General features: G+C 42.1%; 40 protein-coding genes. 16 read left to right on the top strand and 24 right to left on the bottom strand.

Going from position 1 to position 49660, the window contains the following annotated elements; translation table 11 throughout:
* Positions 1-499: 499 nt before the first annotated feature.
* Both malE and FCV43_RS09690 read right to left on the bottom strand, forming a co-directional pair.
* Positions 500-1678, bottom strand: a complete 1179-nt coding sequence (malE, locus tag FCV43_RS09685) for a maltose/maltodextrin ABC transporter substrate-binding protein MalE (protein WP_017052235.1) — start codon at positions 1676-1678, stop codon at positions 500-502.
* A gap of 312 nt (positions 1679-1990) precedes the next feature.
* Positions 1991-3763 (bottom strand): alpha-amylase family protein, encoded by a 1773-nt coding sequence (locus FCV43_RS09690; RefSeq protein WP_136995036.1) that lies wholly within the window; start codon positions 3761-3763, stop codon positions 1991-1993.
* A 373-nt stretch (positions 3764-4136) separates the two neighbouring features.
* Here FCV43_RS09690 and FCV43_RS09695 point away from each other — a divergent pair, with 373 nt between their 5' ends.
* Positions 4137-5282, top strand: coding sequence for a tetratricopeptide repeat protein (locus FCV43_RS09695; RefSeq protein ID WP_136995037.1), 1146 nt, complete (start codon positions 4137-4139; stop codon positions 5280-5282).
* Between the two features lie 66 nt (positions 5283-5348).
* Here the strand turns inward: FCV43_RS09695 and sstT are convergent, their stop codons facing one another.
* The 8 genes from sstT to malT form a co-directional block, all read right to left on the bottom strand.
* On the bottom strand, positions 5349-6569 hold the full coding sequence (sstT, locus tag FCV43_RS09700; protein WP_017052239.1) for a serine/threonine transporter SstT: 1221 nt from the start codon (positions 6567-6569) through the stop codon (positions 5349-5351).
* 306 nt (positions 6570-6875) lie between these two features.
* Entirely contained in the window at positions 6876-7937 is a 1062-nt protein-coding gene (rsgA, locus tag FCV43_RS09705; protein WP_170961636.1) for a ribosome small subunit-dependent GTPase A, read from the bottom strand.
* Positions 7938-8299: 362 nt separating this feature from the next.
* Positions 8300-8743 (bottom strand): copper chaperone PCu(A)C, encoded by a 444-nt coding sequence (locus tag FCV43_RS09710; protein ID WP_113798562.1) that lies wholly within the window; start codon positions 8741-8743, stop codon positions 8300-8302.
* Positions 8744-8749: 6 nt separating this feature from the next.
* On the bottom strand, positions 8750-9370 hold the full coding sequence (locus FCV43_RS09715; RefSeq protein ID WP_136995038.1) for an SCO family protein: 621 nt from the start codon (positions 9368-9370) through the stop codon (positions 8750-8752).
* Positions 9367-9828: a hypothetical protein gene (locus tag FCV43_RS09720; protein ID WP_017052243.1), complete on the bottom strand. Its 462-nt coding sequence runs from the start codon at positions 9826-9828 to the stop codon at positions 9367-9369. Before FCV43_RS09720 ends, FCV43_RS09715 begins: the two co-directional genes overlap by 4 nt.
* Positions 9829-9969: 141 nt before the next feature.
* Entirely contained in the window at positions 9970-10893 is a 924-nt protein-coding gene (locus FCV43_RS09725) for a DUF368 domain-containing protein (protein ID WP_136995039.1), read from the bottom strand.
* A 456-nt stretch (positions 10894-11349) separates the two neighbouring features.
* Positions 11350-11505, bottom strand: a complete 156-nt coding sequence (locus FCV43_RS09730; RefSeq protein ID WP_017052246.1) for a DUF3012 domain-containing protein — start codon at positions 11503-11505, stop codon at positions 11350-11352.
* A 74-nt stretch (positions 11506-11579) separates the two neighbouring features.
* Entirely contained in the window at positions 11580-14288 is a 2709-nt protein-coding gene (gene malT, locus FCV43_RS09735; RefSeq protein ID WP_136995040.1) for an HTH-type transcriptional regulator MalT, read from the bottom strand.
* Positions 14289-14833: 545 nt separating this feature from the next.
* Here malT and FCV43_RS09740 point away from each other — a divergent pair.
* From FCV43_RS09740 to FCV43_RS09770, 7 genes are all read left to right on the top strand, one after another.
* Entirely contained in the window at positions 14834-17287 is a 2454-nt protein-coding gene (locus FCV43_RS09740; RefSeq protein ID WP_017052248.1) for a glycogen/starch/alpha-glucan phosphorylase, read from the top strand.
* 136 nt (positions 17288-17423) lie between these two features.
* Positions 17424-19601 (top strand): 4-alpha-glucanotransferase, encoded by a 2178-nt coding sequence (gene malQ, locus FCV43_RS09745; protein WP_136995041.1) that lies wholly within the window; start codon positions 17424-17426, stop codon positions 19599-19601.
* 193 nt (positions 19602-19794) lie between these two features.
* Positions 19795-21975 carry a 1,4-alpha-glucan branching protein GlgB gene (glgB, locus tag FCV43_RS09750; protein WP_136995042.1) on the top strand — a complete coding sequence of 727 codons (2181 nt, stop codon included), beginning with the start codon at positions 19795-19797 and terminating at the stop codon, positions 21973-21975.
* Between the two features lie 129 nt (positions 21976-22104).
* A complete protein-coding gene (locus FCV43_RS09755) occupies positions 22105-22491 on the top strand; it encodes an MAPEG family protein (protein WP_136995043.1) in 387 nt (128 codons plus the stop codon).
* Positions 22492-22511: 20 nt separating this feature from the next.
* Positions 22512-23072, top strand: a complete 561-nt coding sequence (locus FCV43_RS09760; RefSeq protein ID WP_136995044.1) for a DNA mismatch repair protein — start codon at positions 22512-22514, stop codon at positions 23070-23072.
* A gap of 57 nt (positions 23073-23129) precedes the next feature.
* Positions 23130-23726 carry a TetR/AcrR family transcriptional regulator gene (locus FCV43_RS09765; protein ID WP_113798772.1) on the top strand — a complete coding sequence of 199 codons (597 nt, stop codon included), beginning with the start codon at positions 23130-23132 and terminating at the stop codon, positions 23724-23726.
* A 134-nt stretch (positions 23727-23860) separates the two neighbouring features.
* Complete coding sequence (locus FCV43_RS09770; protein ID WP_136995045.1) at positions 23861-24712, top strand: alpha/beta fold hydrolase; 852 nt, start codon at positions 23861-23863, stop codon at positions 24710-24712.
* A gap of 87 nt (positions 24713-24799) precedes the next feature.
* Here FCV43_RS09770 and FCV43_RS09775 read toward each other — a convergent pair whose 3' ends face one another.
* Positions 24800-27349 (bottom strand): glycosyl hydrolase family 18 protein, encoded by a 2550-nt coding sequence (locus tag FCV43_RS09775; RefSeq protein ID WP_136995046.1) that lies wholly within the window; start codon positions 27347-27349, stop codon positions 24800-24802.
* A 376-nt stretch (positions 27350-27725) separates the two neighbouring features.
* Positions 27726-28199, bottom strand: a complete 474-nt coding sequence (locus tag FCV43_RS09780; RefSeq protein WP_113798542.1) for a DUF2850 domain-containing protein — start codon at positions 28197-28199, stop codon at positions 27726-27728.
* A gap of 251 nt (positions 28200-28450) precedes the next feature.
* Here FCV43_RS09780 and FCV43_RS09785 point away from each other — a divergent pair, with 251 nt between their 5' ends.
* Complete coding sequence (locus FCV43_RS09785) at positions 28451-28732, top strand: pyrimidine/purine nucleoside phosphorylase (RefSeq protein WP_113798540.1); 282 nt, start codon at positions 28451-28453, stop codon at positions 28730-28732.
* A gap of 132 nt (positions 28733-28864) precedes the next feature.
* Here the strand turns inward: FCV43_RS09785 and FCV43_RS09790 are convergent, their stop codons facing one another.
* A complete protein-coding gene (locus tag FCV43_RS09790) occupies positions 28865-29713 on the bottom strand; it encodes a pirin family protein (protein ID WP_136995047.1) in 849 nt (282 codons plus the stop codon).
* Between the two features lie 162 nt (positions 29714-29875).
* Here FCV43_RS09790 and FCV43_RS09795 point away from each other — a divergent pair, with 162 nt between their 5' ends.
* A complete protein-coding gene (locus tag FCV43_RS09795) occupies positions 29876-30151 on the top strand; it encodes a hypothetical protein (RefSeq protein WP_113798535.1) in 276 nt (91 codons plus the stop codon).
* Here FCV43_RS09795 and FCV43_RS09800 read toward each other — a convergent pair.
* Complete coding sequence (locus FCV43_RS09800) at positions 30148-31344, bottom strand: GGDEF domain-containing protein (RefSeq protein WP_136995048.1); 1197 nt, start codon at positions 31342-31344, stop codon at positions 30148-30150. The two genes, FCV43_RS09795 and FCV43_RS09800, sit on opposite strands and share 4 nt — an antisense overlap.
* A gap of 262 nt (positions 31345-31606) precedes the next feature.
* Here FCV43_RS09800 and FCV43_RS09805 point away from each other — a divergent pair, with 262 nt between their 5' ends.
* The 3 genes from FCV43_RS09805 to FCV43_RS20380 all read left to right on the top strand — a co-directional run bounded on the left by FCV43_RS09805 (position 31607) and on the right by FCV43_RS20380 (position 36189).
* A complete protein-coding gene (locus FCV43_RS09805) occupies positions 31607-34540 on the top strand; it encodes an alkaline phosphatase family protein (protein WP_136995049.1) in 2934 nt (977 codons plus the stop codon).
* 217 nt (positions 34541-34757) lie between these two features.
* The gene (locus FCV43_RS09810) at positions 34758-35909 is read left to right on the top strand and encodes a GGDEF domain-containing protein (RefSeq protein ID WP_113798529.1); all 1152 of its coding nucleotides are present in this window, start codon (positions 34758-34760) and stop codon (positions 35907-35909) included.
* A 127-nt stretch (positions 35910-36036) separates the two neighbouring features.
* Positions 36037-36189: a hypothetical protein gene (locus tag FCV43_RS20380; protein ID WP_017053817.1), complete on the top strand. Its 153-nt coding sequence runs from the start codon at positions 36037-36039 to the stop codon at positions 36187-36189.
* 132 nt (positions 36190-36321) lie between these two features.
* On the opposite strand, the gene FCV43_RS09815 is transcribed toward FCV43_RS20380, so the two are convergent.
* Positions 36322-36651 carry a DUF1840 domain-containing protein gene (locus FCV43_RS09815; RefSeq protein WP_136995050.1) on the bottom strand — a complete coding sequence of 110 codons (330 nt, stop codon included), beginning with the start codon at positions 36649-36651 and terminating at the stop codon, positions 36322-36324.
* 278 nt (positions 36652-36929) lie between these two features.
* On the opposite strand from FCV43_RS09815, the gene FCV43_RS09820 reads away from it, so the two are divergent.
* Positions 36930-38042: an NADH:flavin oxidoreductase gene (locus FCV43_RS09820; RefSeq protein WP_136995051.1), complete on the top strand. Its 1113-nt coding sequence runs from the start codon at positions 36930-36932 to the stop codon at positions 38040-38042.
* A gap of 113 nt (positions 38043-38155) precedes the next feature.
* Here the strand turns inward: FCV43_RS09820 and FCV43_RS09825 are convergent, their stop codons facing one another.
* From FCV43_RS09825 to FCV43_RS09840, 4 genes are all read right to left on the bottom strand, one after another.
* On the bottom strand, positions 38156-38401 hold the full coding sequence (locus tag FCV43_RS09825) for a hypothetical protein (protein WP_017053814.1): 246 nt from the start codon (positions 38399-38401) through the stop codon (positions 38156-38158).
* A 137-nt stretch (positions 38402-38538) separates the two neighbouring features.
* On the bottom strand, positions 38539-39021 hold the full coding sequence (locus tag FCV43_RS09830) for a GNAT family N-acetyltransferase (protein WP_017053813.1): 483 nt from the start codon (positions 39019-39021) through the stop codon (positions 38539-38541).
* A 51-nt stretch (positions 39022-39072) separates the two neighbouring features.
* A complete protein-coding gene (locus FCV43_RS09835) occupies positions 39073-39843 on the bottom strand; it encodes a ribonuclease H family protein (protein WP_136995052.1) in 771 nt (256 codons plus the stop codon).
* 101 nt (positions 39844-39944) lie between these two features.
* Positions 39945-40481, bottom strand: coding sequence for an adenylate kinase (locus FCV43_RS09840; RefSeq protein ID WP_136995053.1), 537 nt, complete (start codon positions 40479-40481; stop codon positions 39945-39947).
* 173 nt (positions 40482-40654) lie between these two features.
* On the opposite strand from FCV43_RS09840, the gene FCV43_RS09845 reads away from it, so the two are divergent.
* Positions 40655-40897: an RNA recognition motif domain-containing protein gene (locus FCV43_RS09845; protein WP_136995054.1), complete on the top strand. Its 243-nt coding sequence runs from the start codon at positions 40655-40657 to the stop codon at positions 40895-40897.
* Positions 40898-40995: 98 nt separating this feature from the next.
* Here the strand turns inward: FCV43_RS09845 and FCV43_RS09850 are convergent, their stop codons facing one another.
* Positions 40996-41976, bottom strand: coding sequence for an aldo/keto reductase (locus FCV43_RS09850; protein WP_136995055.1), 981 nt, complete (start codon positions 41974-41976; stop codon positions 40996-40998).
* Positions 41977-42144: 168 nt separating this feature from the next.
* Between FCV43_RS09850 and FCV43_RS09855 the strand changes: the two genes are divergently transcribed.
* Positions 42145-43020: a LysR family transcriptional regulator gene (locus tag FCV43_RS09855; RefSeq protein WP_136995056.1), complete on the top strand. Its 876-nt coding sequence runs from the start codon at positions 42145-42147 to the stop codon at positions 43018-43020.
* Here the strand turns inward: FCV43_RS09855 and FCV43_RS09860 are convergent.
* From FCV43_RS09860 to FCV43_RS09875, 4 genes are all read right to left on the bottom strand, one after another.
* Positions 43017-44783 carry a sensor domain-containing diguanylate cyclase gene (locus tag FCV43_RS09860; RefSeq protein WP_136995057.1) on the bottom strand — a complete coding sequence of 589 codons (1767 nt, stop codon included), beginning with the start codon at positions 44781-44783 and terminating at the stop codon, positions 43017-43019. The genes FCV43_RS09855 and FCV43_RS09860 overlap by 4 nt on opposite strands.
* A gap of 321 nt (positions 44784-45104) precedes the next feature.
* The gene (locus tag FCV43_RS09865) at positions 45105-47033 is read right to left on the bottom strand and encodes a hypothetical protein (RefSeq protein WP_136995058.1); all 1929 of its coding nucleotides are present in this window, start codon (positions 47031-47033) and stop codon (positions 45105-45107) included.
* A 311-nt stretch (positions 47034-47344) separates the two neighbouring features.
* Positions 47345-47950: a helix-turn-helix transcriptional regulator gene (locus FCV43_RS09870; RefSeq protein WP_431188290.1), complete on the bottom strand. Its 606-nt coding sequence runs from the start codon at positions 47948-47950 to the stop codon at positions 47345-47347.
* A gap of 121 nt (positions 47951-48071) precedes the next feature.
* Entirely contained in the window at positions 48072-49349 is a 1278-nt protein-coding gene (locus tag FCV43_RS09875) for a serine dehydratase subunit alpha family protein (RefSeq protein WP_136995060.1), read from the bottom strand.
* Positions 49350-49660: the final 311 nt, after the last annotated feature.

The following is a 49660-nucleotide window of genomic DNA, read 5'->3' on the forward strand; positions in this document are numbered from 1 at the left end:
TTTTTTGGGGTTATTATCCATTTGGTAATATGCGAGTCACATTTTGTAGTGCATTTTTTAATGCAAATGTAGATCAATAGCTCAATTATTTTTCTGTTTTTTATAAGGGCGTAGAAATAAGGTGGAGAAGAGGGGGATGAGTACTAAGCCTCCATTTAGTGATGAAAGGCTTGTTTTTCGACTGGTTATTTTACGAAGCAAATTAACATTATTGTGTGACTGGTTGAATGGGTGAAACAGTTATGCTCTATCTATTTTGTTGATTATAAATGATTATTTTAGATTTATCTATTGTTGGTAGGGTTGTGCTTTGGATGGGGATAGGTTGGCGGGTAAAGTTGTGAGTTTATTGTTGCATTTTGAATTGGGCGGATGAGATATTAGACTGGCGGCGGTTATAAGTGATTTAAATATACAGGATATGATGTCTTTGAAAGGCGATAAAAAAGGTACAGCCAATTGGGTGTACCTTTTATTATTATTTTCTAAACAACTTAAATTATTTGGTGATTTGTTTCGCTGCCATATCCAAGGCTTCTTTTACGGTTTGCTTTCCTTGCATTGCATTATCAATTGCAGCACCTTCTGCGAACCAGTATGCCGTCATTTGAGGGATGTTTGGCATTATTTCGCCATTCTCCGCATTGATCATTGTTGACTTGATTCTTTCATCACTTTCTAAGATTTTTTGGAACGATTTAAGGGTTACAGCCCCTAGAGGTTTATCATCGTTCATGATTTTAAGTGATTCATCTTTGTACAAGTAATTTTCCAAGAACTCAACGGCTAGGTCTGTATTAGGGCTCGCAGCGTTGATACCAGCACTTAGTATGCCTACGAATGGATTGCCTTTACCACCGTTTAGGGTTGGTAGAACCGCGACACCATAATTTACGCCAAGTTTATCTAGGTTACCCCATGCCCAAGGGCCATTAATGGTCATTGCCGCTTCACCTTTCGTGAACGCACCTTCAGCAACGGAGTAGTCCATATTTGGGTTAATTACCCCTTTATTTACCATATCCACTAGGAATTGAAGGCCGTGGACACCTGCCGCGTTGTTTACGCCAGTGCTTTTTGCATTGTAGCCTGTTGCCGTTTTTTCAAATGCAAATGCGCCACCAGAAGAGATCATTGGCCAGGTGAAGTATGCGTTCTTAACATCCCACATTAGGCCAGTTTTGCCTTGGGCTGCCATCTCTTTATGAATGGACTCAAGTTCTTCCCATGTTTTTGGTGGGTTTGGAAGTAAATCTTTGTTGTAAATAAGAGAAGGAGTTTCAATCGCAACTGGGTAGCCGACGAGTTTGCCGTCAAATGTTACGGCATCCCAACTGAAGTCTGCCAACTTGTTCTTGAACTCTTTGCTTGGGTTGATTTCATAAAGTAGGCCAGATTCAGCGTAGCCACCAAAGCGGTCATGAGCCCAAAAAATAATATCAGGACCGCCACCCGTTGCGGCAGCTTGTTGGAATTTCGCTTCTAATGAATCTGGGTGCTGAACTCGCACTTTAACGCCGGTGTCTTCTTCAAACTGTTTGCCAATAAGGGATAAGCCATCATAGCTTTTATCGCCATTGATCCAGATAGTAATTTCGCCTTCTTCCATCGCCATAACTGGTGATGCGATAAGAGTGGCAAGAGCACAGACAGATAAAGTTTTAATTGCACGTTTCATAATGTATTCCGTTATATCGAACGTTCCGTTAGGCGAAAAGATATCCAATTCACAGCTAGGTTCGCTCAGGTTTGAAGTGAGACAACTATTTGAATTTTTCTCTATTTTACGAGGTTGGATAGTGGTTGAGAAATAGGCTAAAGGTGATCTGATATAGCTAAAAACTATTTCATAGTAATTATGAGTGACGCTAATCAACATTTACAAAGAATTGCGCTTGAAAAGTATTTAAAGAAGTGTGAGGAGGAACGGAATATTTTCTTGAGTAATATCGACCTAAAAATAGGGCACTTCGAAAAGTGCCCTAAAGATCTATTTTATTAAGCTAAACGCATATGATGCGAGAGGTTGTAAAGGAATGGAAAGCGACCCCACTCCCTCTTTGACGGTCAATAATAGTGACTGTTTCCCTTCGATTTGCTCAATGAACTGATACTCACCATCGCTTAATTGCCATTTTTCTATTACATCGCCGTTTATGGTTAACGTTGGCTCTAAGCTTAATTGGCTATCAAAATTAGCCACAACAATAACAACTTGGTGATGATCATGACGGGCGAACAGATACGTTCGTTGTCCAAGTTGCTGCTGGTTTCGGAGATATAAATCATCAAATTTCCCAGTCATGCAGGAAGCATTGAGAGAAAAGTTGAGTAAGCTCTTATAGAAGTTGCGCAGTGATTTTTCATTCTCAGTGAGCAAATGGCCATCAAATTTACCGTCATTCATCCATCGCTGATGATGTGGAACGCCGATATAATCAAAGATAGAGGTTCTAGACGGTTGTCCGAATCCGGCCTCTTCTGCGCCAGGTTCTCCCACCTCTTGACCAAAATAGATCATGGTTGGCGAACTACTCATGAGAGTGCTGATCAGCATTGCTGGGCGAGCTAAGTTTGCGTCCCCAGCAAATTGTGGTGAAGCAATACGTTGTTCATCATGGTTATCTAAAAAGTGCAGCATGTGATGTTCAATATCTGCCATGGCCGATTGGATATCAGAGATGTTTTTTGTGTCTCCACGCCCTTGGATGATATCTTTAAGTGAATCGTATAAATCCACTTTATCGTATAGATAGTCCATTTTTCCTTGATGAATATAAGTGCGATAAAGATCGGGTTGATAGACTTCAGCCATCAAAAAAGCGTCGGGATTTTTCATTTTGATTGCCGAGTTCATATAACTCCAAAACTCCACGGGCACCATCTCTGCCATGTCATAACGGAACCCATCTACCCCTTTGTCGAGCCAGAATAACGCGATATCACGGAACTTTTTCCAAGAGTCAGGCACCTCTTTTTGTTGCCAAAAGGCGAAATGCTCTTGATAACCAAGCTCTTCATAGTGTTCTGGAAGTTCGTCAAAATCTTTGCTTCCATCAGGTCTAACACCATAATTTATCTTCACGGTCTCATACCAATCATCAAAATTAGGTTTGGCAAGCCTTGAGCCATTTCCAGTCCATTTGGCTGGAGACTCATTGAACGGTGCTTGTAATGAAGGGTGCATTTCTCCCCCGAGAGGTAAAAATTGCATTGGGATATCAGGCAGTTGAAATGCTTGTTTTGGGATGTAGTAAAAGTTGTTATGGCGGTGATATTCGACGCTTGTGTCATCGTCATAGCCGAAGTCTTGAACATCTTCTGGGTTGTTTAACCCTTTGTACTGACGAGCAATGTGATTCGGTACAATATCAATGATCACTTTTAAATCATGTTGATGGCTACGTTCGATGAGTTGCTCGAATTCTTGATTTCGTCGAGCAGGATCGTCAGCCAAGTCAGGGTTTACGGAGTAGTAATCTTTGACAGCATATGGAGATCCTGCTCGTCCTTTGACAACGCTAGGGTGATCATTGCTGATGCCATAATTTTGATAGTCTTGAATCACAGCATGGTGGGGTACCCCGGTGTACCAGATATGGGTTATTCCGAGCGATTTAATTTCAGATAGTGCCGTGTGGGTAAAGTCACTGAATTTTCCAATTCCATTTTGTGCCGCCGTTCCCCATGGCTGATTAGTCGTTGATGTATTGCCAAATAAACGAGTGAAGACTTGATAAATCGAGAATTTGTGGTTTTGCATATTTGATATTACCTTGTGTTTCATCGCTTTAACCCAATTTCATGAATTAATCACACCGTGCCTACTGATAGGTTGGAGGTATGCATTATCTTTGGGTAAGTTATTGAAAGTAAGCCACTGTTTGTTGTTAGTGATTTTAGGCTAGCGAAATTTATTCTCGGATAAATCATCCTTTACTCATCTTTAGGGGCGTAGGGTTCGCTTTGAGGTCTCAGTTTTCAATTTTTATTGCTTAATTGAGTGCTGTTTGTACAAATAGATGAGTGAATAATGCTCAAGTTTTATATAATCGAGCCGCTATAAAACTAATAATTACGTTCTGTTTAAGAGATTTTAAGCAGTAGTGCTGAATAACCATAAAAGAATGATATTTATGAGTACGATGGGAATTGCGATTGGAGCGACATTGCTTTCTTTAGTGCTAGTGTTCGTTTGGTTGGTTTCTCTCTCTTTAAGAAAGCAGAGAATCGAACAAGAACGCAAAGCGAGAGAAGTGGCTTATCGTAAAGCGATTGAAAAGGCAAAGCAGCAAGAGCAACAAGAGCGAGTATTCAAAGCTGAAACTGGGCATGTACCAACGATTTTGTTTTTGGCTAAAGAAGCAGAACGAGGAAATTTGAAAGAAGCACTGTACTGGTACAATAAAGCGGCTAAATTGGACAATGTAAGTGGCATGTACGGTGTGGTTAGAATCAGTGATCGCGTAAAAGATGACCTTATCTTGAAAGAGCAGGCTAATTTTTGGAGATTGAGTATCGCTGCGGCTGATGGTGATAAGCACGCAAAATATGAAGCAGGCAAAGCCCTAATTGGCGGGCGAGGCACCGATAAAAATATACCTAAAGGTGTCTCTGTTATTGAAGAAGTGGCTGATGAAGGCAATGTTGAGGCAATGCTTTTTATGGGCGATTGGAGTATGTCTAAAGAGAACATGAATAAATCACCAGTGGCTTCTTCTGAGTGGTATCAGTTTGCGGCAAATAAAGGGAATAGTAACGGTCGTATCAAGTTAGGCTTGAACTATCTGCATGGTATCGGTGTTGAAAAAAGCCACACAAAAGGGTGTTACTGGCTAGAGCTAGCCGCTGAAAAAGGAAGTTATGAAGCGATGTATCATGCCGGTGAGGCATGGCGTGAACACGGCGCGAATGGCAATGCGATTGCGTATATATGGCTATTTCTTTCGGCTCACTTCGGTTATGAACCAGCACGGGCAGCAAGGGATGTGGTTGGTGGGATCATTGATGTGGAAACGGTCGTGGGGCTTCAAACTCTTTCAAAGCCGTTAATGAAAAAGTTAACGGAAGGATCTGCCCCTAAGCATTCGATTATTCGAGCATTGAATAAGTTGTATAAGCGAGAAGAGTTCTTCCCTGAAAAATTAAGTTCTGAAGATGTGCAGCCTGTTGATAATGTAGTTGTCGAAAGTGATGATGTTAATAAGTCTGCTTTCGATGTCAGTTTTGATTTTCTACCCAATAGCGATTATTCGGCTGAAGATAAATCGCAAACTCATTAGAAGTATTCAAACTAGAAACAAAAAAAAGAGAGCAAATTGCTCTCTTTTTTATATTTATCGGCTAACTTATTGTGCCGCTTTCTTTTGCTCTGATTTACATACCGCAGCGGTGAATACGACATCTGTTGAGCTATTTAGCGCTGTCTCAGCAGAGTCTTGAATCACACCAATGATAAAACCAACCGCGACGACTTGCATTGCTACGTCGTTTGAAATACCAAATAAACCACAAGCTAATGGAATCAGCAGTAGTGAACCACCTGCAACGCCTGAAGCACCACAAGCAGAGACTGCGGCAACTACACTCAGTAGTATCGCCGTCAGTAGGTCAATTTCAATACCCATTGTATGAACAGCAGCAAGAGTTAGCACTGTGATTGTTATTGCCGCGCCTGCCATGTTGATTGTTGCACCTAGAGGAATGGATACAGAGTAAGTATCTTCATCTAGCTTAAGCTTTTCACATAACGCCATGTTGACAGGAATGTTAGCCGCGCTTGAACGAGTGAAAAACGCAGTGACACCACTTTCACGAATGCATTGGAAAATCAGAGGGTATGGATTTTCTTTGGTTTTTACATACACAATGATCGGGTTAACCACGAGTGCAATGATCGCCATTGAACCAAGCAATACGAACAGTAGTTGAAGGTAACCACCAAGTGCTTCAAAACCGGTCGTAGCAAGCGTTGAAGAAACCAAACCGAAGATACCAAATGGCGCTAGGCGAATAATGAAACGGACGATTTGTGATACGCCGTGGCTTAAATCTTCAAAGACGGCTTTGGTTGTATCTGATGCATGGTGAAGTGCTAAACCAAGTCCAACAGCCCACGCCAAAATACCAATATAGTTAGCGCTCATTAACGCATTTACTGGGTTATCGACAAGTTTGAACAGTAGAGTATTTAAAACTTCCGCGATGCCTTGTGGTGGTGTTGTGCCTTCCGCACCCGCAACCAGTGTCAAAGTGGTTGGGAACATGAAGCTCATTAGAACAGCGGTTAATGCAGCAGCAAAGGTGCCAAAAAGGTATAAAACAACAATTGGACGCATATGCGTGTGTTGATTTTTCTTTTGGTTAGCGATCGAAGCAGCAACAAGAATGAAGACTAAAATGGGTGCAACCGCTTTTAATGCTCCGACAAAAAGGCTACCCAGTAAGCCGACACTTTGAGCGCTACTAGGAGAAGCACTAGCAAGTACTGCACCGAGAACGATACCGGCGAGTATTTGAAGTACCAGATTGCCCCGGGCAAAGCGGGCGATAAGGTTGTTGTTTTGCATATATATCCCTGCAATTAAGTTAATTTATAAGTTTTATAGTATTTCAGTTATTTGCTAACTGAATATCTGACATATTAACTACACAAAATTTTGTGTCTAGGATTTTATTGAATATGGGATAAAAGCTTATCTTATGTTGATTTTTTGGGTGTTAAATGTTGATAAAATGATTTGTTTGAGTGTTTTATTGCGCTGAAGGGGCGTTTGTCGATTTAGACGTCATTCATGGGGTTTAGCCGAATAGTGATTGGCTCAATGTCGGCTAGCGGGTTAAGGCTAGCCGATATAGTGACAGAGAGTGCTGCTCTAGAAGCCTTTCTTCCTACTTCGGCTTTCTGATTGCACATTTCTGTACATTTTTCCTAACTGTTTATAATGGGCTCGTTGCTGAGCGAGTGTGGCACCATTGCGAGCTTGTTCTCTGAGCAACTTTAAATAGTTGCTTAAACGACGCTGCTCTAGTTCCCCTGATTCCAAAGCCTTCTGTACCGCACAACCAGGTTCGGTCTGATGTTGGCAATCAGAGAAGCGACACTGCTTTGTTAACGCTTCTATATCGGAAAACGTTTCACTGACCCCATCAGCACAGTTGGCTAATTGAAGCTCCCTCATTCCCGGAGTATCCAGCAGTAACCCACCGTTTGGCATACAGTGGAGTGAGCGGGATGTGGTGGTATGTCGCCCTTTGCTGTCGTCCTCTCTAATGCCACCCGTTTCTTGATCATCACTTTGCATCAAGGTATTCACTAAGGTCGATTTGCCAACCCCAGAAGAGCCCATAAACGCGACGGTTTGTCCTAACTTGCACCATGCATTCAAGGTTTGAACGCTGGCGTGATCAAGGCTATTCACGCTTTCAATCATAAGCATAGGGTCTAGATTTTGAACTTGTTGGCATTTTGCTTCCACATCATCGCATAGGTCTGCTTTCGTCAATACGATCACAGATTCGACCTGAGCTTCATTCGTCATTGCCAAATAACGTTCAATTCGACTTAAGTTAAAATCATTATTGAGTGAAACAACAATGAAGACCGTATCGATGTTGGCTGAGATATATTGCTCAGCCACTTTGCTGCCAGCGGCTTTTCGGCTAAACAGTGACTGTCGGTCTAGTAACCTAAGAAATTGTTGGTTGGCGTCCAGAATGATCCAGTCTCCAACCGTCATTAGTGGCTGGTTTTGATGGATTGGAAGAGATAATTCCCCTTGCTCTGTTGCTAATGTATAACTGCTTCTGTGATGCGCGGTAATGCGCGCGATGACATTTGATTCGTAGTCTTCGAGCGTAAGTTGTTGCTGAAAAACAGGCTGCCATCCAAGTTGTTGTAAGGACATTGGATGAGATAAATTTAGATTAGAATTCATTATTACGTATACCCCAGACGTGAAAATACGAACATTTACGTCTTAGAAAAATGTTAGGGTCGAATTCGAAATATGTCGGACCCCGGTTAAGTGACCGGGCAAAGAAAAGAAGAGGTGAAGTGTTTTATGTCTATAAACTGTTGATTGATTTGAACAGCTTAAAAATTGAGCACACGTTATAGCGTTTAGTTAAAAACCATGGGTCGAGTGCGTTGTTACCAATTACTTCTGCTTTTCTGCCTGGCTAGTCGTTTTCAATACAATCATGATTATTCCTCCAAAAATTTAAGATTAATTATTGCACGCAAAGCATAGCAAAAAGGGCGGGATAAACCAGCCCTTTGTTGAAATTTTTCACTGTATTAATGGTGCTTCATTCCACTCATTACTTTTTTAACTGGAGCTTGCATGGTCTGTTTTTCACCATTGGCAAAAGTAAGTTCGACATCAATACTGCTGCCTTCCGTTAATGGTGAAGCTAAGTCAAATAACATGATATGCAAGCTACCTGGTTTCAGTTCAACCGTTTGGTTTGCTGGTATTGTGATCTGCTTAACCTGGCGCATTTTCATCATATCGCCATCTTTTATCACATCATGCAGTTCTACTTTTCCTGCTGCGGGTGTTGTGGCAGAAACAAGCACACGATCGATATCTGTGTGGTTCATCAGAGAGACAAATACCGCGCTATTCACAGCCGTTGGTGGTGTTGCTCGTGCATAAGGGTGATGAGTCATGATGTCCATATTAGCTTGAGCAAGAGGGCTAAGTAATAGTCCTGTCAAAAGTAGGGTTTTGAGCTTCATTGATATTTATCCTTCTGGAGAGGTTTGGGTCAGAGTGTTTATCGCTTCCACGATTGGCGCTGGAGAAAGCGTATGTGGCACTTTTTTGATTAGCGTTCCATCGGGTTTTAAGAAATAGAAGTAAGAGCTGTGATCCAGCGTATATTCAAGTTGAGAACCTTCTAGTTCTGTTTTCCGGAAGATCACGCCATAGTGATGAGCAAGAGTTGTCGTGATCTCTAGAGGGGCCGATAGCCCTTCAATCATTGGGTGGAAATATTGTGCATATTTAAAGGAGTCATCAGCGGCATCTCGTTCAGGATCGAGAGAGATAAAGATAGGGCGCAGTTGGGATTGCTGCTGTGGATCTATTTCATTGAGAGCGCCAGATAACATCGCTAATGATGTAGGGCAAACATCAGGGCAGCGCGTGAAGCCAAAATAGACAATACGAATGCGCGGATCTTGAGGGTCAAAAATAGCGACTTCTTGATTATCTTTCCCAAATAATACGGTATTGGCTGCTTGTTGTTCTGCTGCGGCTTGTTGCTGTTCTAAACGAATAGACGCTTGCCCATCTAAATAGGCTTTGACACCATAGCCAAGAGCAAACGCAACAACGAGTATTAGTGACCAATTTCGGCTCATCTTTTCATCCTTAATGCAGGGTAAACGGTAGTTTTTCCATCGGTAAGCTCGCCTACCCATGTCATCTCATCAATGGTGCAGATAGGAAGAATAATCTCCCCTTGGTAAATTCCGTCAGCTATTTTGGCGAGGCTAAATCGAGCAGTCCCCATATTCATCTCAACCCCTTGCAGGTTTAGGACTAGCTGAGAAGCATCAGTATTTGGCCATTCGACTCTAAACACCGTAGGAAGTAAAGGTTGCGCAGCGTCTCGGCTGAGCGTCATACCTACTTGGTTTTGCGAGCAAGTTTGAGTCGTGACCATACAATAGTCATCAATCATTTTTGTTTTTGGCTGAGAGACAAGTTTAGAGAGATCAGAGGCAAAAAAACCGATGCCCACCGCGAGTGCGATGCCGATGATTTTTGTCGCTGGATGTTGTAAAAAGGAAGCGTTGACCGATGAATCAGAAGCCATGTTAGAGCATCACGTGTAATTCTATAAAAGTAGATGCTATCACAGCTAATTGTAGGTGACTGTAATTATGGAGAAATTTGTGGTGACGGTCAGAAAGAAAAAGCGGAGCCTATAGCTCCGCTTGTTTTTAATCATTGGGGATTATGAATGTTGGTTGCGCTCTGCAAACTTTTCTAGTCCAAGAACTAACCCTATCGCGAAGCACATCATCACAATGGAGAGTACTAATTGGGAAGGCTGAGCTGTCACTGATTCGAAATCAAAAGGGGAGAGGTTGTGCTGAATTAAAGGCACCTCTTCACCTTTCGAATTGATACGCCAACTAATGGTTTCTTTCCAAGGCCAAATTTTTGGTAGGGTTCCAATCATCAATCCTGTTAAGAATATTAATGTGAAATCTCTAAACGATTTTAATAGCCAAGACAATACGTGAGAAAACGTAAGTAATCCTAGTACGCAACCAGTTAAGAACAACGCAAGTACGTCGATTTGGAAGCCTTTTACAGCCGCGAGTACAGGTGTATACATTCCAATTAATAGCAGAATAAAACTGCCTGAGATACCCGGCAGAATCATCGCGCATATCGCAATCGCACCTGCTAACAGAACGTTGAGGCTTGTTGGCTCAAGTTGAAGCGGGCTGATAACCGTTATGCTGTAGGCGAAAATGACACCGAGTAGTAGAAACATAAATCTCGTGACATCTCTTTTCTCGATCTGTTTAAGGATATGGAAGACAGAAACCAGAATGAGACCGAAGAAAAAGGACCATAAGGGTACTGGGTGAGTGACAAGTAGCCATGAAATTAATTTTGCTAATGTGGCGATACTCGTGAGAACGCCTCCAAAAAGAGAGATTAGGAATAATCCATTTACATGAGCAAATGCAGATTTGAAGCCTTCTCGTCGCCATAGTCCAAACACGCTTGGGTTTATTCGGCGAATGCTTTCAAGCAAGGTGTCATATATTCCGGTGATGAATGCGATCGTACCGCCAGAAACGCCAGGAACAACATCGGCCGCCCCCATCGCCATACCTTTAAAAAAAGTGGTTAAGTAGTTCATTACTTTAACTAGTTAAATAAGAGTGCTGAGCAGTATACAAATATTCGTGTAGAAAAAATATGAATAAGGTGAGGATGTTGGCTTTGTGCTCACCATTGAGTCATAGCAACTGAATGCATTGCTTTTTGAAACGGTTCGCAAAATAGGAATGCAGTTTGCAAAAAAAGAATAAGAAAAATTGATTTATTGGGAGATACTACCAAAAATAGGTATTTAATAATTGGCACATATACTGCATAATCTATATCGACCCTTCTTAAGCCGAGGGTCACCTAGCCAACTGACGTTGTTAGTGAATAAATTTTGTTCACAGTATATATAAGCCAATTGCCACTTTTTGCGATTGGCTATTTTTTTGCCTGCAGCTTTACTTAAAGAGCTATTTTTAACAGAACTATTTTTTAACAGAGCTTTTTGCTTAAAGATCTATTGGATAAGCGGGTGACGTGCGCTTGTTTAAAAAATACAGTGTGTTGCAAAATCTCCAGCTTCATTCGCTGTCCAATCGCCTTTAGGTTTATCTTGCATATCTTGACACCACTCTTTACTGCCGACTTCGGTACATGCCATTAATTGTCCTGCCATGAACAATACGATCAATGCTTTTTTCATTTTTATCTCCTTATTAGAAAGGCTGATGTTTTCGCACCAGCCTTATGTTTACATCTACTTTAGTTTATTTCGAGTTAATATCCCATCAACTGCAACAAGTTTTCAGCGGTACTGATCGCCTCTTTTCGGTTCGCTATATTGAGCTTTTGGTATAGGTTTCGAATGTGGGTTTTGATCGTTGTTCCGGCTACATCAAGCTCCTGAGCAATTTGTTCGTTACTGAAACCTGAATATATTAGGCCAAGAACTTGCCATTCCCGCTGGGTCAGAGGACTTGTCCTAACCAACTCAGGAATATTAGGGTGGTTGATCAGCTTTTCAATAAACTCTTCATCAAAGTGAACCGAACGGCTTCTTTGAGTTGTCGAAATGTCTTTCATCAACTGTTGAGCTCGGTGACGTTCTAGATCGCCAAGTTCAAGTTTATTGCTGAGTTTCTCAAGTAGATGTCCAATCGTAGCGCCATCAACTAAGAAGTTGCCAATCATGCCAGTTTGATTGGTCATGCTCAGGGCTTCTTTCACCAATGCTTTGGCGCGGTCTTCCTCTTGCAACTGAACGGCAAGCACTGCCTCAACGATTAAGTTGCGGTTTGTATCTGTGATCAGATTTGAATCAAGGGCTTCTTGAGTGAGAAAGTCTAATGCCGTTTGCGCTTGGTCGTACTGTTCTAGGCTAATGTGTGCGCGAACAATATTACGCCATTGCAGTTGGCAGAAATGGTTGCTTGCTTTTTCTGGACGCACGGCGGTATCGAGCCACTCTTGTATCGCTTGCTTATTCCCTTTCGCTTGCCAATATAAAAGCAAAGAGAGTGAAGCGTTCGCTGTCCAATCTACGTGGTAGGTTGATTGCTTTAGCAAATGTAGAATTTGATCGATAAATCGCGATGCTTTGTCTAGTTCACCTCGCCCAATTGAGATCCGAGCAAGCATAGAATAGCTATGTAGATGTTTACTTGGAGAGTGATTACCTAGGATATCTAGTCCTTTATATGAACACTCTTCAGCTTCATCTAAACGGTTCCAACACCACAGAACTTGCGCTCGAACCCGCAGTAGAAACTCATGCAAAGGAACATGTTGAAGCTGATGCTCTTCGATGAGTTTAAATGCTGATTCTTGAAGTTCAAATGCGGCTTGAACATAACCTTGAGCAATTAGTATCTCGCTTTGCTGTAATATTGCCCATAGCGCTTGATGGTAGACTTGGTATTGACGCGCCAGTTTTTCGGTTTGCTGCATCATAGGAAGCGCTCGGCTTAAGTTGCCCAGCACATGGTTCACTTCGCCAACAACGGAGGTCGCAACAATACGACTGCGATAGATGGTGGTATCGAGTTGGCTTAGTGCCAGTTCCGCCATTTCTAATGCGAGTTGAGGGTTATTACTGTTAATCGCTACTTGCGCTCGTAAGGCATTAAACTCGCCTTGCTGTTGTGTGTTTAGCTCAATATTACGTTCTTTTCTCTCTGCTTCTGCTTCGGCTAAAAGAGTCCCAACTTGATCATAACGGTGCTGGCTTTGTGCTAACCATGCCTGAAGAATCGACAGTTTAGAATCACTGTATAACTGGTCTTTGGTTAGCTTTTTGATTGCAGACTCAAGAGCCGCTAACTCACCTTGGTTGAACATCTTCCAACCGTAAGTTGTTAAAATATGTGCGATCAAATCCCCATCATAGGCTTTTTGCGCATGATTTAGAGCTTGATGTGGTGTTTCGAGTTTTAACCACGCTTTGGCTGCACTTCGGTGTAGATCTTGTTCTTGTTGTGGAATTCGCGCTTGGCGTTCGTGTGACAAGAACTCTCCGAAAAGGTTATGGAAGCGATACCAGTTGTGTTCACCTTCTAATGGGTAGATGAACAACCCGTAGCGGTTCAGAGATTCGATCATCCCCAGAGCATCATCACGCTGTGTGAGAGCGCAAACGAGTTCATCATTGAAATGATCAAGAACAGAACACTGCATTAGGAAGTGACGTGTATCTTGATCTAAAAGGTCAAATACCTCTTCGACTAAATAGTCCCATAAATGAGCGTGGCTAAATTGAGAAACCGATTCAGCTGATTGTGCCAGCGTGCGCTTTTGATGCTGGGCTTGCAAAGCGATTAACTGCAGCGCAGAAGGCCAACCCTCTACATAAGTGCGTAAATTGTTTGCAGTGGCATCATCTATCCCATCCGTGACTCGTTGATTGAAGAATCGCGTGGTCTCTTCAGTATCAAAAGCGAGTAACTCATTACCTATTTCAATCATCAGATCGCGAACGCGTAGGTTGGCCGTTCCAAGCGGAGGCGTCGCACGACTGGTCACAATTAAAGTGAGATTGTCTGGCATGTGTTTCAAGAAGAAGCGCATGGCTTCGTGGATCTCGTCATTGGTGATTAAGTGATAATCATCCAATACGAGGTAGCACTCTTGGTGAAAAGTGGACATCTCAGCGAATACTTCGCTAAAGAGAGAGTGCAAAGATGAAAATTGACGGCGCTCAGCTAACACTTGCGAGTTAGGACAGGATTGTTGTGTCGCTTTATTTATCGACTGCAATAAATAGTTAATGAAGCGAAAGGTATCATTGTCGCTATCGTCAATGCTGTACCAGCCGATATTGGGTTTGTCTGACAGCCATTGTGCAGCCATGGTTGTTTTTCCATAACCAGCAGGAGAGCGAAACAGAACAAGCTTATAGAACGGTGCTTGTTGCAAGAGGTCTAATACTCTCGGCCTCACTATAGCGTTATGCAATCGTCCGGGGCGAGTCAATTTTGAAGGAATCCACATGTCTTTAATTCAGCCTGTAAGGGTTGGTTATTATTGTTAGACAAAGTCTATAAAAATACTTCGAAAATACGTTCTATTTAGAATATTACTGGATTAAAAAGTCTACAGACTTTGATCCACTTCGTAATTATGACGCCTTGGTGGTTTTTGGTGCATCTACGCCCTTTAATTGTGAACCTTATCACCTAATGTTTGCATTATAATATTATTCGGGCACTACTTTTACGCGAGAAGTTATGCAAGTTATGTAATATCCGAGTTCTAAGCGTGATCCGAATGGCATATTTAATAATTGTTTTTAGAGGTCAAATCAGAAATTTCATCAAGTTTTAACAGAGTGAAATCGTAGCTGGTGTGATCGCAATCACTCCTATATTAGTGATTCGTAATCAACATGGGATTTAGATCACTAACTAGGTGCGAGTACGCCCTCTACGCCCTGACTCCTCCTCCTTGTATCGAGCAAAACTAGGAGGATGCTTAGTTATAAGAGAGCGTGCAAGATATGGCACAGATGGATTAAAAACTACAGTGAGACTTTGGTAATGAAACCTACTCAACAAAAAAAATTCGACAAAGTGTCGTTCCAAGAAAGTGTTAAAAAGCATTTATCAGCAACATACGCAACAACAGTAGATACTGCCGATAGCCGTTCATGGTATCTAGCAATGGGCCGTGCGCTTGCTGAACTAACAACATTCGATTTGTTAGAAACAGAGAACGATGAAAAGATTAAAAATGCAAAAAGCTTAAACTATTTATCGCTTGAATTCTTGATTGGCCGTCTGACAGGTAACAACCTTATCAGCATGGGTCTGTATGAAGAAATTACAGGTGCTATGGAAGAGTTAGGCCAAAATCTAACTGACCTTCTAGAAGAAGAACGCGACCCATCACTAGGTAATGGTGGTCTTGGTCGTCTAGCTGCTTGTTTCATGGATTCTTGTGCCGCTCAAGAATACCCAACAGTAGGTTACGGTCTTCACTATGAATACGGTCTATTCAAACAGTCTTTCCAAGATGGTCGTCAACAAGAAGCACCAGACGCATGGCGTGGTGTTGAAGGTTACCCTTGGGAAGTTGCTCGTCCAGAGCTAGCACAACACATTGGTTTTTACGGTCATGTAGACGTTGAATTCATTGACGGTAAAGAAGTACGTACTTGGGTTCCAGGTATGGAAGTAAAAGCAATGCCTTGGGATCTACCTATCGTAGGTTACGAATCAAACACGGTTTACCCACTGCGTCTTTGGGAATGTCAGGCAATTGCACCATTCTCACTAGCAAGCTTTAACAACGGTGATTACTTCGAAGCGCAACACTCGCTCATCGATGCAGGTAACATCACTAAAGTACTTTACCCGAACGACAACCACGAGAAAGGTAAGACACTGCGTCTGATGCAGCAGTATTTCCACTCAGCAGCGTCTGTTCGAGATATTCTGCGTCGTCACGAAGCAGCAGGTTTCTCTCTAGAAGATCTGCCTAAGCAAGAAACGATTCAGCTTAACGATACGCACCCAACGATCGCAATTCCTGAATTGATGCGCATCCTAATCGATGAGAAAGGTCTATCTTGGGACCAAGCTTGGGAAATCAGTGCTCACACGTTCGCATACACGAACCACACACTACTTCCAGAAGCACTTGAGACGTGGTCTGAATCACTGATTCAACGCCTACTTCCACGTCACATGGAAATCATTTTTGAAATCAACCACCGCTTCATGCAAGAAGTTCGCAAGATGTGGCCTGGTGACGGTGAGAAGCAAGCGAAGCTTTCTATCATCCAAGAAGGTTTCCACCGCATGGTTCGCATGGCAAACCTATGTGTGATTGGTTCTTACAAAGTAAACGGTGTAGCAGCACTGCACTCTCAATTGGTTAAGAAAGACTTGTTCCCTGAGTTCAACGAAATCTTCCCAGGTAAACTGACTAATGTAACGAACGGTATCACACCACGTCGTTGGTTGAAGTTCTGTAACCCAGGCCTATCTAAGCTAATTACTGGTAAGATCGGCACTGAGTGGCCTGCTAAACTTGAGCAGCTTGAAGGCATTGCTAAGTTTGCAACAGACGCGAAATTCCAAAAAGAGTTCATGGCTGTTAAGAAAGAAAACAAACAGCGCCTTGCTGATTGGGTTTCTGAAAACATGGGTATCGAACTTGATACTAACGCTATCTTCGACGTGCAAATCAAACGTCTACATGAATACAAGCGTCAGCATCTAGATTTGCTACACATTCTATCTCTGTACCACCGTATTCTTAACGAACCTGGTTTCGAGTGTGAGCCACGCGTATGTTTCTTCGCAGCGAAAGCAGCACCGGGTTATCACCTAGCGAAAGAGATCATCTTCGCGGTTAACAAGATTGCAGAGAAGATCAACAACGATCCTCGCATCGGTAACAAGCTTAAAGTGGTATTCATCCCTGACTACCGTGTAAGCATGGCTGAAATCATCATCCCTGCAGCAGACGTTTCTCAGCAAATTTCACTTGCAGGTAAAGAAGCTTCTGGTACGGGCAACATGAAGATGGCTCTAAACGGCGCGTTAACCATCGGTACGATGGATGGTGCGAACGTTGAAATTCGTGAAGAAGTTGGTGATGAAAACATCTACATCTTCGGCCTAGAAGTTGAAGGTGTTCAAGCTCTGAAAGCTCAGGGCTACAACCCATACGATTACTACAATGCTGACCCATTACTGAAAGCATCGTTAGATTTACTGACTGGCGAAGAGTTCACTCCAGGTCAACCAGGTCTTCTACGTGCAACATTTGATAGCCTGCTAGATGGTGGTGACCCTTACCTATGTCTTGCGGATTTTGCATCTTATGTTCAAGCTCACGAAGATATGGGCAAGCAGTACAAAGACCAAGCAGGTTGGGCTAAGAAAGCGATTCTTAACACGGCATTGGTTGGTAAATTCACGTCAGATCGCTCAATACGCGACTACGTGAACAACATCTGGAAACTAGAAGCAGTAAACCGCTAATAGAAAGAAGCCAAGGTAACCATTGTTGCCTTGGCTTTTCTGACATTGATTTCAATTGTCATTATAAAAAGAAAGACCAATAGATAGTTTTAACCCTACAAAAGTGAAGGCGAAAGAAGTACCTTCGGAGAGAGCGATGAAAGAACAATCAGTATTAAAACAAGTCGCGGAAATGGCGAATCTTGCCGATAGCTATGTAAGCGCGTGGGGCGACGAAGCGGCTGTATCTGATGAGACAATTTTGAGCTTGTTAGCTGCGCTAGGCTATGACACCACAAATGATCAAACTTTGTTGAAATCAGCAGAGAAAAAACACAAAAAAGACGTAATTGACCCAGTTCTTGTTTTGCGTGACGGTGAGCCAGTAGAAGTGGCTTTGAATCTAGGTGTTAGTGCTCGTGAAAGTGAGTTTAGCTGGCGTTTAGAAACCGAACAAGGAGAGGTACTTGAAGGCTATCTTCAATCACAAGTTGTTCGCGATGAACGCGCAGAGGGTGGCCCTTTAGTGTTTGCATTGCCAAGTGATTTGGCATGGGGATATCATAAATTAATCATTAATCGTAAGCGTCGTAAAACACCTTATGTGATGACGCTGATTATTACACCTAAATCTTGTTTCAAACAAACTGCCATTGAAAATGGTAAAAAGATGTGGGGACCAAGTGTTCAGCTATACACCTTACGCACTCAGCATAACTGGGGTATTGGTGATTTTGGCGATCTGAAACAACTGGTTAGCGACATTGCATCACGTGGTGGTGATTTTGTTGGTTTAAACCCAATTCATTCACTATTTCCAGCGAACCCTGAAGGGGCGAGTCCATACAGCCCATCTTCACGTCGTTGGTTAAATATTCTCTACATCGATGTGAGTTCAGTACCTGAGTTTGCGTTGAGTGCAGAAGCTCAGCAACAAGTAGGCAGTGCCGATTTCCAACAGCGTTTACAAAAAGCGCGCGAATCTCATTGGGTAAACTACACAGAAGTTGCAGCTCTAAAAATGAGTGTTTTACCGCTTCTATTTAATGAGTTCAAAACTCGTCATTTAGATAAAAACACTGAACGAGCAATGGCATTCCTAGACTTCATCGAACTCGGTGGTGAAAGCCTAATTCATCAAGCAGCGTTTGATGCGCTACATGCTGAATTACATGCTGAGAATTCGGATATGTGGGGCTGGCCTGTCTTCCCTGAGAAATACCGTCGCTTTGAAAATAGCGCCGTACAGAAGTTCATTGCTGACAACCAGGATAAAGTACAACTTTACATGTACTTACAATGGCTTGCTGACGCTCAAATCAATGAAGCTCAAGCACTTGCTGAAGAGAAAGGCATGGCGGTAGGTCTGTACCGTGACCTTGCTGTAGGTGTTGCTGATTCAGGTTCTGAAACTTGGGCTGATAATGGCAACCTAGTCATGGATGCAAGCATCGGTGCTCCACCGGATATTCTTGGACCACTAGGCCAAAACTGGGGCTTACCTCCGCTAAACCCACAAGTGTTAGAAGAGACTAGCTACGACGCATACGTTCAACTGCTTCGTGCAAATATGAAACATTGTGGTGCGTTGCGTATTGACCATGTACTTGGTCTGTTACGCCTATGGTGGATTCCAAAAGGTGAAGACGCGACCAAAGGCGCATACATGTACTACTCAGTACAAGACATGCTTGCGATCCTTGCTCTTGAATCTCACCGTTACCAGTGTTCTGTAATTGGCGAAGATTTAGGTACCGTTCCTGATGAAATCGTTGATATTCTTGCTGATGCCGGTGTTCACTCGTACAAAGTCTTCTTCTTCGAAACAGCAGAAGATGGCGGGTTTATTTCACCTGAGCACTATGCGTCACAATCAATGTCGGCACTATGTACGCATGATATGCCAACGCTTCGCGGATTCTGGCACTGTGATGATCTGAAAACGGGTCGTGAAATCGGTTTGTATCCAGATGAAGCTCAGCTTGAAACATTATTTAGTGACCGTTTAGAGTGCAAGCAAGGTATTCTAGATTCTGTAGCATGGCACGGTTTCTTGCCTGAAGGTGTTGGCCGTGATGCAAGTCAAGTCCCTATGGATTCATATTTAAGTGAAGCTTTGCAAGTTCATGTTGCGGCAGGTTCTTCAACACTGCTTAGCGTTCAACTTGAAGATTGGTTAGAAATGGACAAGCCAGTAAACATCCCGGGTACGGTTAATGAATACCCTAACTGGCGTCGTAAGCTAACAATGAACCTAGATGAAGTGTTCAGCCGTGAAGACGTGAATCGTATCTCTTCACGTTTAACAGAAGTGCGCAGTAAAGCGAGCAAATAAGATGATTGAATAGAGTGAGATAAGACAAAATACCAGTAGTTTCCTACGGTTGCAGACGAAACTATCGCTTAGGTCACTCTATCATGAAGCGTAGTCCTGTAAAATGGATTGTCGTTATAATGCCCGCACATTTAGCGGGCATTTTTTATATATAATTTTAATATTTTTTGAAGTTTGGTTAGGGAGAGAGTTTTTGAAAATAACAACTATTTCAAAGCAAGAACAAGCATACAGTCAACTTTCTCAAGCTTCGTTTGCTGACCCGTTTTCTTTTTTAGGCCCGTTTATTTCGCCAGAGGATGGTGCATTACGAGTTTGGATTCCGGGCGCAAATAAAGTTGAGTTAGTCATCGACAAGGAACCTCGAATTGAATTAGAACGCGATCAAGAGAGTGGCTTTATTCTTAAGAGTAAGCGTGATCTGCGTTTTACACATTATCAATTAGCCATTGATTGGTCGGGCACCGAGCAGATTCTAGATGATCCGTATCAGTACCATGAATTGTATGCCGAGTATGAAGAGCTTCATACGCCCAAAGAGATGTATAAGCAGATGGGTTCGCAATTCATTACTCTTGAGCGTGATGGTAAATCGATCTCAGGTACACGTTTCTTGGTTTATGCTCCGCATGCTACGGCAGCGAGTTTAGTGGGTAACTTTAACTCGTGGGATGGTCGTCGTTTTCCAATGCAACGTTTAGATTACGGCATCTGGGGGCTGTTTATTCCAAACCTTGAGGAAGGCGCTCAATATAAATTTGAGCTGAAAGGTCCAAATGGTGAAGGTCTACCTCATAAAGCCGATCCATGGGGCTTTTATTCAGAGCAATACCCATCATTTTCATCTATTACTTATGACCATGACCGTTATGAGTGGCAAGATGAACAGTGGCAAAACCGCCCAGTAACTGAGAAACGCAAAGAAGCGTTATCATTTTATGAACTGCACGCTGGTTCATGGAAACGCGATGCGAATGGAGAGTTCTTAAACTATCGAGATCTTGCTGCAGAGCTTATTCCATACCTGACAGGTTTAGGTTACACACACGTTGAATTAATGCCCGTTTCTGAGCACCCATTCTTTGGTTCTTGGGGTTATCAACCGGTTGGTTTATTTGCACCTACCAGTCGTTTTGGTTCACCTGATGACTTCAAATATTTCGTCGATCAATGTCACCAAGCAGGCCTTGGCGTTGTGCTGGACTGGGTTCCAGCTCACTTCCCATCGGATGATCATGGTTTGGCTAATTTTGATGGAACGCCACTGTTCCATGATCCAGATCCTCGTCGAGGTTGGCACCAAGATTGGAATTCATACATATACGATTTAGGTCGTGAACATGTTCGTCGATTCTTAGTGTCGAATGCACTCTATTGGGTTGATCAGTTCCACATTGATGGCCTACGTGTAGACGCGGTGGCTTCGATGCTTTACTTAGATTATTCGCGTAGCCATGACCAGTGGATCCCGAACCAAGACGGTGGCAACGAAAACTATGATGCGATTGCAACCCTGAAATGGATGAACGAAGAAGTGTACAAGCACTTCCCGAATGTGATGACGATTGCTGAAGAATCGACTGCGTTCCCGGGTGTCTCTGCGCCTACCTTTATGGGAGGCTTAGGCTTTGGATTTAAGTGGAATATGGGTTGGATGCACGATAGCCTTTCTTATATTCAAGAAGATCCTATTAACCGAAAATACCACCATAATACCATCACGTTCCCGCTTGTTTACGCTCATAGCGAGAACTATGTTCTGTCTTTGTCTCATGATGAAGTCGTATATGGTAAAGGTTCAATCCATAATAAAATGCCTGGCGATGAGTGGCAGCAAACGGCTAACTTGCGTGCATACATGGGTTATATGTACGGTCAACCGGGTAAGAAGCTTAACTTTATGGGGGCGGAATTTGGTCAAACCGCAGAATGGAATCACGATGACCAATTGCAGTGGTTCTTACTCGATTACCCTCGCCATCAAGGTGTGCAGACGCTGACTAAAGATCTGAATATGTTGTACCGAGAGCAAGCGGCAATGCATGATCAAGATTTTGACCCAAAAGGGTTTGAATGGAGACTTCAAGACGCAGAAGAAGCGAGCATTTTAGCTCACGAACGTATCAGTGAATCTGGTGAGCGAGTACTTGTGATCAGTAACTTTACGCCAGTACCCCACGAAGCGTTCCGCCTTGGTGTACCGACGGATCATAGCTACGAATTACTGCTGAATACCGATGACACGAAATATAATGGTAGTGGCTTTGAGGTGATGCAAACGGTTCAAACGGAAGCGATTGAAAGTGAAGGCTTAGCGCAGTCGCTATCACTTCGTATCCCACCGTTATCGACCGTCTTCTACAAAAAGTGCTAAATATATCGTATTAGACTTTAAATCTGAATGACGACAAAACCCAACTTCGGTTGGGTTTTTTATTGCTTCGAATTCATAACTCAAGTAGAACTTAACGTTAACTTACATAAAAACAGATAGGATAAATGCATGATCACAGCACTTTACGCCTCCATTTTAGCCAGCATGATGATTTGGCTGGCGATAGAAGTCATTAAACAGAGACGCAGCAACAAAGTTGCGTATTCGGATGGTGGAGTAGAAGGGTTACAAATCGCTAGATCGGCGCAAAGTAATGCAATGGACTATATTCCTATTACGCTTATTTTGATGGCTCTGGTTGAGTTTAACGGTGCGCCTTCATGGCTGCTGCATCTTGTAGGAGTGGTATTCGTGATAGGGCGCGTGATGCATGCGAAAGGGTTATTGAAAGAGAAGATGTCGGGCCGGGTGAATGGCATGAAACTGACTTTTTTAGCGATGGTGAGCTTGATCGTTTTGAATATTGTTTATTTGCCGTTTGAGAAGTTGTGGTAGAAGTGAGGAGGAAAACGCAGATGAGAATACCACCAGCATGGGTGATAGTGCTTTTTGGGTTGATCCTTAACATTCTTGCGATTATTACGTCTAGCTTAGTTTTGGATAAACAATCTGCGGAACTTGCACAACTTGCTGAGCAGAAAGAAAGTAACATGTATTCGATTCAGCTTTCTTGGAATAGCATTGAAACATTAGAGCGCAAGCGTGAATCAATCTTATTGCATGTGGATAAAACCGACTTAGAGTCTGCCTTTACCAGTTCGGTATTGGATGAAGTTTTACGCGGGCAACTGGCGGTTTGGGTTGGGAAGGAAGTGCCTAAAATTAGCATTGAAAATCTATCTGAAATAATGACGCTCATTAACTTAGCACAACAAACTCAGCGTGACCGAATTGATGACTTCTATCTTGATAATGTTGCGGTTGCTGAGTTGATGCAAGTGACGAGCGACAACATGGCTTTTTATAAAAATATCGCTCTGTTTTTGCAAATATTTGGTTTGGCGTTGATCTTAGCAAGAGATCTTGCGCGTAAACCGAATGCGACACAGTTGTTAGATCATCATGACAAAAAATAATTGGCAAAAAAGAACGAACGTGCTAAAAATGGAGTGTAAACATAAGTCTGGATAATGATGAGTAAAGGTAAAGTAACCAAAGATCATATTCTCAATTGCGCATTTGAACTGGCGAGTAAGAATGGATTAGAAAGTTTAACCATTGGCGAGTTAGCCAAAGAGTGCGGGATGTCTAAAAGTGGTCTTTTTGCTCACTTTAATTCTAAAGAAAACCTGCAATTGTCGGTGTTGGAATTCTCTAATCTGATTTTTACCCAGCGGGTGATAGCGCCTGCGAGGCTACTGGGTGATGACAATATTGAGGCTAAATTAAAAAGCTTGCTCAAAAATTGGCTGGGATGGAATCACTCTTTTCAAGGTAGCTGTATGTTTATCGATGCGTGGAAAGATGCCGGAGCGGATGTTTGTGCCATTCAACAAGCATTGCAAAAATCCATCGCGACATGGATTCATTACTTAACCATTCAGGTAGAAAAGGGGGTTGATAATCAGCAATTTCGTGCTGATTTAGATCCACAGCAAGCCACATTTGAATTGTATGGTTTATACCTCAGCGCCAACTTATTTTACTCTTTGCAAGGAGAAGACGTGAGCCAGCGTCACTTTTGGGAAGGGGTAGAGCGTTTGATTTCTAGTTGGAAAATTCCCCAATAGAGGCACTTGCGACATCCAACATAAATTATAATGTAAGGGAGGCTTACCTCCTTTTTTAATTTTCATAAAAAGCACGGTCGTTCTTTTAAATTGATCTTGTTTTTGTTCATAGGCTGAAAGGATAAGGCACATAGATGAGCGAAAAAATATATTTTAACACCTCAGGCAAGTTCAGTTTGAAGCGCACTTTAGTCAACGTGACTACTCGGTTGCATCATACCGTGGCGCCTAGTCATGCAAAAAAAACGGCGCGTAAATTACTGTTAACCCCAGCTCGAACAGAAGCGAAAAACAGCCAACCGCAAGGGTTAGTATGCGGTGAAGTCGAAAGTAAGGAAGGGACGTTAAAGACGTATACCCTAGGCGCTGGCCCTGTATGGGTGTTAACTCATGGCTGGTCTGGAACGGCGAGTCAGTTTTATCCGCTAATGGAGCATATCGCGAGCAAAGGGTTTACTGCTTTGGCTTATGATCATCCTGCGCATGGCGGCAGCGATGGTGTTTATGGGCATATTCCCGCATTTGTGAATGGACTTGAAGCTGTTCTTGATAGCGTAATAGAACAACCCGTAGCTGGTGTGATTGGACACAGCATGGGAACGGCATCGGCTTTAGAGTGCCGCCACGCGAAGATTCAAAATGTGCCTATGTTATTAATTGCGCCTGTGCTTGATTATTTGGATAACTTGTTTGGCAGTGTGGCTCGATCTGGCTACTCAATGAAGCTATTTGAAGCGATTGTGTCTGAGTTACAAGAGCAATATCACTACCCACTTCAATCTATCGATCCACTGCAAAAACTCCGTCAGAGAGAGGCGCAGACGTATATCGTTCATGATCAGAAAGATAGATTTACTAAGCATGAAGTCTCGCAGCAGGCAGCCAATGAAATGGAAAAAGTAACGCTTGTGACGACTCAAGGACAAGGCCATGGGCGCGTTATGAAGTGCCAACAGGTGATGGAGAGTTTCGATAAGTTAATTTAGCGTTCATCGACTCAATAGAGAAAAGCCTAACGACAGTGATGCGTTAGGCTTTATTTGACCGCTACAAAACGTTAGCGAGCCATTTCGCTATTTAGAGACAGAGCAGTTTGCTTCCCCAATGAGCTTCCATACTCCCCACTTGCCTGATTGACTTGGGTTTTCACCTGTTGTCCACCATTTTGCTTCCCATGTTTTCGCGTCGTGTGTCACTTGATTCCCACCAGTATATATCGCTGATGAATCCCAAAGGTTGGTACAGGTATCGCCACCATCAGTGATCTTTTTGAGAACGATGACAGAAACCGAGGCTGATGAACTCGCAACACCATCACTCACGTTAACAGTAAAGTTTAGCGGTGTGTCTTGGGCATATTCTGCGGCAGTGAAAATCACTTTATCCCCTTGAACCGTCGCATTAATGCTTGGTGGTATCGTCCAAGTAAAGCTGAGTACATCTTGATCCGCATCGCTTGAGGCTGAAGCATCAATGATAACGGAACCACCAGCGTTGACGGATGCTGGTGCCGAAATTTTAGCTTCTGGCGGAGTATTGATCGGGGTTGTGTTTTTAGGGTTAACTGTCACGACGATCTCATCAATGGCCGTTGCGCCTTCATTGTCGGTGACCGTGAGAGTAAAGACTAAGCGTTGCTGTTGGCTGACTTCATCAATGGCAAACTTTGCTTTTGCTTGGTTAGCATCCGTTAATGTTACTGTCTCACCCGATATCTGTTTCCACTCATAAGTGCGGATAGTGCCATCCATATCTTTGGACAAAGAGCCATCAAGAGTTACTGTGATTGGACCTATCAGGGTTTGATCAATCCCTGCATCAGCGATGGGTTTTTTGTTGTGAGGAATCGTTGAACCACCCGCTAACCCTTCATGCATCGCATTTAGAATGTCACCGTTATCAGCGTCGATTTCCCAAGAAAATAGTCCGGCCAATCCTAGGTCACGAACGTAGGCTCCCTTAGCTTTAACTGAGCGTGCATCATCAAATGTGATGAGCTTACCTGAAGAACGGTTCCAAACGTAGGGAGCTTCTGCAACTTCATCATAACCATACTCAAAACCATTAATACCTTGGCTGTTTTCTCCAAGCATATGGTTTTTGATCCCTTTGTAATCAATGACACCATCTTCCCACACGCCTTGAGCGGTGCTCCCTTTGAGCTTGCCGTTACCTACGCCTGTCATTGGATCGTTCGGATCTGTCAGGCTAGATGGCATTACGCCTTCCCAACCTCGGCCATACATGGCAGCGCCAAGAACTAACTTATTCGCTGGTACGCCTTGCGCCAATAGCAGTTGAATACCGTTGTCTGACGTATAGGCTGGGCCTTTAAAGGCTTCTCCATTTGCATCGACACCTGAGCCATCGCATTGGCCTGGCAACATGAAATTTCCGCAATGTAGAGCGGTTTGATGACCTAATACATTGTTCCAGCCACCATAAAAATCGTAAGTCATGGCAAAGATGTAATCCATGTATTGGATCGCCTCACCGTAGTTAACATCCTCGATCTTATCGTGACCCACACCGATCGCTGAAGTTAACTCATAACTCTTGCCTGTTTCCGTTTGAAGCTCATCTAACATGGTGCGTAGCTCTTGCATTAAAGCGACATAAGCCGGGCCATCATTCACTGGATCGCCTAGATCAGGCGCGGCACCACCGCCACCAGGGAATTCCCAGTCGATGTCAACGCCATCATAGAACTTCCATGTAATGAGGAATTTTTTAACAGAAGCCACAAAAGTGTCGCGATTGGCTTTGGTTGTAAAGTCGAAGAAGGGATCGGAAAGCGTCCAACCGCCAATTGAAGGAATAATTTTAAGATCTGGATTGCGCTGCTTCATCGCCATCATCATGGCGTAATTACCTTTAATCGGCGTGCTGTATTCGTGGCCTGCTTGTTTGAAGCTTTTTTGAAATGCAGCCCAAGGATCGTGAATGACCACTTCGTAATCGTTGACTCCGTTACAAGCTGTCATTAAGGCGTTGTAACTATTCCCTCCCACGGTTTTTACTGATTCGTTAGGCCCACAAATTGGAATGAAACCGTATAAAATATGCGTGAGATTATCGACCGGAAGGTTGTCTACTGTATAGTCTCGACCATAGATACCCCATTCAACAAAGTAAGTACCAACTACTGTGTTTGGATCCGTGCTGTATGACTTATTGTTCGGATCGGTATTCATTGTTAATGGTTTTAAGTGCGATCCATCTGTATCTGCAATGGTAATTTCAGCAGGTGCGCTACGACTACACCCTGTTGCGTCACACGCCTCAATTTCCATTTGATACAAACCACCTTTCCCGTATTGGAAGCTGGCCGTTGTTTGGCTGCCTTTAATTGGCCCCGTCGCGACTTCAATTCCATCAAAGTAGATTTTGTAAGTATCGCCAGAACTTCCACTCCACTGATTAAATTTAACGTTAATGGTGGCTAAGTCGTGGTATTTCACCATCTGGTTGTAGCCAGAAGTGGTTTCCATTGCGAGTTCAATTTTTGAAAATTGTAGGTTATTCGAGCCGTACATATCAATGCTCGGGGTAGCAGGTGCCGCTATTACTGCACTTGAAAGAGCAGTGGCAATGCTTGCTGCGCACAAAGTAAAACGATTCATAATATTTATCTCATCCCTTGAATAAGAACGTCCAAGAAAACGGTATTCCCAAAAAATGGAACTTGGAATACAGGGGTATTCTTGGAAGAAACATAAGCTGTTTTTCAGATATTGAAGAACATCAAGGCTAGTATTTGAGATACTTTATTTTTTAGGCGAAAAATTAAAATGCTTTTCGAGTGAGGCGGAAAAAAGAGAAACCTGCAAACATGTTTTTGCATAAGAAAGTTTATCTTCAGTCCAAGTTTAATTGACGGTCTTAAAAATAAACCGCTGATTTAAAGGTACTAAATTGATACTGTTTTAATTTGAAATATTCATAGGCTATCACCATCCAATCATTATTGGATGGGACATTTGTAACGTTTGAATCGATCTATTTCGATGCATTGAAGTGCTCAGAAAGCGCCTTTCCTCTGCTTTGTATCGCATTGCTTTGATCATCCTCGATAGTATGTTCGTAGCCTTTTTTAATAAAAGTCACTCTCGGTTTACGAGGAACAATTCTCAATAGTTGTGGTGAAGAAAAAGTGCCTGATAGTTCGTAGGTGGTTTCACCTGCGTTGGTTTTAATATGGATTTTTTTGCCATCATAATCAAATTTAGTGCTGATTAATCGATGGTTATGTGTGAAACCCTTCGAAGAAAAATTCAGTATATCGGTTTGATATTTTGGAGCGCCAATTTCAATCCAGTCACCATATATCTGTTCAGGATTGACGTGATCCTGATAGGATGAAAAGAGAAAATAACAAGCCACTGAAAACACAGCGCTGCCAAATAAAATGAAGCAGACGCGAATAAGGAAAATGGATGAGCGCGTTGCCTTTGTTTTAGGTGTTTTCGTCATGGAGATCCTGCTTGTGCGCACTGGACGTTGAGAGCGGTATTGTGCGGTAGATGCCTTAGTATAGCTTGTTAATCATTGAGCTGAATAACAAGATAACCTTGTAAAAATATTGACATAGTGCTCAATAATAAGGGTAACGCAATGTGTCTCGCTGAAAGATTAGTCGATTGAAATACTTGTTTACGGATAAAAAATCAGATACAACCTGAATTCACATCGAAACAATCGCTCAAATAGGACAAGGAAAGCATATGATTAAGGAAAATATCTACTTTGAGGGCAATGTTAAATCATTGGCGTTTACTCAACAAGATGAGACAAGTAGCGTAGGCGTGATGGCTCCTGGGGAATATACATTCGGGACGGCGGCACCAGAGAAAATGACGGTCGTAAAAGGTGCGTTAACAATACAACGCGCAGGTGAAAATGAATGGACGACATTTTCATCAGGCGAATCATTTAATGTCACAGGTGATTCATCATTTGATTTGAAAGTCGAAGTGACGACTGCCTATCTGTGTGAATATTTATAATTTTCTGCTGATAGCGTCGCTTGAAGAGAGAAAAAAACCACGCTCATCGCGAGCGTGGTATATAAGACGGAAAATAATCGTTGGCAGTGGAATGTCATCGTTATGCGTCTTAAATTGACTCTCAAAATAAAATTAATAGCGTTCGAAAGCCCCTGAGTTGTAATCTTGTATGGCTTGCTCTATTTCGGATAATGAATTCATCACAAATGGGCCGTAGTGGACAACGGGTTCCTTGATAGGTTGACCTGAGAAAATTAGAACACCGCTATCTACGTTGGCCGTTAGTTGGGCATATTCACCATGAGTCAATAGCGCCATCTCCCCTTGATCTACACTTCTGTCACCAATTGATATTTTCCCTTTATAGATAAAAATCATCATGTTATGTGTAGGGTTTGTTTCTAATTTGACCTGGTCTCCGCTATCTGAACGCCAATCCGCGACGGTAACAGGAACGCCTGTTTTATCTAACGGCCCAGCTAATGGTTGGCTATTAGCGTTTAAGTTTCCTGAAATTACGCGGATCAGTCCGAGCCCTGATTTCTGATGTTCTGTTATCGAATCTGATTGAAAATCATGGTATTGAGCAGGCTTCATCTTGTCGTGGGATGGTTGGTTGATCCAAATTTGAAAACCATGCAACTGTCCCTCTTCCATAATCGGCATTTCACTGTGGATCACTCCGCGCCCTGCTGCCATCCACTGAGCCCCGCCACTCATGAGCTGACCGATGTTTCCCATCTGATCTTTATGTTGAAAATGGCCATTGAGCATGTAGGTGAGAGTCTCTATTCCACGGTGTGGGTGCGGTGGAAAACCACCAATGTAATCCGCTTGTTGATCCGACTTTAATTCATCCATCATTAAAAATGGCGAGAATTTTGCATTATTGAACCCAGCAACACGATGAATTTTAACCCCATCCCCGTCAGAAGTGGCCTGAGATGGGATGATACTTTGAATCGTTCTTGGTGTAGACATGATGCACTCCTGAAGGTTTCTTTGATGAAAGAAGTGTAAAGAATTGATGAAGGGAAGAGCACGTTGGATTTCTGAGTATCTTGTTCAACTTTTTTGAATGAACTGAGTGGCGGTTTTTTTACTATACTTATGTATTGGTGGAATCGACTCGAGGAGGCGTATATGGCTGTACAAGCAAAACACAATGATAGTGGCAGCAGTTATGACATGAGTAATGACTTCACAACAGATCAAAGGCAGAGATTTGCGCAAGTTGCAAATAAAGCGGATAAGCGTCGATACGGATTCGAGCAATCTAGCTTTATTGAGAAAGCAAAAGTCACAGCAATGAGGCCTGTTATCAAGCGAAAACCGAATAAACCAGATCACATAAGATATGTGGCTTGGTTGGTGGTTATCGCAGCATTCTCTCTCTGGGTAATGTATATGACACGTTAGCGTTTTTTCATTGATACCACATTATGTGCTTCTGATATTTGGGACATGGGCAAACTATGATAATTTTGTTCGTGATTGTCAGCAATGTCGAGACTGTCAGGAATGCAGTTTTGATAAAAACTAAAGCGGTTTTTGCCTGAATGTTTTGCTGCGTACATGGCTTTGTCTGCGCAACGAGTGAGTTCAGGTAAATCCTCAGCATCTTGAGGAAATATGGCAGCTCCGACACTGACTGTTAAGCTATTGATACGTTCGTGGCCATTGTAATCATGATCAAACAGGTGACAAATACGATGCAGTATTTGGTTTAAATCTTGTTCTGAACGCACATCATAGAGCAGTATAATGAATTCGTCCCCAGCGTAGCGGGCGATTGAGTAATCTTGATTGTCAGTTTTTCTATCTTTGGTTCTAATGTTGTTTTTTAAACGTTTAGCAAAATGTTGTAGCACTCGATCACCGACATCATGACCATAGTTATCGTTAATTACCTTAAAGTCATCGATATCGATAAAAATGAGTGCCGTAATGCCTTTATTCGCTTCAATCTTAGTTAACTTTTGTTTTGCCCAATTCTCAAAACTCCATCTATTTGCAAGGCCTGTGAGCTGATCCATATAGGCAAGATCTTCAATTCCTTCTTGATAAAGGCTCTGTATGTAGCTGATGATTTTTGCGTAATAATAAGCGGAAGTATGACAAATCACACACATTGCTAGAAGGCTAAATAAAAACCGACTAGCCGCATAAGTGGTCGGTATCTCAATAACACCTGAGAGCACAGTGATGGACGATATGAGAACAAAGAATGACGAGCTTAACATTAAGCCGATACGAAATTCGTTGATAAAGATAACGGCGGCGAGAATTGGGTATAGCCACAGCAGGTGATCGGATACAGTTTGGCTATAAAGAAAAAGGACAACGCCTTGGATCAATAAAATGCTGCTTAAAATAAGGTCGGCATAAGCAGGTTGTTTTTTCCGGAGCACGTAGATGCTATTCGCTAATGCAATTCCTGCCCAGATAAGATCAAACGTTCCAAACCAATAATTGTTTGCTGTGAAGTAAAGAACGCTATAGATAAAAAAAAGGCAACAAGATGCAATTGAACATATCAATACGATTTTTCGTTTTCGTGTAGAACGAATATCGGCCATCTCTTCTAAATGTCTTCCTACAAGGTGAGTCATATCCTTTTGATCTCTATTTTGTTGCAAAACTGTTGGGTTGAAGTTTGTATCAAGTTAAGCATTTTGGGCGCAGTTCACAATATTTCATATGTGATAGATCTCATTGTTTGAGCAGAACATTATAAGGTAAATCTAATAAGCCACTAAATTCATATAGTTAACAATGTGTAAAATTAACTTATTTTTTAAGGTGTAAGATGAAAATTTGACTTATAGGTTGTAAGTGGAACAATAAATGGGTTTTATATAATTTGAGTCTGATATGGAAAATAAATCTAAGTTTTGGCAACAGGGAAGGTCAATATTGGCAGTCTCTACCTTTGCACTCTCTCCCTTGGTATTGGCAACCTCGCTGGCTAACGCTGCAAATATTGAAACGGTTCCGGTTGTTGGGGGGGTCTTTAATTCAGCTCAAGTTTTTAAAAATCAGGTGGTTTCATCTATCACTTATTCGACTCGTTTTAGTCGAGATGCTGCTTTATTTACAATCGCAGGCGTGACGCTTGATACTTATATCCTCACATTGCCGTTAGATGTAAAAACCAAAGCCAGAGTGATGGCTCAACTATCCGATCCCACCTACTCAATCCCACTTGGGTATTTTTTATATAGCTATTACGATCGCTATGTAGGGCTCAGCTCTGATGATGTCTTCAAAGCCTATTTAAAAACACGTTACGATGAATCGACTCTCGCCAACTTTGAACATAGCTTATTTCAATTATCCGATTCTTCAGAGCTTGAAACAGATCAAAGCTTGCATGCTGAATCTGATTCGAGCCATCACCAAGGGCTCAAAGTCGATGATCAATTTATCGCCTCGATGGTCGTTATTTATGATGCTCTCGTACAAATTGGTCAATGGCAAAAGCTGGATACGTTACCTGATAGTTATACTTACCTAACGAACAGTCGTAATGATTTAAAAATTATTAATACAATCCAACCCATTATTATCGATTTGCTAGCACAAGCAGAACTTGGAATGGGTGAGGGTGACATGAAAGCCGCAGTGAAAGCGGTATTGCAGGATGCGTTGCCGGAAAACGTGGGTAAAGTGAATAATAAAGCTCAGGCATTGACCGTAACTTTGATTGATTTTGTGCGATTAAATGTGTTGAAAGCGTATCGGCAATTTATTTATCAGCAGGAGCGCGAAGAGGCTCTCAATAATTGGATGCAGCAAGCATTCGATGATGATCCTACTCAGTTAACTGATTTTCTTGAATCTCAACAGAAGCGTCGGTTTGCCGTTCAGGTGACAGTAGACGGGTTACAGCAAGGTTTACTCGAAGGTTTGGTTGACTCCTCCTCTCCGTTCATCTCAGAAGCTTACAAAGCCCACCAACAACGTACTGATGTGAAACCTGTGAAAGAACCAACAATTGAGCCTGAGCATCAACAGCAAGTTAAATTTATGCAGAGATTGGCCGAGCAGAGTTATCAAGATCCGAGTTATTTGCCATTTTTTAAACGATTATATACTGACTACCGTGACTCCATTGTGCAGGTCGGGGTCTCATCTACTCCGACAATTAGCGTGCGAAATTTACCAATTATAAAAACAGGCGCTAAGGTTTCAGGAGATAAAGGCACAGGGATCCCAAATTTCCATTTTGTCGACCGAGAACAAGATCGAGCCTATTACTTTTTTGGTAATGATGCCTTACAGCTTGATCGGCTAATGGTGGATAATCAGGTAAAAACTATGTTTGACCGCTTGGATTACCTTAAAACCCTCAATTGCAATGCTCAGTATGATTGGAATGCTCATACAACCTATGACGGCTTGGTGAACCTTGGTCTGGGGGAATCACAACGAGATTATGGTGAAAAACGGTGTGTTCGCGAGCTGCAAGAGCGGTCGAAAGTTGAAATTCAATTACGCAGAGGTCGAACTGAGTTACTGGAAGATATTCAAGCATACGAAAGCATTTCGACGTTTGATTTTTATACAAAACTCACCATGAAATGGAAAGTTGAGCAGAGCATTAAACGATTGGCGCAACAAGATGGTAAAGGTATGCCTGATTTTACTCTGATTTATAACCCGTGGCCTGATCACTTTGCTCATTTCACCGGACCTTTCAGTGATGAAGTCATTATGCCCACAGGTGAGTTGAATCGTCTGGATTACTGGTTGTCGGAAATTGAAAAAACCTATCAAGAGGCGGGTATTTATGACCAAACATTATGGGGAATGGCGGGCGATCATGGCCTCACGCCAGTATTTTATGCCTTAAATCCAGAGAAAGTGGTGTTCGATGAATTGGCTCAAGATCTTGGATACGATTTGAATATCATGAAAATATCTTCTGATGAAGGTGAAGGTCCTAAATTCACCAATGCTTTGAATTACCCAAGCAGCAAACAGCATGATGTGATTGTGGCATCAACGGCTGGTGGTAATTTTATGTTGGATTTCTTCAATTCCCAAGAAGGATGGAAAGTACAACCGACTTACCAAGAATTGACTCAATGGCAAGCGGCTAATACGCCCAATGGTGAAAGTATCGATATCGTCAACGAGGTTGCTCAGCGCTTGAGTGAGACTCTTGATTATATGGTGATACGAGAACAACCGTGCGATTTAAACCGATGCAAAGTCAGGTTGGTCGCAACACGCAATGGAAAAAGAGTGGATGAGTTTATCACTAGGATCGGCGATAAGCGTTACTACCATGCACAAGAAAATGTGCCAGCTCAGGTTCCTCGTCTGTTAGGCATCCAACAGCTGAATCCATATATCCCAGCGCCTTCAAAAGAGGCATTTAACCACTATGCCCAATTGGTGGATCAATGTCTGTATCGTGCGAAAGAGAGTGATGTGACGACATGGTGTAACCAGCAACAATGGCGTGAGTTGACCCGTTTTAGTATCAAGCCAGATTCTGTGAATCAATTAGCCGCCATTTATGAAGAGTCACGAGCGGGCACAATTAATCTATTTCCCAAGTCGGGTATTGGATTTAATACCAAAGTGCCAGGTCGTCATGCGGGTGAAGATTATCTCGAAAAAGATGCGTTTCTTGGTTTTTGGGGGAAGCCAATTGGCAAGAAAGCAACACCACTGTCGATAGAAGAGAATGGTTCATTAGCGCCAACTCTGTATGAGTACTTAACTGGAGAACCGATTGTGGTGGGTGAGGATGGCTGGGGTTTTCCGTCTCTACTCAATAAACTCGATATCCAATAAGCTTGATATCCAATAAACATGAACTTTAATTGATAATAAGGTTTTTTATTGCTAAAAAAAGGTATGAATAGTTAATTTGTTTGAGTGTAGGTTGCCATGTTGTGGTTATTTTGTGCGATACTGGTCAGATTAGTAGAGAGCCAGGTGTTCTTACATTACGGCCGCTAATTTTATAGCAATGAAGCTAAAAGGCTTATAAAAAGGAGTTCCAAAATAAATGAGTGTTGAGCAAGCTTATTACTTCAGTGTTGCGTTGATAAACTTGGTATTTGCTCTTGCTGGAACTCGCGTTAAAGAGCTTGAAAGCAACTCCCATTCAATTCAATTTTTTATGATCTCCTTTCTTGCGTATTTTGTGAGTTGGTTTATTTACGTATTTGAAGTAAATATATTTTTGGAAATCTTAGCGGCAGTGTCTGCTTCAATTTTTGTGTGGGGAATGGTGGTCTTTAGTTCGAGGCGATGTGGTGTCAACTTGCCTTGGGTTGTTCCTGTGGGCATGTTTTGTCTTCAAGTGCTCGCTCAAATATATGCGTTGATGGTTTCAGATTTAAAGAGTTATCTGCATGTCAGTAGCGTATTTCTTCCTATCGCATTTTGTGCCATTAGTTATATGTTTTTAAAATTGAAAGTGAAACGTCACCCATCGGACATTATTGTCGGTTACGCTTTCCTTTTCATGACAGTGGTGATCATCGGTCGCTCAATATTACTTGAAGTATCACCAGACTTATTTGCGCGTTCGAGTCTCTATTCACAAATTATTTGGCCTGCTTTTTGTACTACCGTTGGCGTATTTACGTTATTGAGCTATACAGAGGAAGCGCAAATTGAATTAGAAAAAGAATCCAATACGGATCTTCTTACTGGTTTATATAATCGGCGTATGTTTGATACTAAATTGACGAACGGTTTGGACTATATGGCACACACTAGCCATTTTGGTGTTCTTATCTATTTTGACTTGGATGGGTTTAAACCGATAAACGATCAACTTGGGCACTATATTGGTGATGAAGTGCTTGTGGAGCTTGGGGCAAGGTTAAAGCGATCGGCCCAAAGGCATGAAGTGTTGGCAAGGTTAGGCGGGGATGAGTTTGCCTTATTGCACACACATTTAGGCAAATCTGAGGAGCAAGCGAAAGAGAAGGCCGAGAAATTAGCCTTGAAGATGCAAAAGCTCGTGAATATACCTATCCAATATGAACAGCATACGATTAAGGTGTCGAGCAGTATTGGTGTGCATATGATTGCACCGGGTAATCAAAGTGAGAAAGATATACTGACAAAAGCCGATGCGGCGATGTATCAATCAAAGGCGATCAAAAAAGGCAGTATCACGTTTTCGGGAAACGTTGTTAAGGTTTGATGTCCGAAGGGAACCTGCAAATTTTTTATCCATACGATTAAAAACCTGATTAGTCGATAAATGGCGATCCTGATTTAATACTGGCAGATATTTTTTGTAATTTAATCTGTCGATTTAAGGTATTAAAATGTTTGCAATAGATGATCAAGTTGTCGCGACTAAAGGTGTGGAATTAGGTCCAATGGTTGTAACGGGTCAAAGCAGTGGTGGCAACTACACGCACGTTCAAGTTGATGGGTACAAATTAACTTACCCAACACGCGACTTGAAAGCGGCATAATTTACCGGACTACTTCTCCAGAAAGGTACTCTATGCTGATAAACAAAAGGTGGCCCTATCCATGGCTACCTTTTTTTGTATTTGGCTATCTGTTGTGATGGCTAACTGCTGTAATGATGGCTGCTGTCATGATTACTTTCCGACAGATTCCCACATGACATGACACTCTTCTTTGGCAGCCGCAGTGAGTAATGCAATTAACGGTAGTGCTCGATTATTGATACTAACGCTCTGCTCAACAAGGTCATCACCGTTGTCATCGAGTTCTGAATCGTTGAGTTCAGATGCTCTCTGTTCTTTTGCGACTGCTGCTTTTAATTGAGAGAGTGCAGTGGCTACTTCCGATGCCTGAATCGCTCCTAGAACGGTTCCACTGTGCCCCATCATCTTTAACATTTGTAATCCAACGTCACCAAACATGGTGATATCTGCATGAGCTTTACAACTGAAAATAATGAGCATATTAATCATCCTTTTTGTGGTTGGAATATACGATGGTTATTCATCCTAGTGATATTTGATCCATGATGCAACGTATGGGATACCGCCGTTTCATGGCATTTATGTGTGATGTTCTTAATCTGGATTAACATTTATCATTAATATTATTGATAACATCCTCGCTTGCTGATTGACACAGCAAAAATGAACAAAAAAGAACAGCTATGCGAATACGTGGCTGTTCTTTTTTGCCTTTTAATATCCGGAAATTATGACAATAAATGTCGAGAGGGTTGAGTTTGAGCACTTTGTTTTCTGAAAGCCAAATTGGCAGCATGACTTTAAAAAACCGTTTCATTCGTAGTGCGACATGGGAAAACATGGCGACAGAAGAGGGGCATATGACGGATAAGTTATATGCGATCTATGAAGAGTTAGCGAAAGGTGAAGTCGGCTTAATCGTGACGGGTTACGCCAATATTGTAGAAGAAGAGAAGCCTAACGCTGGAATGATGGGGATGTACAATGATTCCTTTATCGATGAATTCCAGAAACTGACGGATTTAGTCCATCACTATGATTCAAAAATAGTGATGCAACTTGCTTATGGCGGAACGAAAACCACATACAACGTTGGTGAGCGTCTAATTTACGCCCCGAGTGATGTATGCGAAATAGGTACCCAAACTCTTGGCAAGGCGATGACTCAAGAGGAGATAGGTTACATCGTTCAAGCATTTGCGCAGGCGGGAAGAAGAGCAAAAGAGTCAGGGTTTGATGGCATAGAAATACATGCTGCCCATACATATTTGATCAACCAGTTTTTGAGCCCATACTACAATCGCCGTGAGGATCAATATGGTGGTAACCTAGATAATCGCATGCGATTCTTGCTTGAAATTTATGCTGAAACAAGAAGACTGGTTGGCGATGAATTTCCTCTTCTAGTGAAATTAACGGCCTCAGAGTTCTTTGACGGTGGGCTTACTTTTGATGAGACGCGGCTTATTTGTCAGAAGTTAGAATCAATCGGAGTGGATGCCATTATCATTTCTGGCAATATTCACGGTAAAGCCAACACATTAATTGGCGAACATTTTGATGGGCATACCATTCAAGAAGAGGGGTATTTTCACCAATATGGTCATGCGATTAGTGAAGAGGTGGATATTCCGGTTATTACTGTCGGAGGTCTAACCGATATTAATGCGATAGAAGAGATTGCCAATAACACAGGTATTCAGTATTTCGCACTATCGAGACCGTTACTCTCTGAACCGAGCTTAATTAAACGCTGGAAAGAGGGAGATCGCTCACCCGTTGAATGTGAACGATGCTCAAAGTGCCGAACGAAACGTGGTAATTTTTGTGTGGTGAATAAAGAGAGAAAGCAGCAGCTCGCTCGCCTATAAATCAAATTTAGAGTGGTTAAATGCGCGTAAGACTGGAAGCGACTAGAAGAGGAAACGAATAGAGTAAGAACGATCAGGGCTTAGAGTGATCTGAGTCCTGACAGGAGATAATGTTATCCATTCGGGTTCATCGAATACCAGCGATCAAGCAACTCTTTTCCATACACAACTTCCGTTTGCATGTGCATTATCATCAAGCACGCTGCCAAAATCGCACAGACGATATTAAATCGACTTGAATACCGAGCACGGGTAGCCTTATCCCAGATCAACATGTTGAGTATCACCAGCATAAATGGGTGGGTGAACATGAGTAAGATGAACAAACCGAGATAGTTTGAAATCGCCATTGACGACATAATCCAATCCATTAGTAGCAAAGAAAAATACAACTTAATGGATTGAAAAGGGCTTGTACGGAAAAGAGTTAAGCTTATTTATAAAATTCGACGAGGCTATCTTTTCTGTAATCTGTTATTGATATAAAGCATTTTGCTCAGTGTACTGATGAGAGATCGGTAACCTTTTCCATCACATAATTGGTTAAGTTCTGCCCACGAACTTCAATGATTTGTGAGTGTTTGACAATGAAACCAAAATGTTCGTAAAAAGGCCGAGCAGTAATACTGACTTCAGAATGGAAGCGAGTGATTCCTCGTCTTTCTCCTTGGGTAAAAATGTGCTGCATAAGCGCGCGCCCAACCCCTTTCCCTTGATATTCATGATGGCAAAAGAAGTGGTCAATGAATCCATTTTCTTGTAAATCAGAGTATCCAACTATCGTTCCGTCGTATTCGGCAATGAAAGGCTTTAAGGTTTTCATGCGTTTTTGCCAAATTTTGAAGTCAAAATCGTCAGGGGCCCAAGCTCTCACTTGCTCATCAGAATAGTCACGGCAGTTAATATTTCGGACTGTGTAGAAGAATAGCGCCCATGTCGCTTTTGCATCGTCGTCACGGTAATGTCTAATGGTTAGCATTGTTTCCCTTCGATTGTCTGAGCCTATGAGAGCGCAATGGTTAAAGGCGGTTTATCCTGCTTGCATTGCGAGAATGGTTTCAATATCAAGCGTGTCATGGTATTGAGAGAAAGCAACTTCTTTCGATTTGATCGCGAGCATCGACATGCGATCGGCAAGCTCGTTTCCTTCAACGCCCACGTGCCCATTGACATGTAGAATCTTAATTTTGCTTTTTAGTTGCTGGTAACGCGTAAACATCTCTTGGATCAGCTCTAGATTTTTAATCTCACCGCCCGCTTTTTTCCATCCTTTCTTTTCCCAGTTCGCTGCCCATTGAGTAATGCATTGGATTGAATACTTAGAGTCGCAAAAGATCACCGTGCTTTGGTTCGCTTCGGTCTCTTTTTTAGCCATGATTAATGCTTGGTTTAACGCATTGAGCTCTGCGGTGTTATTGGTGCCATTCGGATTGAATAACCCAAGCCAAAGAGATTCAAGTTGGTTTTGTCTATAAACTGCCACTCCAGAGCCCGCTTTGCCAGGGTTTGGATCGCAACCGCCATCGGTGAATATTTTTACCTCGGCATTTAAAGCCAAAATTTCTTGAGCAGTATAGGTTTTCACGCTATTTGCTGCCGGTTTTTTCGCTGTACTACTTCGAGAGCTGGTGGCGCTGGAAGGGCTGCTTTTACCGCCAAAAGCACTTTCTGCTTCTGATCGAGTCTTGAACGATTTGTATCGAGCACCATTGAAACCATCGACGTGGCTTTTACACGTTGCCCAATCGGTAAAAATACCCGTTTGTCGTCCTTTCCATACTACATAAAATTTTTGTGCCATGCTGACCTCTGTCTCGTTGATGACTTCAATATAACGTGCAAGGTTACGTTGACAAAGCAAAAGAGCGAAACGACCGTGCAGGTGTTCATTTATAACGCGGTTTACTTATTTGAATAACGCTCAATAAACTGATGCGCTTCTTTTGGCGATCTGATCTGAATGAAATTGATATGTTGATAGCGCTTGTCATTCATCATTGAGAGGTATCTATCTCTATTTTTTGCGTAGGTTTTAATCGTCCATAAAATGATGGAATCTGAGCTCATAAATGACTTACGAAACGATTCTTTGTTGCCCGTTTCCGGCCATAGCTCTTTTCCGCTTAAGGTGCGTTTGATTGCCCGGGTAATCGCTTGGTAGAGAGTGCGGGAGAAAGAGTAATCTATCCAAATAATCGTATCCACATTTTTCCATTTCGTTGCTGCGGTACGGTTGTAGTTACCATCTAAAACCCATGTTGGCTGAACTAATTTATGGCGTAATGCAGCGAAGAATTCGTCATCGCTGGGCTCTTGCCATTGTGGCTTCCAGTAAATTAAGTCCATTTCTAGGTAAGGGTAGTCGAGTATAGCGGCAAGTTGTTGGCTGAAGGTTGTTTTTCCGCTACCACTTGTGCCAATCACGTTGATTTTATGCATCTGTGACTCCACGGGAAATAAAGGGGGCGAAATTATAAATGACTATTTTATGAGCACCAGTGAAGAGTGGAAAAATAACGTTAAGTTGTGATGTTAATCGCTACTTGGTTTCTGCTCGCGCATCTGTGATAATCTTTGAGGACAAATAACCACTTAAATAAGATATGGCACCCATGAAACTATTAGTTCGCAACCTTGCTCGCACAACGACCGCTGAAGAATTGAAAGCACTTTTTGAAGAGTACGGCACGGTTGTTTCTAGCAATCTAGTTCTTGATGCAGAAACTGGTCAATCGAAAGGATTCGGTTTTGTAGAAATGCCGGAATTTGAAGAAGCAACAAAAGCAATGCAAGCGCTGAATATGACGAAAATAGCAAAGAACACAATTCGCGTTAAAGAAGCAAAAGCTTATTAATAGCATTTCGGTGGCATGAGTTCTGGATGCCATCGAGATTAAAAAGCACGAATACTCTCATTGTTGAATGAATAGTATTCGTGCTTTTTATTTTGTGGTTATGGTAATGCATGACCGCGAGAAGTGACAAATAAGCGGTACCACTCTTCTCGTGAAAGGGTAACCGCTGGTGCGAGAGCAGAAGCTCTGATGCGGTCAAGGTTTGTTGTGCCAATAATCGGTTGAATGTTGGCAGGGTGACGAAGTAAAAAAGCCAATACAATCGCTTCACTTGGCACTTGATGTTTCTCACTTAAATTCAAGACAAGCTGCGCCGTATTACGAATATTGGCGTCTTCCGAATGAAGTCCTGCTTCGGAATATCGACCTTGAGCTAAGCAACCCCAAGCTTGTATTTGAATGTTGTTCATTTGGCAGTGTTCTAATGTCCCACTAACGAAATTAACATGCTGGCTGCCTTCGCTTCCGACTAATACCCCATCATTTAACCAATCAAGTTTAGACAAGCTCATTTCGATTTGATTAGCAACAATTGGTAAGTCTAGTGCTGATTGTAGAAAACGAATTTGATGCAAGTTCATATTTGATACCCCAAGATAATCAAACTTTCCATCAGCGTTTAAACGCTCTAATGATGCCGCTAGTTCATGTAAATCCATTAATGGATCAGGGCGATGAAGAAGTAGCATATCGAGTTTTTCAGTATGCAGTCGTTTTAGGATGCCGTTGACGGAATGCGTTATCCATTCATTGGAAAAATCGTAACGTCCTGGGGCGGATTCATCTTCAAACCGAATGCCGCATTTGGATTGAATGAACATGTCATCGCGTAAAGAGGGGGTTTGTTTCAAGACTGAACCAAAGGCAATCTCTGCTTTATTAAAGGTGTAGATATCAGCATGGTCGAAGACAGTGATTCCCGACTCTAATGCAGTATCAATGACTTCATTCGCTTGTTGGACGTGCTCATTACTCACCGGATTGTTGTTCCAACCACCCCCTAATCCCATGCAGCCATATGCAATTTTACTGGCTTTGGATAGAGGGTTTGTTAGCAGGCTATTTCGTTCAGTACTCATCGTTTCATGTCCATTTTACGGAGGTTTATGGCTATTCTATTGTTCGGTAACTTAAAGTGAAGAGGTATAAAAAGAATTCATTGTTTTGTATATCGAACAAATCTTTTGTGGATGGTAATATTAGGCCAACGAAAGTAGGAGTGATGTGTCACTAGGTATATATAAAAAATGGAACATAAAAGGATCCAACGATTAATGCTGTTTGTGGAGCTCGCAAGGCAGCTTAACTTTACTAAGGCAGCGCAACAGTTGGGTATATCCAAGGGGTATCTTTCTGAGCAGATAAAGTTGCTTGAGAAAGAGTTACAGTGCCCACTGTTGATTCGCACAACGCGAAGTGTTCGTTTAACTCAAGAAGGTGAGCATGCTTATGCTCAAGGCTTGGCGATTCGTTCTCAGGTCATCGATCTTGAACGGAATATCATTCAAGACCACAACCAAATTAGCGGCCTACTGCGACTGACCGCCCCTAAAATGTTTGCAGAGACCTATTTATTTGAGCTGTGTGATCAGTTTAGAAGCCTTCATCCTGATGTACAGTTTGAGATAAATTCTAGCTACACCACATTCAACTTAAACCAACAAGAAATTGACCTCGCATTTCGAGCGACGAATCTGCCTCCTGATAATATGGTGGCGGTGAAGCTGTTTCCATATCAGCATGTGTTGGTTGCTTCCCCTGAATATTTAAGTACTTATGGCATACCTGAACAGGTGAGTGATCTTGAAGACCACCAGTGTTTGACGACGTTACATCAGAAATATTGGCCATTAAAAAATCAAGAAATATTGGTCAATGGTTGGATTTCGACGAACGAAAATCATCTATTGAAGAAGCAAGCGCTGGCAGGAAAGGGGATTGTTCGGATTGCACAGTACTACGTAGAGGAGGAGATAAAGCAAGAAAAGTTAAGCTGGGTATTGCCATTAGAGACACTACCCGAGCCAAACCATCTTTATTTACTTTATCCTCAAGTGATATACCCATCACTGAAATTGAAAACCTTTATTACGTTTGTTCGTGATTATTTTTCAAGCATTTAAGCGTTCTTCACTTTCACCTTGTCAGCTTTTTTTTGAGGTGAAATCTCAGTAATAGAGCCAGATTCAGGGGATGAGCTTGAACCATTGTTCTGTTGTTTCTTTTTAGGTGACTGTGACTGCTTTACATGTATTGCTTGGTTACGACCATTGGCTTTCGCTTCATACAATGCGGTGTCTGCGGCTTTAACAAGTGCCTCTGTGGGAGCATTCATATCTGGATAGGTGACCACGCCAATCGAGACTCCAAGTTGTCCTAAAGATAATCCTTTCATATCAAGATGTAGGTTGTGGATTTTCTTAACGATCGAATTGGCAAGTTCAATGGATTCCTCAACAGAACAGTTAGGGCTGAGTACCGCTAGCTCTTCTCCGCCTAGACGATATGCTACATGCTCTTGATCAATATCATCTTTCAATAAACTGGCAACCTCTTTTAAAACATAATCTCCAGCATCATGTCCGAAGTTGTCATTGAAGCGTTTGAAGTGATCCAAATCTAGCATTAGCAAAGACATTGGTGTTTTGTCTTGGCTTGCGCGTAACCACTCTTGGTCGATGGTTTCTTCAAAGTAACGACGATTAAATAGCCCTGTAAGAGGGTCGCTTAAGGCTTGAGATCTGAGTTTTTCTTGTAGGTTTAGGTTGGCTAATGCTAAGCCCAAATGCTCTGCAATAGTAAAGGCTAACTGTTTGGTTTCCTCAGGGATTAGCTCATCACTACTATCAAAATAGAGATGAAACATGCCGATAGTGTTGCCATGAGCCGTTAAAGGTACGCACAGTGTTCGTCCTTCTTGTTGGCAATTATCCATATGGTTACAAGGAAGTTGGTGGTAGTCATCATGAGATAAATGATACCTGCCTTTTCTTAGAGCCCAACAGTCGTGTGGCGCATACACTTTATTGGCTGGCCATTCGCCACCCCAGTCGAGTTTAACTTCTAGTTGGTTACGTGATTCTCGCATGATAGAGACGCTGCCGTTAATATCCCCAAGGATCCTAGGAATAATATCGGAAACCACGGCTTGTGCTTCATTGATGTTGTTACAAGCGGCAAGCATATTGGCTAATCGGTGTAATAGCTCAATCTCTTGTGTACTTTGGCGGATCCTATCTTCTTGTTTGCTTCGTTCTTGTTTGACTAAATGGAGAATTTTCCGATTACTGTACCAAGAGAACAGTAGCAGAGTGAGAAATGAACTTCCCATCAGAGCAAAAACGATATATTCGAGATCTTTTGCCATTGAATAAAGCGTCGTCATTGGCATTGCGAGTCGAAGAATATAGCTGGAGTCGTGGTCATGGTCGTCTAATGGAAGTTCAATTTTCTTGGCAACGTACAACATCTCTTGGTTAAGCGTTGAGCTGTAGTGTTGTGATAACCCATTGAGTCCACTTAATGCAGAGATAACCTCAGGGCGATTACTGTGATCATCTTGTTGTGAAACTTCTCGTGGAGTCAGTTGTGAATCACCAAGTACTTTTCCTGAGCTGTGAATAATTGTAAAACGGCGGCCAATCTTCGCTTGAGATAAGGTATTAAGAAATTGGTCGACCTCTGTCTCTGACATGTCGTAAAGATCGATCTGTTTCTCTTTAATTTCATGAGTGACGTCATCAACTAAGCTGAACATGTAGTCGCTGACGATTTTTGTGAGCCAACTATTGAGGGTTTGATTATATAAATACCCGCCAAAAACCATGGATACAATCAAGGCGAATATTGGAAGATACTGAAATCGACCAAATGACGTTGTGTTCATACTCTCTCCTAGCCTAGCGATATATTACTCGATTGTTCTATGACAACCTGTTCTCTATTGAATGATAGAGCTGCCGAATGATTTACGGCATATCATTTCAGTGTAGTGTGTTGAAGGCAATTTGTATCATTTGCGATCACATTAATGCAATAAATTGCTTACATATGGAACGGCAATCTACACCTAAGAGGTTGATTTATAGTAATGAGATTTGGTGATTGGTAAGGGATTAAATACATCAAAAGGATCTGGGAGGAGTGTCTGTTGTTCATGTAAAAACTTAACCAGCTGAATGGTTCAGCTGATTAAGCTTATGATGGTCTATTCAATGGTTGAACGGTGGCGGTATTTGCCTTTCAGCGTTCCGCTATCGCAATTGATAGTAAAGTCTAGAGCCACTTTTTGATAATAATCGACATATGTCTCTTTTTGTTCCTCTACTTGCTCATTTTCTAGCACTTCTAGCTGCATTGTTTTGGTGTTGCAGTAATAAGCCCAATCAAGGTTGTTTGTTTTTAAATCAATTTTATTTCCAATATTGGTGTTAACATAATTGTTATATAAACCAGAGACATCCAGTAAGAAATCATTGTCATCATTCGAGTTAAAAGCATTTTCAACTTTTAAGCTGGTTGCTGTAATGGCACTGGTCGAGTCTTGGACAATCGTTACATTTCGATTAGCCAGTTTTGGATAAGTTGAATCTGTTTCAATAGATAAGTAGCTATTACCATTGATTGGATCTTTTACCGTTAAATTGACTCGGGACTCAGTTTTGCGATTATATGGGTCAGTTATTTTTGCGAGAAATACGTAGATTTCCCCAGGTTCCATGTCTTGTGGATCGATTGAAGCAGTCGTCGCACTGAGTTTTTTTACTGGAATGAAGTGCATACCTCCGCTTACGTGGCTCCACTCGATCGCTATTGGTGCTGAGGCATAGGAAACTTGTGTTATGCCAAGAGTAAATGGAGACATTTCTGTAAGGAGTTGATCTTGCGTTACTTCAATGTTGAATGCGAGCGTGGTATCAAAGTCAAATGATGCATAATGATTATAACTTTCATCAAAAAGCATTACGTTATAGCTGTTGTCGACTTCTAGATCTTTGGTGAAGTTGATCGTAACCCAAGGGCCATCTGCCGAAATGGTATACATGTCATCTTGCAGTAACTCTCCTAAACTCGATTTTCGCAACTCAATATTCTTTAGATCTTGGGGTGCGGGAGCCGGCATGACTAAAATGGTTTGACTTGGTTGAAGTGGATTTGAATTGGTATGCTTAATCTTTGGTGATTGTTCATTGAAGTACCAACGTTTGCTGAAATTATCAAAAATATCACCCGATTTAATGCCTTGTCTTGCAGGGAAACTAATCGCGGATCCCAACATCATATCTGTCCAAGATACATTTTGTATGTCACGGACCCCTTGAATGTTTATGTCAATCTCAGCAATATTTGAATAGTTAGGAGATACCACTACTTTGTCTCCATTCGCCCCTTGTATTTCATAGTGGCCTGCTGTGGGGTAGCTACGAATATAACCACTAAGCGGTAAGGTTGTGCGTAACCAAATATCGCCATCGAACTGATCTGGTTGAGATAAGTTGGCCTTGGCAGTCATACTGTAGGTACCTTGATTATAATTTAGGCTCCTGACAATTTCGTTATCTTTGAAGTATAAGTGGGCTCCGTTGATGGAGATACTCTCATCCCCAGTCAAACTCATCCTATATTCAACATTATTTTCGGAAGTAATTGTTTGTTGAATATGCGCACCGTAACTTGCCGTATATGGATTTCCATCGGCAGTATGTTTTAAATCAACGGTACTAATATCCCCTTCAAATTCTAAGTAATGATTGTTTTTTTGCAGAGAGCTAAATGTTGCTGTCGTTTGACCTGTGATATCGCCAAGCCCTTCAACGTTACAACTATTAAATGTAATGCTCAGTGTTTGATTGTTTAGTGTTGCGGTATAGGTGCCAGTACCGTTGCTATCAAAAAGGCATTCTGCTGTTGTTGTTCCATCTTCTAGATTGAGTTGATGGAGTACACTAATAACAACATTTGATAACGCAACGGGTTGTTCAAGGGTTTCTAGGCTATTTGCTGCAAATATGGCATTTTGCTGAGAAAGCTGCGCTAAAGTATCGCTATTACCGCCACCACTACTACTGCCACCGCCGCCTCCACATCCTGCAATTGAAGAGGTTAAGATGAGTATTGGTACAATGCTATGTTTCACGCTTACATCCTTATATAAAAAAGTGATAATTTGACTTTATTTTATAAGCTGAATAATTACTCTAGGTGTTAGCTATTCGCAATAACCCTAATAAAATTATGTGATTGTAGTAACCTTATGTGCAATGAAGTTCTCATGAGGGGGAGAGGCTTTAGCCGTTCGATAATTCTATTTTACGTAGTGGTATAGAGACGTGGTACAGATATATGGAAATGCAGTAAACGATTTAGGAAAGGAGTAGGCATAAAAAAGGAGACGAACTGATAACGGTTATCTCCTTAGCGCTGACTCAGCTGATTTTAGGTTCTCACCTAGCTATTTTCTAATTCTCTTAAATACAGATAAACAGTGTCTTTAGATATTCCTAATGCTTCAGCGACGAGTTGAACACTGTCTTTATATTTGAAAATGTTGAGCCCGTGAAGTTTTGTGACGACCTCGCGATTACGCTTTGAAGGTGCAATTTCGTCGTTTTTCCAGGTCTCTTCTTTTATGGTGCTAATCGTACTGGTGATGGTCTCATCGATATTTTGCGCGAAGGTTTCCGGCGATTGTGAAATATCACAGCAAGCAGTGCTTGGAGGGAGCATCGTGCGTAGGAAAGATTGTAATGGCGCATCCATGTCCACGTTTATGCACAATAGGCCAATGGGAACATCTTGCGGGTTTCTTACAATCGTGGTGATTGAGTGTAATGTTTTCCCACAAGAGGTTTTAGTAAGGTAAGAGTCAGAGATATCTTTCCCTTCCTTTAGTTTGAGTAAGGCTAGATTGGTAATGGGAGCGCCGTGACCTCTTCCGGTAACATGACCATTGGCAATTTTCACTATAGATGGATTCTCACTGTCGAGGCTATGCAGTACCACCTCCGTGTATTCCCCATACATCCGTGCGATCCCATCCACCACATTAGACATCGAGTTAAGAATATCGTAATCATTTTGAGTAAAAGCCGTGATTTCCAATGTTATTACCTTTAAATGCTTGTTATACCAATCTATTTTACTGGCTGACCATTGCTGAGTGACGAGCGAGTTGCTATGCCGACATAATATCGATGATGGTGCTATCGGTTGCCGTCATGCCGCAACTTACCATTGAACCCACGTTTTTGATCGTCTGCTCAACCTCTTTTGCAACAATGCCTTGCCCTTGCACTGAACTATTGTTCATCGCCATCATAAATGAACGAACGGCCGTTGAAGAAGATGTGCAAACTTTCATCGCGCAAGAGGATTTGGCCCCATCGCAGATCATCCCGGAGCTATCACTGATCACGTTTTGAATCGCAAAACAGGACTGTTCAAATGATCCACCGGCAAGATAAACAATCGCCATCGAAGCGGCAGCGCTGGTTACCGTATTACCACAGAAAGCGGATAGTGGAGGGTAGTGTGACTTGATATAAATAGCACCAAGGTGGCTTAAAATCAGTGCGCGCGCTAAATCTTCTTCTGTTTTACCAAAGGTTTTGGCTGCGATCGTAACGGGAATGGTTGCCGCGATCCCTTGGTTGCCACTACCAAAATTACTCATAGCAGGCAGAGTTGCTCCCCCCATACGCGCATCAGAAGCGGCAGAGGTGTACATCTGAATTTTAGTCATCAGATCTTCGCCGATAATGCCATTGGATATGTTTGACTGAAACGTTCGGCCAATTTCTAAGCCGTAGGGGTTGGTCATCCCTTCATTGGCCAGTTTTTCGTTGAGATCAGCCGCATCTAATATAAATGAAATATCAGCAAACGGTGCCGATAGGGCGAATTCGTAAATGGCTTTGATGTTAATATCAACCCCATCACAAATCGATGCAGTGGCTATTTTATCCGTCAGTGGCGCTTCAAAGGTTACGGTGCCATTTACTGTTTTGCGAAGAATGTTAGTGTGGCCACCGCTGATCGTCACGCAAGCTTCATTTTGGGCGTGACGTGCGGTCACTGAGCAGTAAATAAACTCTTCCGTATCAATTTTCTTTACGCTGATGGCTCCGCTATCTATTAGCTTTTGAGCTGCATCGACTTGATCTTGTGTTATTCCAGCGAGAACTTCTAGACCAGCATTTGGGTTACCAGCAATGGCACCTGAGGCTGCCGCGATCGGTAAACCTATTTTTCCAGTACCAGGGACAAATACACCCATTGAGTTTTTATAGAGATTGGCAGATACCAATACTTCAATGGCATCTGGCACAACGCCATTTAATTCTTGAACAGCTAAAGAAGAGGCATAAGCAGCAGCAATTGGTTCGGTACAACCAAGAGCGGGTTTAACGACTTGCTTGATAATTTGAATGTACTGTTGCCATTCTTGTTTCATGATCGACGCCTTCATAAAGTAAGCATTATTTGCAATTGCTTAAGGGATTTTTATAGCACGATTCCATGAGTCACTTATTTCCCTAATATGTGCTGTTTGATGGGCGACATCTTACCCGTTGTAGTGAATGGTTTTGTGCTTTTCCTCAAGTAAACTTGATATTTTTATCATAAATAGTTGAGTTTTTTTGATTGTTGGCATTATTTAGGCTTATTCGTGCTATTTCCTCAATAATAGATGAGAACTGACTTAAAGGCGTTGAACCTGATTTCGCTTGGGTTTATAGCGTTCTAGAAGATAAGAAGATAAGA

This window comes from Vibrio genomosp. F6, assembly GCF_005146325.1.
Lineage (GTDB): Bacteria > Pseudomonadota > Gammaproteobacteria > Enterobacterales > Vibrionaceae > Vibrio > Vibrio cortegadensis.

What these genes read in the sequence shown, in the direction of transcription:
- malE (WP_017052235.1), bottom strand. Translation starts at nt 1,678, where the DNA reads ATGAAACGTGCAATTAAAACTTTATCTGTCTGTGCTCTTGCCACTCTT.
- FCV43_RS09690 (WP_136995036.1), bottom strand. Translation starts at nt 3,763, where the DNA reads ATGCAAAACCACAAATTCTCGATTTATCAAGTCTTCACTCGTTTATTT.
- FCV43_RS09695 (WP_136995037.1), top strand. Translation starts at nt 4,137, where the DNA reads ATGAGTACGATGGGAATTGCGATTGGAGCGACATTGCTTTCTTTAGTG.
- sstT (WP_017052239.1), bottom strand. Translation starts at nt 6,569, where the DNA reads ATGCAAAACAACAACCTTATCGCCCGCTTTGCCCGGGGCAATCTGGTA.
- rsgA (WP_170961636.1), bottom strand. Translation starts at nt 7,937, where the DNA reads ATGAATTCTAATCTAAATTTATCTCATCCAATGTCCTTACAACAACTT.
- FCV43_RS09710 (WP_113798562.1), bottom strand. Translation starts at nt 8,743, where the DNA reads ATGAAGCTCAAAACCCTACTTTTGACAGGACTATTACTTAGCCCTCTT.
- FCV43_RS09715 (WP_136995038.1), bottom strand. Translation starts at nt 9,370, where the DNA reads ATGAGCCGAAATTGGTCACTAATACTCGTTGTTGCGTTTGCTCTTGGC.
- FCV43_RS09720 (WP_017052243.1), bottom strand. Translation starts at nt 9,828, where the DNA reads ATGGCTTCTGATTCATCGGTCAACGCTTCCTTTTTACAACATCCAGCG.
- FCV43_RS09725 (WP_136995039.1), bottom strand. Translation starts at nt 10,893, where the DNA reads ATGAACTACTTAACCACTTTTTTTAAAGGTATGGCGATGGGGGCGGCC.
- FCV43_RS09730 (WP_017052246.1), bottom strand. Translation starts at nt 11,505, where the DNA reads ATGAAAAAAGCATTGATCGTATTGTTCATGGCAGGACAATTAATGGCA.
- malT (WP_136995040.1), bottom strand. Translation starts at nt 14,288, where the DNA reads ATGTGGATTCCTTCAAAATTGACTCGCCCCGGACGATTGCATAACGCT.
- FCV43_RS09740 (WP_017052248.1), top strand. Translation starts at nt 14,834, where the DNA reads ATGAAACCTACTCAACAAAAAAAATTCGACAAAGTGTCGTTCCAAGAA.
- malQ (WP_136995041.1), top strand. Translation starts at nt 17,424, where the DNA reads ATGAAAGAACAATCAGTATTAAAACAAGTCGCGGAAATGGCGAATCTT.
- FCV43_RS09755 (WP_136995043.1), top strand. Translation starts at nt 22,105, where the DNA reads ATGATCACAGCACTTTACGCCTCCATTTTAGCCAGCATGATGATTTGG.
- FCV43_RS09760 (WP_136995044.1), top strand. Translation starts at nt 22,512, where the DNA reads ATGAGAATACCACCAGCATGGGTGATAGTGCTTTTTGGGTTGATCCTT.
- FCV43_RS09765 (WP_113798772.1), top strand. Translation starts at nt 23,130, where the DNA reads ATGAGTAAAGGTAAAGTAACCAAAGATCATATTCTCAATTGCGCATTT.
- FCV43_RS09770 (WP_136995045.1), top strand. Translation starts at nt 23,861, where the DNA reads ATGAGCGAAAAAATATATTTTAACACCTCAGGCAAGTTCAGTTTGAAG.
- FCV43_RS09775 (WP_136995046.1), bottom strand. Translation starts at nt 27,349, where the DNA reads ATGAATCGTTTTACTTTGTGCGCAGCAAGCATTGCCACTGCTCTTTCA.
- FCV43_RS09780 (WP_113798542.1), bottom strand. Translation starts at nt 28,199, where the DNA reads ATGACGAAAACACCTAAAACAAAGGCAACGCGCTCATCCATTTTCCTT.
- FCV43_RS09785 (WP_113798540.1), top strand. Translation starts at nt 28,451, where the DNA reads ATGATTAAGGAAAATATCTACTTTGAGGGCAATGTTAAATCATTGGCG.
- FCV43_RS09790 (WP_136995047.1), bottom strand. Translation starts at nt 29,713, where the DNA reads ATGTCTACACCAAGAACGATTCAAAGTATCATCCCATCTCAGGCCACT.
- FCV43_RS09795 (WP_113798535.1), top strand. Translation starts at nt 29,876, where the DNA reads ATGGCTGTACAAGCAAAACACAATGATAGTGGCAGCAGTTATGACATG.
- FCV43_RS09800 (WP_136995048.1), bottom strand. Translation starts at nt 31,344, where the DNA reads ATGACTCACCTTGTAGGAAGACATTTAGAAGAGATGGCCGATATTCGT.
- FCV43_RS09805 (WP_136995049.1), top strand. Translation starts at nt 31,607, where the DNA reads ATGGAAAATAAATCTAAGTTTTGGCAACAGGGAAGGTCAATATTGGCA.
- FCV43_RS09810 (WP_113798529.1), top strand. Translation starts at nt 34,758, where the DNA reads ATGAGTGTTGAGCAAGCTTATTACTTCAGTGTTGCGTTGATAAACTTG.
- FCV43_RS20380 (WP_017053817.1), top strand. Translation starts at nt 36,037, where the DNA reads ATGTTTGCAATAGATGATCAAGTTGTCGCGACTAAAGGTGTGGAATTA.
- FCV43_RS09815 (WP_136995050.1), bottom strand. Translation starts at nt 36,651, where the DNA reads ATGCTCATTATTTTCAGTTGTAAAGCTCATGCAGATATCACCATGTTT.
- FCV43_RS09825 (WP_017053814.1), bottom strand. Translation starts at nt 38,401, where the DNA reads ATGTCGTCAATGGCGATTTCAAACTATCTCGGTTTGTTCATCTTACTC.
- FCV43_RS09830 (WP_017053813.1), bottom strand. Translation starts at nt 39,021, where the DNA reads ATGCTAACCATTAGACATTACCGTGACGACGATGCAAAAGCGACATGG.
- FCV43_RS09835 (WP_136995052.1), bottom strand. Translation starts at nt 39,843, where the DNA reads ATGGCACAAAAATTTTATGTAGTATGGAAAGGACGACAAACGGGTATT.
- FCV43_RS09840 (WP_136995053.1), bottom strand. Translation starts at nt 40,481, where the DNA reads ATGCATAAAATCAACGTGATTGGCACAAGTGGTAGCGGAAAAACAACC.
- FCV43_RS09845 (WP_136995054.1), top strand. Translation starts at nt 40,655, where the DNA reads ATGAAACTATTAGTTCGCAACCTTGCTCGCACAACGACCGCTGAAGAA.
- FCV43_RS09850 (WP_136995055.1), bottom strand. Translation starts at nt 41,976, where the DNA reads ATGAGTACTGAACGAAATAGCCTGCTAACAAACCCTCTATCCAAAGCC.
- FCV43_RS09855 (WP_136995056.1), top strand. Translation starts at nt 42,145, where the DNA reads ATGGAACATAAAAGGATCCAACGATTAATGCTGTTTGTGGAGCTCGCA.
- FCV43_RS09860 (WP_136995057.1), bottom strand. Translation starts at nt 44,783, where the DNA reads ATGAACACAACGTCATTTGGTCGATTTCAGTATCTTCCAATATTCGCC.
- FCV43_RS09870 (WP_431188290.1), bottom strand. Translation starts at nt 47,950, where the DNA reads ATGTCTAATGTGGTGGATGGGATCGCACGGATGTATGGGGAATACACG.
- FCV43_RS09875 (WP_136995060.1), bottom strand. Translation starts at nt 49,349, where the DNA reads ATGAAACAAGAATGGCAACAGTACATTCAAATTATCAAGCAAGTCGTT.